49 protein-coding genes (2 of these 49 cut by a window edge) are annotated in these 55,828 nt (G+C 73.5%); 17 read left to right on the plus strand and 32 right to left on the minus strand.

The window, feature by feature from the left end; translation table 11 throughout:
- The 3 genes from ABZ479_RS05415 to ABZ479_RS05425 all read right to left on the minus strand — a co-directional run.
- Positions 1 to 1,043, minus strand: partial view of a nickel-dependent hydrogenase large subunit gene (locus ABZ479_RS05415; RefSeq protein ID WP_500460042.1) — the 5' portion only. Its footprint begins 742 nt before the window's first position; the window shows 1,043 of its 1,785 coding nt (coding positions 1-1,043); the start codon lies at positions 1,041 to 1,043; its stop codon lies beyond the left edge, outside the window.
- Between the two features lie 66 nt (positions 1,044 to 1,109).
- Positions 1,110 to 2,195: an NADH-quinone oxidoreductase subunit B family protein gene (locus ABZ479_RS05420; RefSeq protein ID WP_500460043.1), complete on the minus strand. Its 1,086-nt coding sequence runs from the start codon at positions 2,193 to 2,195 to the stop codon at positions 1,110 to 1,112.
- A gap of 582 nt (positions 2,196 to 2,777) precedes the next feature.
- Entirely contained in the window at positions 2,778 to 4,490 is a 1,713-nt protein-coding gene (locus ABZ479_RS05425; RefSeq protein ID WP_500460044.1) for a hydrogenase maturation protein, read from the minus strand.
- A 259-nt stretch (positions 4,491 to 4,749) separates the two neighbouring features.
- On the opposite strand from ABZ479_RS05425, the gene ABZ479_RS05430 reads away from it, so the two are divergent.
- Together ABZ479_RS05430 and ABZ479_RS05435 are read left to right on the plus strand one after the other, a co-directional pair.
- On the plus strand, positions 4,750 to 6,318 hold the full coding sequence (locus ABZ479_RS05430) for a cellulose binding domain-containing protein (RefSeq protein ID WP_499609806.1): 1,569 nt from the start codon (positions 4,750 to 4,752) through the stop codon (positions 6,316 to 6,318).
- 298 nt (positions 6,319 to 6,616) lie between these two features.
- Entirely contained in the window at positions 6,617 to 7,054 is a 438-nt protein-coding gene (locus tag ABZ479_RS05435) for a subtilase-type protease inhibitor (RefSeq protein ID WP_500460045.1), read from the plus strand.
- Positions 7,055 to 7,168: 114 nt separating this feature from the next.
- On the opposite strand, the gene ABZ479_RS05440 is transcribed toward ABZ479_RS05435, so the two are convergent.
- Entirely contained in the window at positions 7,169 to 7,963 is a 795-nt protein-coding gene (locus ABZ479_RS05440) for an SDR family NAD(P)-dependent oxidoreductase (protein ID WP_500460046.1), read from the minus strand.
- Between the two features lie 305 nt (positions 7,964 to 8,268).
- Between ABZ479_RS05440 and ABZ479_RS05445 the strand changes: the two genes are divergently transcribed.
- From ABZ479_RS05445 to ABZ479_RS05460, 4 genes are all read left to right on the plus strand, one after another.
- Positions 8,269 to 9,465, plus strand: coding sequence for an alginate lyase family protein (locus ABZ479_RS05445; RefSeq protein ID WP_500460047.1), 1,197 nt, complete (start codon positions 8,269 to 8,271; stop codon positions 9,463 to 9,465).
- Positions 9,466 to 9,501: 36 nt separating this feature from the next.
- The gene (locus ABZ479_RS05450; protein ID WP_500460048.1) at positions 9,502 to 10,281 is read left to right on the plus strand and encodes a crotonase/enoyl-CoA hydratase family protein; all 780 of its coding nucleotides are present in this window, start codon (positions 9,502 to 9,504) and stop codon (positions 10,279 to 10,281) included.
- A 273-nt stretch (positions 10,282 to 10,554) separates the two neighbouring features.
- Positions 10,555 to 12,204 (plus strand): M4 family metallopeptidase, encoded by a 1,650-nt coding sequence (locus ABZ479_RS05455; RefSeq protein ID WP_500460049.1) that lies wholly within the window; start codon positions 10,555 to 10,557, stop codon positions 12,202 to 12,204.
- Between the two features lie 76 nt (positions 12,205 to 12,280).
- On the plus strand, positions 12,281 to 12,640 hold the full coding sequence (locus tag ABZ479_RS05460) for a nuclear transport factor 2 family protein (protein WP_500460050.1): 360 nt from the start codon (positions 12,281 to 12,283) through the stop codon (positions 12,638 to 12,640).
- A 21-nt stretch (positions 12,641 to 12,661) separates the two neighbouring features.
- Here ABZ479_RS05460 and sigJ read toward each other — a convergent pair whose 3' ends face one another.
- Positions 12,662 to 13,618 (minus strand): RNA polymerase sigma factor SigJ, encoded by a 957-nt coding sequence (gene sigJ / locus ABZ479_RS05465; RefSeq protein WP_500460052.1) that lies wholly within the window; start codon positions 13,616 to 13,618, stop codon positions 12,662 to 12,664.
- A gap of 173 nt (positions 13,619 to 13,791) precedes the next feature.
- Here sigJ and ABZ479_RS05470 point away from each other — a divergent pair, with 173 nt between their 5' ends.
- Positions 13,792 to 14,175 (plus strand): hypothetical protein, encoded by a 384-nt coding sequence (locus ABZ479_RS05470; protein ID WP_500460053.1) that lies wholly within the window; start codon positions 13,792 to 13,794, stop codon positions 14,173 to 14,175.
- Positions 14,176 to 14,186: 11 nt separating this feature from the next.
- On the opposite strand, the gene ABZ479_RS05475 is transcribed toward ABZ479_RS05470, so the two are convergent.
- The 4 genes from ABZ479_RS05475 to ABZ479_RS05490 form a co-directional block, all read right to left on the minus strand.
- Entirely contained in the window at positions 14,187 to 14,642 is a 456-nt protein-coding gene (locus ABZ479_RS05475; protein WP_500460054.1) for a hypothetical protein, read from the minus strand.
- Between the two features lie 206 nt (positions 14,643 to 14,848).
- Positions 14,849 to 15,601 (minus strand): PhzF family phenazine biosynthesis protein, encoded by a 753-nt coding sequence (locus tag ABZ479_RS05480; RefSeq protein ID WP_499609780.1) that lies wholly within the window; start codon positions 15,599 to 15,601, stop codon positions 14,849 to 14,851.
- Positions 15,598 to 16,200, minus strand: a complete 603-nt coding sequence (locus tag ABZ479_RS05485; protein WP_500460055.1) for a DUF4328 domain-containing protein — start codon at positions 16,198 to 16,200, stop codon at positions 15,598 to 15,600. Before ABZ479_RS05485 ends, ABZ479_RS05480 begins: the two co-directional genes overlap by 4 nt.
- Positions 16,201 to 16,300: 100 nt before the next feature.
- Positions 16,301 to 17,143, minus strand: a complete 843-nt coding sequence (locus ABZ479_RS05490) for a GntR family transcriptional regulator (RefSeq protein ID WP_500460056.1) — start codon at positions 17,141 to 17,143, stop codon at positions 16,301 to 16,303.
- A 238-nt stretch (positions 17,144 to 17,381) separates the two neighbouring features.
- Between ABZ479_RS05490 and ABZ479_RS05495 the strand changes: the two genes are divergently transcribed.
- Positions 17,382 to 18,821, plus strand: a complete 1,440-nt coding sequence (locus ABZ479_RS05495; protein ID WP_500460057.1) for a cellulose binding domain-containing protein — start codon at positions 17,382 to 17,384, stop codon at positions 18,819 to 18,821.
- 55 nt (positions 18,822 to 18,876) lie between these two features.
- Here ABZ479_RS05495 and ABZ479_RS05500 read toward each other — a convergent pair whose 3' ends face one another.
- From ABZ479_RS05500 to ABZ479_RS05545, 10 genes are all read right to left on the minus strand, one after another.
- Positions 18,877 to 20,820, minus strand: a complete 1,944-nt coding sequence (locus tag ABZ479_RS05500) for a glycoside hydrolase family 5 protein (protein WP_500460058.1) — start codon at positions 20,818 to 20,820, stop codon at positions 18,877 to 18,879.
- A 2-nt stretch (positions 20,821 to 20,822) separates the two neighbouring features.
- The gene (locus ABZ479_RS05505; protein ID WP_500460059.1) at positions 20,823 to 22,220 is read right to left on the minus strand and encodes a phosphoinositide-specific phospholipase C-related protein; all 1,398 of its coding nucleotides are present in this window, start codon (positions 22,218 to 22,220) and stop codon (positions 20,823 to 20,825) included.
- Between the two features lie 264 nt (positions 22,221 to 22,484).
- Complete coding sequence (locus ABZ479_RS05510; protein ID WP_500460060.1) at positions 22,485 to 22,823, minus strand: hypothetical protein; 339 nt, start codon at positions 22,821 to 22,823, stop codon at positions 22,485 to 22,487.
- Between the two features lie 199 nt (positions 22,824 to 23,022).
- Positions 23,023 to 24,114: a 2,3-diaminopropionate biosynthesis protein SbnA gene (gene sbnA / locus ABZ479_RS05515; RefSeq protein WP_500460061.1), complete on the minus strand. Its 1,092-nt coding sequence runs from the start codon at positions 24,112 to 24,114 to the stop codon at positions 23,023 to 23,025.
- 226 nt (positions 24,115 to 24,340) lie between these two features.
- Positions 24,341 to 25,411 carry a 2,3-diaminopropionate biosynthesis protein SbnB gene (gene sbnB / locus ABZ479_RS05520; protein WP_499609758.1) on the minus strand — a complete coding sequence of 357 codons (1,071 nt, stop codon included), beginning with the start codon at positions 25,409 to 25,411 and terminating at the stop codon, positions 24,341 to 24,343.
- Positions 25,408 to 26,442: a TauD/TfdA family dioxygenase gene (locus ABZ479_RS05525; protein WP_500460063.1), complete on the minus strand. Its 1,035-nt coding sequence runs from the start codon at positions 26,440 to 26,442 to the stop codon at positions 25,408 to 25,410. Before ABZ479_RS05525 ends, sbnB begins: the two co-directional genes overlap by 4 nt.
- Entirely contained in the window at positions 26,439 to 29,720 is a 3,282-nt protein-coding gene (locus ABZ479_RS05530; RefSeq protein ID WP_500460065.1) for a non-ribosomal peptide synthetase, read from the minus strand. Before ABZ479_RS05530 ends, ABZ479_RS05525 begins: the two co-directional genes overlap by 4 nt.
- A 31-nt stretch (positions 29,721 to 29,751) precedes the next feature.
- Entirely contained in the window at positions 29,752 to 32,361 is a 2,610-nt protein-coding gene (locus tag ABZ479_RS05535; protein ID WP_500460222.1) for a Pls/PosA family non-ribosomal peptide synthetase, read from the minus strand.
- Between the two features lie 437 nt (positions 32,362 to 32,798).
- Positions 32,799 to 33,605: a hypothetical protein gene (locus ABZ479_RS05540; RefSeq protein ID WP_500460066.1), complete on the minus strand. Its 807-nt coding sequence runs from the start codon at positions 33,603 to 33,605 to the stop codon at positions 32,799 to 32,801.
- The gene (locus ABZ479_RS05545; RefSeq protein ID WP_500460067.1) at positions 33,602 to 35,233 is read right to left on the minus strand and encodes a serine/threonine-protein kinase; all 1,632 of its coding nucleotides are present in this window, start codon (positions 35,231 to 35,233) and stop codon (positions 33,602 to 33,604) included. Before ABZ479_RS05545 ends, ABZ479_RS05540 begins: the two co-directional genes overlap by 4 nt.
- Positions 35,234 to 35,419: 186 nt before the next feature.
- Here ABZ479_RS05545 and ABZ479_RS05550 point away from each other — a divergent pair, with 186 nt between their 5' ends.
- Both ABZ479_RS05550 and ABZ479_RS05555 read left to right on the plus strand, forming a co-directional pair.
- Positions 35,420 to 36,382 (plus strand): lytic polysaccharide monooxygenase auxiliary activity family 9 protein, encoded by a 963-nt coding sequence (locus tag ABZ479_RS05550; protein WP_500460069.1) that lies wholly within the window; start codon positions 35,420 to 35,422, stop codon positions 36,380 to 36,382.
- A gap of 22 nt (positions 36,383 to 36,404) precedes the next feature.
- Positions 36,405 to 37,067 (plus strand): HAD family hydrolase, encoded by a 663-nt coding sequence (locus tag ABZ479_RS05555; RefSeq protein WP_500460071.1) that lies wholly within the window; start codon positions 36,405 to 36,407, stop codon positions 37,065 to 37,067.
- A gap of 24 nt (positions 37,068 to 37,091) precedes the next feature.
- Here ABZ479_RS05555 and ABZ479_RS05560 read toward each other — a convergent pair whose 3' ends face one another.
- A complete protein-coding gene (locus ABZ479_RS05560) occupies positions 37,092 to 37,514 on the minus strand; it encodes a nuclear transport factor 2 family protein (RefSeq protein WP_500460073.1) in 423 nt (140 codons plus the stop codon).
- Between the two features lie 144 nt (positions 37,515 to 37,658).
- On the opposite strand from ABZ479_RS05560, the gene ABZ479_RS05565 reads away from it, so the two are divergent.
- Positions 37,659 to 38,228: a PadR family transcriptional regulator gene (locus ABZ479_RS05565; RefSeq protein ID WP_500460075.1), complete on the plus strand. Its 570-nt coding sequence runs from the start codon at positions 37,659 to 37,661 to the stop codon at positions 38,226 to 38,228.
- Positions 38,229 to 38,274: 46 nt separating this feature from the next.
- Here ABZ479_RS05565 and ABZ479_RS05570 read toward each other — a convergent pair whose 3' ends face one another.
- A complete protein-coding gene (locus ABZ479_RS05570) occupies positions 38,275 to 39,210 on the minus strand; it encodes a MerR family transcriptional regulator (RefSeq protein WP_500460076.1) in 936 nt (311 codons plus the stop codon).
- 92 nt (positions 39,211 to 39,302) lie between these two features.
- Entirely contained in the window at positions 39,303 to 40,265 is a 963-nt protein-coding gene (locus ABZ479_RS05575) for a LysR family transcriptional regulator (RefSeq protein ID WP_500460078.1), read from the minus strand.
- 106 nt (positions 40,266 to 40,371) lie between these two features.
- On the opposite strand from ABZ479_RS05575, the gene ABZ479_RS05580 reads away from it, so the two are divergent.
- Both ABZ479_RS05580 and ABZ479_RS05585 read left to right on the plus strand, forming a co-directional pair.
- Complete coding sequence (locus ABZ479_RS05580) at positions 40,372 to 41,067, plus strand: type 1 glutamine amidotransferase domain-containing protein (RefSeq protein ID WP_500460080.1); 696 nt, start codon at positions 40,372 to 40,374, stop codon at positions 41,065 to 41,067.
- A gap of 41 nt (positions 41,068 to 41,108) precedes the next feature.
- The gene (locus ABZ479_RS05585) at positions 41,109 to 41,630 is read left to right on the plus strand and encodes an HD domain-containing protein (RefSeq protein ID WP_500460081.1); all 522 of its coding nucleotides are present in this window, start codon (positions 41,109 to 41,111) and stop codon (positions 41,628 to 41,630) included.
- Between the two features lie 315 nt (positions 41,631 to 41,945).
- On the opposite strand, the gene ABZ479_RS05590 is transcribed toward ABZ479_RS05585, so the two are convergent.
- From ABZ479_RS05590 to ABZ479_RS05600, 3 genes are all read right to left on the minus strand, one after another.
- Positions 41,946 to 44,141, minus strand: a complete 2,196-nt coding sequence (locus ABZ479_RS05590) for an FUSC family protein (RefSeq protein WP_500460083.1) — start codon at positions 44,139 to 44,141, stop codon at positions 41,946 to 41,948.
- A gap of 108 nt (positions 44,142 to 44,249) precedes the next feature.
- Positions 44,250 to 45,536 (minus strand): PP2C family protein-serine/threonine phosphatase, encoded by a 1,287-nt coding sequence (locus ABZ479_RS05595; RefSeq protein ID WP_500460085.1) that lies wholly within the window; start codon positions 45,534 to 45,536, stop codon positions 44,250 to 44,252.
- Positions 45,537 to 45,623: 87 nt separating this feature from the next.
- Positions 45,624 to 46,277, minus strand: a complete 654-nt coding sequence (locus ABZ479_RS05600; RefSeq protein ID WP_500460087.1) for a peptidoglycan-binding domain-containing protein — start codon at positions 46,275 to 46,277, stop codon at positions 45,624 to 45,626.
- Positions 46,278 to 46,558: 281 nt separating this feature from the next.
- Here ABZ479_RS05600 and ABZ479_RS05605 point away from each other — a divergent pair, with 281 nt between their 5' ends.
- The 3 genes from ABZ479_RS05605 to ABZ479_RS05615 all read left to right on the plus strand — a co-directional run bounded on the left by ABZ479_RS05605 (position 46,559) and on the right by ABZ479_RS05615 (position 49,869).
- On the plus strand, positions 46,559 to 47,530 hold the full coding sequence (locus ABZ479_RS05605; RefSeq protein WP_500460089.1) for an aldo/keto reductase: 972 nt from the start codon (positions 46,559 to 46,561) through the stop codon (positions 47,528 to 47,530).
- A 135-nt stretch (positions 47,531 to 47,665) separates the two neighbouring features.
- Complete coding sequence (locus ABZ479_RS05610) at positions 47,666 to 49,195, plus strand: MFS transporter (protein ID WP_500460091.1); 1,530 nt, start codon at positions 47,666 to 47,668, stop codon at positions 49,193 to 49,195.
- Between the two features lie 68 nt (positions 49,196 to 49,263).
- Positions 49,264 to 49,869 (plus strand): dihydrofolate reductase family protein, encoded by a 606-nt coding sequence (locus tag ABZ479_RS05615; protein ID WP_500460093.1) that lies wholly within the window; start codon positions 49,264 to 49,266, stop codon positions 49,867 to 49,869.
- On the opposite strand, the gene ABZ479_RS05620 is transcribed toward ABZ479_RS05615, so the two are convergent.
- The 3 genes from ABZ479_RS05620 to ABZ479_RS05630 form a co-directional block, all read right to left on the minus strand.
- Entirely contained in the window at positions 49,866 to 50,381 is a 516-nt protein-coding gene (locus tag ABZ479_RS05620; protein ID WP_500460095.1) for a mycothiol transferase, read from the minus strand. The two genes, ABZ479_RS05615 and ABZ479_RS05620, sit on opposite strands and share 4 nt — an antisense overlap.
- Before the next feature lie 130 nt (positions 50,382 to 50,511).
- The gene (locus tag ABZ479_RS05625; protein ID WP_500460097.1) at positions 50,512 to 51,243 is read right to left on the minus strand and encodes a class I SAM-dependent methyltransferase; all 732 of its coding nucleotides are present in this window, start codon (positions 51,241 to 51,243) and stop codon (positions 50,512 to 50,514) included.
- Positions 51,244 to 51,284: 41 nt separating this feature from the next.
- On the minus strand, positions 51,285 to 52,700 hold the full coding sequence (locus tag ABZ479_RS05630; RefSeq protein ID WP_500460099.1) for a S1 family peptidase: 1,416 nt from the start codon (positions 52,698 to 52,700) through the stop codon (positions 51,285 to 51,287).
- 292 nt (positions 52,701 to 52,992) lie between these two features.
- On the opposite strand from ABZ479_RS05630, the gene ABZ479_RS05635 reads away from it, so the two are divergent.
- Positions 52,993 to 53,436 carry an SRPBCC family protein gene (locus ABZ479_RS05635; RefSeq protein ID WP_500460100.1) on the plus strand — a complete coding sequence of 148 codons (444 nt, stop codon included), beginning with the start codon at positions 52,993 to 52,995 and terminating at the stop codon, positions 53,434 to 53,436.
- Positions 53,437 to 53,590: 154 nt separating this feature from the next.
- Here the strand turns inward: ABZ479_RS05635 and ABZ479_RS05640 are convergent, their stop codons facing one another.
- The 4 genes from ABZ479_RS05640 to ABZ479_RS05655 all read right to left on the minus strand — a co-directional run.
- Entirely contained in the window at positions 53,591 to 54,712 is a 1,122-nt protein-coding gene (locus ABZ479_RS05640) for a baeRF3 domain-containing protein (RefSeq protein WP_500460102.1), read from the minus strand.
- Between the two features lie 116 nt (positions 54,713 to 54,828).
- Complete coding sequence (locus ABZ479_RS05645) at positions 54,829 to 55,059, minus strand: hypothetical protein (protein ID WP_499611394.1); 231 nt, start codon at positions 55,057 to 55,059, stop codon at positions 54,829 to 54,831.
- Positions 55,046 to 55,312 (minus strand): DUF6400 family protein, encoded by a 267-nt coding sequence (locus tag ABZ479_RS05650; RefSeq protein WP_499611377.1) that lies wholly within the window; start codon positions 55,310 to 55,312, stop codon positions 55,046 to 55,048. The genes ABZ479_RS05645 and ABZ479_RS05650 overlap by 14 nt, the downstream gene beginning before the upstream one ends.
- A gap of 216 nt (positions 55,313 to 55,528) precedes the next feature.
- Positions 55,529 to 55,828 carry the final stretch of a VanZ family protein gene (locus ABZ479_RS05655; protein ID WP_500460104.1) on the minus strand. It continues 390 nt past the right edge of the window, so 300 of the gene's 690 nt are visible here — the last part of the coding sequence; its start codon lies beyond the right edge, outside the window; the stop codon is at positions 55,529 to 55,531.

Below are 55,828 nucleotides of genomic sequence, written 5' to 3' on the forward strand. Positions count from 1 at the left end.
TTCCACGGGTGGCGCGGGTCGACCGGGTTGCCGAGCGGGTCGTGGGTGACGAACTGCTGCTGGCCCTCCCAGTCCTGGTAGTAGGAGCTGCCCAGCAGGATGCGGATGCCCAGGTTGATCTGCGTGAGGTCGTTGGTGACCAGCTTCCCGTCCACCACGATGCCGGGGGAGACGAACATCTTGCGTCCCCAGTCGGTCATGTTGGCGTACGTGAAGTCGCAGTGGTCCGGGTCGTTGAGGGCTCCCCAGCAACCGAGCATGATGCGGCGGCGGCCGACCTCCTCGTAGCCGGGCATGGCCTCGTAGAAGAAGTCGAAGAGGTCGTCGTGGAGCGGCACGACGCGCTTCATGAACTCCACGTACCGCATCAGCCGGGTCAGGTAGTCGGTGAACAGCTGCACCGACGCGATGGTGCCGACGCCGCCCGCGTAGAGGGTGGAGGGGTGGACGTGCCGGCCCTCCATCAGGCAGAACATCTCCCGCGTGTAGCGGCTCACTTGGAGCGCCTCGCGGTAGAACTCGCCCTCGAGCGGGTTGAGCGAGCGCATGATGTCGCCGATGGTGCGGTAGCCGTGTTCGGCGGCGTGCGGGGCCTCGGTGCGGTCGGCCTGCTCCATGACGCCCGGGTTGGTCTCGCGGACCATCTTCTCGCAGTAGTCGACCCCGACCAGGTTCTCCTGGAAGATGTTGTGGTCGAACATGTACTCCGCGGACTCGCCGAGGTTGATGATCCACTCGCCGAGGTGCGGCGGCTTCACCCCGTACGCCATGTTCTGCGTGTAGACCGAGCAGGTGGCGTGGTTGTCGCCGCAGATCCCGCAGATCCGGCTGGTGATGAAGTGCGCGTCGCGGGGGTCCTTGCCCCGCATGAAGACGCTGTAGCCGCGGAAGACCGACGAGGTGCTGTAGCACTCCGCGACGCGCTTCTGCTTGAAGTCGATCTTCGTGTGGATGCCGAGGCTGCCCACGATCCGGGTGATCGGATCCCAGGACATCTCCATCAGGCCACTGCCGTCTCCGGCCGTCTTCGTCTTCGGAGCCATGGTGTGTGCGTGCCCTTCGTCAGGCGGGGGAGGGGGGTGGCCGGTGGCCGGGGCGGTGCCGTGGGGTCACCAGGGCGCCTTGTAGCCGGTGGTGAGCTTCCGGCCGGTGTGACGCCACTTGGGCTCCTTGTCCACGGTCCTGGCCGTGATGGAGCGCAGCCGCCGGATCGCGGCGCCGTACGCGCCGCTGGCGGTGCTCGACAGCCGCGCACCGGGCGGCTCGTCCATGAACGGCATGAACATGTCCGGGAAGCCGGGCATCGTGCAGGCGATGCAGATGCCGCCGACGTTGGGACAGCCGCCGATGCCGTCCATCCAGCCGCGCTTGGGGACGTTGCACTTGACGACCGGGCCCCAGCAGCCGATCTTCACCAGGCACTGCGGCGAGTCGTAGCGGTCGGCGAACTGGCCCTGCTCGTAGTAGCCGGCCCGGTCGCAGCCCTCGTGCACGGTCGCGCCGAACAGCCAGGCCGGGCGCAGCTTGTCGTCCAGCGGGATCATCGGCGCGGAGCCGGCCGCCTGGTAGAGCAGGTACGTCAGCGTCTCGGCGAAGTTGTCGGGCTGGATCGGGCAGCCGGGCACGCAGACGATCGGGATGCCCGCCTTCGACTTCCACTCCCAGCCCAGGTAGTCCGGCACGCCCATGGCGCCGGTCGGGTTGCCCTCCATGGCGTGGATGCCGCCGTAGGTGGCACACGTGCCGATGGCGACCACGGCCAGGGCCTTGGGTGCGAGACGGTCGATCCACTCGCTGGTGGTGATGGGCTGGCCGGTCTCGGGGTTGTCGCCGAAGCCGCACCAGTAGCCCTCCGCCTTGATCGCCTCGTTGGGGACGGACCCCTCGACGACCAGGACGAACGGCTCGATCTCGCCGCGCTCGGCCTTGAAGAACCACTCGATGAAGGTGTCGGCGCCCCCCACCGGACCGCACTCGAAGTCGATCAGCGGCCAGTGCACCTGGATCTTGGGGAGGCCGGGGAGGCCGCCCAGGACGATCTCCTCGATGCTGGGCAAGGTCGCGGCGGTCAGCGACACCGAGTCGCCGTCGCAACTCAGCCCCGCGTTGATCCAGAGGATGTGGATCGGGGCTTCCTCGTCCCCCGCTGCCGGGGTCCCCGCGGCGTCGTTCTGGGTCGAAGCAGTCGCATCCATCGGGATGCCTCCTCATCGAGCGACAAATGCCACATAAAGGCATCTATCCCCCTTGATAGCGAGTGGCTCGCCGGGAGGGGACGTCGAAGAGGGCCAATACGGTGACCGCCCCGCGATGCCTGGCGCAGGCCCTTGAGTCGTGGCCAAGGGTGCTCCCGCGCGGCCAGGCGCGCGGGGGAGCGGCCGGGCGCCCGCGCTGCGGGGTGGTCGTCGTCGTAGGGGGTCGCGATGTCGCGGAAGCCGATCGGCGGGCGGGCTGCCGTCGGCGCGAGCGGCCGGCTTCCGGCGGGCGGACATCTGGGGCTCTCGCTGCCGGCTGCCGCGGCCGGGCGCCGGTGGCCGGATTTCCCGGCCCTCTCGCTCCCGGTCGTTCGCTGTCGCGGGGTGCCGGGCCGTCCGAGCGCGCGGAGCCTCCCGTGCTGCGGGGGTGCCGTAGCCGCGGCGGTGGCCACGACCGTATCCCGAGTCGGGGCGGCGTTCTCCGGGTTCCCGCGCGGCTCCGGCGTGGGCCCCCGGGGCGCTCCCGGCTGGGCGTCGTCGCCGGCGCCGGGCGACCGGCCTCACGTGCCGGGGGCGGCGGTCTCAGGGGCAGGAGGGGGCCGGGGTCTCCCACAGGTGCGGCGGGGTCCCGGTGGGGGTGCGGCGGTGGACGAAGGCGGAGCGGAGGGAGTGGTAGGGGGCGTGGGGGTCGAAGAAGGCCTCGCGCATGCGGGACAGCTCCTCGGCGCGGTGGGACGCCAGGGGACGCTCCGCCTCCCGGCGTTCGGCCTCCGCCTTCTTGGCGGCGATCCGGGGCCCGGTCCCCGCCGTACGGGCCAGGCGGGCCGCGAGGCGGGCGACGTCGGCGCCGAACTCCTGCGGGCCGCACATCAGCAGCCGGTCCACCAGGCCGATCCGCAGGGCGGCGGCCGCGCCGACCGGGAGCGCCCGCTCGGTCAGGCGTGCGGCCATGGCGGGGCCGACCCGGCGGGGCAGGGTGTACGTCCAGTACTCGGAGCCGTACAGGCCCATCAGGCGGTAGTGCGGGTTGAGCACGGCGCCCTGGCGGCACCAGACCTCGTCGGCGGCTAGGGCGAGCATCACCCCGCCCGCGCCCGCGTTGCCGCCGAGCGCGGCGACCACCAGGCGGTCGGTGGTGGTGAGGACGGCCTCGACGAGGTCGTCGATGGCCGTGATGGCCGCCCAGGACTCGGCCCCCGGGTCCGCGGCGGCCTCGATGGCCTTCAGGTCGATGCCATTGGAGAACACGTCCCGGGCCCCGCCCAGCACCAGTACCGAGGTGGGTCGCGTGCAGGCGTGGCGGTACGCCGAAAGGAGGCGCCGGCAGGCGGCGGCGGACATGGCGCCGCCCGCGAAGGTGAACGACAGGACGCCCGCGGCGCCGTCCTCGCGGTAGCGGATGTCGGCCCAGCTGTCCCGGCCGCCGGCGCACTGCGGGGGCAGGGGGTCCTCCGGCAACGGCGGCAGGAGCGCGCCGAGGGCGGTGACGGCGGGCAGCGCGAACGTGGGCGGGCCGCCCGGCGCGCGACGGGGCCGCAGCCGGGGGATCCACACGGCGCCGTCCCGGGTGGCCCGGCACACCGCGCCCGCCCGGGTGGCCAGCAGCCGGCCCGGTTCGCCGCGCAGCCGGTCCTCGGGGTGGCCGCCGTGCAGGAACCAGCGGGTGCCGAGGAACTCGTCCAGGACGCCGGGCCGCGAGTCGGCGGCACGCAGCTTGCGCAGCACGGTCGCGGTCGGGTCGGCGGCCCAGTCGATGCGGCGCTCGTCCTGCCGGAGCACCGGGCGGACCCGGACGACCGCCCCGAGGGCCGGGTCACCCTGCCGCCGGGGGACGTACGCGCCGGAGGCGAACCGGTCGACCGCGAGCAGGACGGCCTCCATCGCCGCGTCCGAGACCTCTCCCCGGTACCAGTCGCTCTTGCCGACCGGCGGCACCGCGCAGGCCACCGCGGCCCACACGGGGCCCGCGTCCATCTCCTCCTCGGCCTGCAGCACCGTCACGCCCCAGGTGGCGACGCCCTCCTGCACGGCGCGGTCCAGGGAGGACGGGCCGCGGTCGCCGGGCGGTCCCGGGTGCACGATCAGGCAGGTGCGGGCGGTCCTGACGTCCTCGGGGATCGCCGCCGTCAGCATGGGCGCGACGACGAGTTCCGGTTCGTGGCGGGCGACCGCCGCGCGCATCGCGTCGCCGTCCGGTGTGACCTCCACGGCGACGGTGTGTCCGAGCTCGCCGAGTTCCGTGTACGCGCGCTGCGTCAGGCTGTTGAACGCCGACGCCATGAGCAGGATGTGCATGACGACTCCCGGCCGCCCGGCACGATCGGGGAGGGGGAGCACCGGCCCCGGCCTCCAGCGATGATGCCCGCCCGGCGGGTGCCCGCGGGCGCGCCCGGCCGCCGGGTCACCCGATCGCACCGGCCCGGCCGCCCCTGGGTGGTACGGCCGCCGGATCCCGGACCGCCCCACGTCTTGACGCGCACGCATCAACTCGATAGGTCTACACCAAATGCATTTGGTACAGACCAACTGCGTGTTCCCCCCACGGGAGGCCCGGATGCGAAGAACTCTGGCCCTGGTCACCGCGCTCGTCGGAGCGCTCGTCCTGCTCCTCGCCCCGCCCGCCGCCGCGGCCGCCCCGAGCGCGGCCTTCGTCAAGACGGCCACCTGGGACACCGGATACCAGGGGCAGTACACGATCACCAACGGCGGTACTACCACCCTCAGCGGATGGACCGTCGAGTTCGACCTGCCGTCGGGGACGAGCGTCGGCTCGTACTGGGACACCCTGATGACCCAGAGCGGCAGCCACTACACCTTCAAGAACCGCGACTACAACGGCACGCTGGCGCCCGGCGCGACCGCCGCCTTCGGCTGGGTCTCCTCGGGAACGGGCGCGCCCGCGAACTGCAAGCTCAACGGCGGTTCCTGCACCGGCTCCGGCGGTGGCCCGGACACCACCGCGCCCAGCGTCCCCGGCGGGGTGAGCGTCGGCTCGGCCACCTCCTCCTCCCTCACCGTCCGCTGGACGGCCTCCACCGACAACTCCGGCAGCGTCGCCGGCTACGAGGTCTCCCGGGACGGCGGCACGCCCGTCGCCGTGACCGGCACCTCCTACACCGCCACCGGGCTGCAGGCGAGCACCGGCTACTCCTTCCGGGTCCGCGCCAAGGACGCGGCGGGCAACACCTCCGCGTACAGCGGCGCGGTCAGCGGGACGACCACCTCCGGCGGCACCAACCCGCCCCCGGGCGGCGTGCGCACCGCGCCCTACGTCGACATGGGCGCCTGGCCGACGCCCAGCCTCACCACGCTGTCCTCGGCGAGCGGCCTGAAGAGCTTCACCATGGCCTTCATCACCGCCTCGTCGTGCAAGGCGATGTGGTTCAACGCCTACGACCCGCGCGACGGCTGGAACAAGGACCAGATCGACGCGATCCGCGCGGCCGGAGGTGACGTCAAGATCTCCTTCGGCGGCGCCACCGGCATCGAACTCGCCCAGGCCTGCGGCTCCGTGGACGCGCTGTACGCCGAGTACAACGCGGTCGTCAACGCCTACGGCCTTACCTACGCCGACTTCGACATCGAGGGCGCCGCCACCGCCGACCCGGCGTCCGTCGCCCGCCGCTCCCAGGCGCTGGCCCGCCTCCAGCAGGCTCACCCCGGGCTGCGGATCTCCCTCACCCTGCCCGTCCTGCCGGAGGGGCTCACGGCGGACGGTCTGGGCGTCGTGCGCTCGGCCCGCGACGCCGGGGTGAACCTCGACGTCGTCAACATCATGGCGATGGACTACTACCGCAGCGCCGACTACGGAGACGCCGCGATCCAGGCGGCCAACAGCACCTTCGCCCAGCTCAAGTCCCTCTACCCCGGTAAGTCCGACGCCCAGGTGTGGGCGATGGTCGGCGTCACGCCGATGCTCGGGCAGAACGACGACGGCCGGATCTACGACCAGGCCGACGCCCGCCAGCTGGTGGGCTTCGCCCAGGGCAAGCACCTGGGGATGCTCGCCTTCTGGGAGACCACCCGGGACCGCAACGCCTGCACCGGCGCGCTGTACATGTGCACCAACATCCCCCAGTCGCCCTACGAGTTCTCGCGGATCTTCGCGGGCTACACCGGATAGCGCCTCCCGGCACCGTCCCCGCGGGCCGTCGTCGTGTGCTGAACACGGCGGCGGCCCGCTGCTTTCGGCCGATGTGGAGACGATGTGTCGATCCGTGAAGGCGCTTTCACGGAGGCCCGGGTTCCACTGAGTCCATTCACCCGGACGCCCAGCCCACCGCAAGTGCGACACAACGGATAGTACACACTGTGAACAACCGGTGACCGAAAGTCGCGGAGGCGATGTGACGGGCGGGCGCCCGATGCACAAGACTCCTCGACGTCCGATATCCGGATCGAGTGCCGAAGGAGTGTTCGCTATGCGGTTCAGTGCGGTGGGGACCTGCCTGGCCCTGGTGGCGGCGGTGTGTTCGGCGGGGGTCGTGGCCGGCTCGGCGGAGGCCCGGCCGGCCGGGGCGACGAGCCTGTACGCGCCGTCCGCGCTCGTCCTGTCCGTGGGGAAGGGAGAAGACCCCGCGACGGCGACGATACAGCGGGCGGTCGTGCTGCGCTGCCGGCCCACCCCGTACGGCGACCATCCCGACCCGGTCGCCGCCTGTGCGGAACTCGCCGCCGTCCACGGGGACTTCGCGGCGGTGACGGCGGGCTTGCAGGGGGTCGTCTGCACCCGGATCTGGGACCCGGTCGTGGTCACCGCGGACGGGGTCTGGGAGGGCCGGCGCGTCACCTTCGCGCAGACCTTCGGCAACCCGTGCGTGTTGCGCGGCAGCGACACGGCCGGCGTCTTCGCCTTCTGACGCCGATGCCGTGAACCAAGGCCACGGGGTTCACCGTGGGGGAGAGCCCTGTGAGGGGGCGGCCGACTCGTGGGACGGGGTCGGCCGCCCCTGTTTTCCCGTTCCGGCGCGGCGTCAGGTCGTCTTGACCTGGCCGCCGTCGATGGTGAACTCGGCCCCCGTGACGTTGCCGGCGACGGGGGAGGCGAGGAAGGCGATCAGGGCGGCCACCTCCTCGGGCTCGGTGATGCGTCCGGTGGAGATGCCCATGCCGCGCGGCACGACCTCGTCCAGCGCCTCCTGGGCGGTGGTCCCCGCCGCCGCGGCCGCCTGGTCGGCGAAGGCCCCCGGGGCCGTCCAGAAGGGCGTCCGGACGGGGCCGGGGGCGACCGCGTTGACGCGGACGCCGTGCGGGGCGAACTCCTCGGACAGGGACTTCGTCAGGTTCGCCAGCGCGGCCTTGGCGGCCGAGTAGTCCACGACCGTCGGGAAGGGCAGGCGCGCGTTGACGGAGGTGACGTTGACGATCGCGCCGCCGCCCGCCTCCAGCATGTGGGGGATCGCGGCGCGGGCCGTGCGGACGGCGCTGAAGAAGGAGATCTCGAACACGCGCCGCCATTCCTCGTCGTCCACCTCGAGGAAGCCGCCGCGGGACGTCCCCGAGCCCACGTTGCCGACCAGGATGTCGACGGAGCCGTAACGCTGCGCGGTCTGCCGCACGAGCTCGGCGGGGCCCTCCGGGTCGGCGAGGTCCACGGCCACGGGGGTCACCTCGTAGGCCTCCACGAGGGCCTCCGTCTCGGGGGTGACGGTGCGGCTGCCCGCGACGACACGGACCCCCTCTCGCGCGAGCGCCCGTGTCACCGCCAGGCCGATGCCCCGGCCGGCTCCGGTGACGACCGCGACCTTGCCCACGAGGTGCAGTTCCATGGGGACCCCTTCGGGAGGACGGATGCGTATCGAGCCTGGGGGAGGGGGGACGGGGCCGCCATCGGAGCGCCGCCGGCCGAGGGCCGCCGGCGGTGCCGGGGGTGAGGGTGGGTCAGATACGTGTCCTTCCGCCGCGGCGGTGTCGCACAGCCGTACGGGGCACGGTGGCAGGTATCAGCCGTCCATGCCAGGGGACTTGACGGCGTATTGGTCTAGTCCTACCGTCATCCCTCAATCGCAGTGTTCACGGGTGCATTCGCAGTTCACCCATGTGAACATGCCGTCTCCTGGGAAGGCGTCCCCCCATGTCCCACAGGTCCCAAGGTCTCCTCACCAAGGGCATCTTCGCCCTCGTCGCGGCGCTGGTCGCCGCCCTCCTGGCCGCGCTGCCCGGCGGCGGCCGCGCCGAGGCCGCGCCGGCCGCGTTCAGCCACCCCGGCGTCCTGGTCAGCCGTGCCCAACTCGACTTCGTACGCGGAAAGGTGCAGGCCGGGGCGCAGCCCTGGAAGGGCGCGTACGACCAGATGATGGCGTCGGCCTACGCCTCGCAGTCGCGCACCCCCAAGCCGCGCGCGGTCGTCGAGTGCGGCTCGTACTCCAACCCCAACTACGGCTGCACCGACGAGCGCGAGGACGCCATCGCGGCCTACACCAACGCGCTGGCCTGGTACGTCACCCGTGACGCCAAGTACGCGCAGAAGGCGATCCAGCTGATGGACGCCTGGTCGGCCACCATCACCGACCACACCAACAGCAACGCCCCGCTGCAGACCGGCTGGGCGGGCTCGGTGTGGCCGCGCGCCGCGGAGATCATCCGCTACACGTACACCGGCTGGCCGAACGTGAACCGCTTCGCCACCATGCTGCGCAACGTCTACCTCCCCGAGGTCATCAACGGCTCCAAGAGCAACGGCAACTGGGAGCTGAGCATGATGGAGGCCGCCGTCGGCATCTCCGTCTTCCTCGACGACCGCACCTCGTACGACAAGGCCGTCACGCGCTACCTGAACCGCGTGGCCGCGTACGTGTACCTGGACACCGACGGCGCGCTGCCCAGGACCGTGCCCGGCAGCGGGCTCGACACCCGGGACAAGATCGTCGGCTACTGGCAGGGGCAGTCCACCTTCGTGACCGGTCTGACCCAGGAGACCTGCCGCGACTTCACGCACACCGGCTACGGCATCTCCTCGATCTCGCACGTCGCGGAGACCAGCCGCATCCAGGGCGAGGACCTCTACCCGCAGGTCGGCGAGCGGCTCCGGCAGGCGCTGGGCTTCCAGTCCAAGTACCAGCGGGGCGAGGCCGTGCCGTCCTGGCTGTGCGGCGGGCACCTCAACCTCGGGCTCGGACCGGTGACCGAGGTCGGCTACAACGCGCTGCACAACCGGCTCGGCATCGCCATGACCAACACCCAGGCGCTGACCCAGTCCCAGCGTCCGGCCGGCAGCAACAACCTCTTCGTCGCCTGGGAGACCCTGACCCACGGCGATAACCTCTCCTGACCCGGCAGGGGTGATCGGCGGCGGAGGGAACAGGCCATGCCCGTACGAGTCGAGCGCAGCGGACCCGTCACCACGGTGGTGCTCTCGCGCCCCGCGGCGCGCAACGCCGTCGACGGTCCGACGGCGCGTGAACTGGCTGACGCCTTGCGTGAGTTCGACGCCGACCCCGGCGCCTCGGTCGCCGTGCTGTGGGGCGAGGGCGGCACCTTCTGCGCGGGTGCCGACCTCAAGGCCATCGGCACCCCGCGCGGCAACGAGGTGACCGACGTGACCGAGGGGGGCGGCGGGGACGGGCCCATGGGGCCCACCCGCCTGCGGCTGGGCAAGCCGGTCATCGCGGCGATCTCGGGTCACGCGGTGGCCGGCGGCCTGGAACTGGCCCTCTGGTGCGACCTGCGGGTCGCCGAGGAGGACGCGGTGCTCGGGGTGTTCTGCCGGCGCTGGGGCGTGCCCCTGATCGACGGCGGGGCGGTACGGCTGCCGCGGCTGATCGGCACCTCGCGGGCGATGGACCTGATCCTGACGGGACGTCCGGTGGACGCGGCCGAGGCGTACGCCATGGGCCTGGTCAACCGGGTCGTCCCGGCCGGCGGGGCGCGGGTCGCGGCCGAACGGCTCGCCGAGGAGATCGCGGCCTTCCCGCAGACCTGCGTACGGCACGACCGGCTCGCGGTGCTGGAGGCCGAGGGGCTGGGGGAAACGGCCGCGCTGGAGACCGAGTTGCGGCACGGCAGGGTGTCCCTCGCGGAAGCGGGGGAGGGCGCGGCACGCTTCTCCGCGGGGGCGGGGAGGCACGGCGCGTTCGACCGGAGCTGACCGGCGCGGACCGACCGACGGGGGCCGGTCCGCGCCGGTCACCGGGCTGAACCGCGCGGCCGCTCCGCGCCGGTCAACGGGCTGACCGCGCCCGACGCGTGACCACCGTGTGTGCTTCGGCCGATTCCCGTGTGTGGACCACGGACGCGCTCTGGACATCCGAATGTCATGGGCACTTAAATCTGGCACCGCCTCACCTCCGCACCCGGGCCCGCCCCACCGTGGCCGGACGCAGATGCGGGGACCGCGCACGCCCCCCACCAGAGGAGCACGATGCAGCCCAGCACCAGACGTGCCGCGACCGTCATATCCGCGGCGCTGGCCGCGACCGCCGTCACCGCCGCCCTGCTGACGCCGTCCGCGGCGTCGGCCTCGGCCCCCGGCCGTGACCTCCCCTCCCGGGCCACCGGCGTCGCCCGCGCCGACGCCGCCGTCACCGCCCACGCGACCCGGCTCGCCGTCACCCCCGCGCAGGGCCGGACCGTCCGCGACGTCGTCACCGACGCGGACGGCGCCCAGCACATCCGCTACGACCGCACCTACCGCGGACTGCCCGTCCTCGGCGGCGACCTCGTCGTCCACCTCGCCCCCGGCGGCGCCTACGAGGGCGCCGAACGGGCCACCCGTTCCGACCTGGCCGTGCCCGGCACGACCCCGGCCGTCCCGGCCGCCACCGCCGCCGACAAGGGCGTGGCGGCCCTGCGCTCCGCCCACCGCGGGACCGCGTTCCGGCAGGCCAAGGCGAAGTCCCAGCTCGTCGTCGACGCGTTGCACGGCACACCCCGGCTGGCCTGGCGCACCACCGCCGTCGGCCTCGACAGCCTGGGCAACCCCGCCGCCCGCGTCCTCCTCACCGACGCCCGCTCGGGCGCCCGCATCGACGCCTGGGACGCCCTGGAGACCGCCACCGGCGACGGCGCGTCGCTGTACGGCGGCACCGTGTCCCTGGAGACCACCCTCAGCGGCAGCACCTACCAGCTGAAGGACCCCACCCGCGGCAACACCTACACCGGCGACGCGCAGAACAAGACCGACCTGTGCATCTTCGGCATCTGCTTCTCCCGCGCCCCCGCGGTCCTCTTCACCGACGCCGACAACCACTGGGGCACCGGCACCACCGCCGACCGCGCGACGGCCGCCGTCGACGCCCAGTACGGCACCGACGAGACCTGGGACTACTACAAGTCCGTCCACGGCCGCAGCGGCATCGCCGGCGACGGCAAGGGCTCGTACAACCGCGTCCACTACGGCAACAACTACAACAACGCCTTCTGGGACGACAGCTGCTTCTGCATGACCTACGGCGACGGCGACGGCACCACCTTCGGGCCGCTGGTCGCGCTCGACGTCGCCGGGCACGAGATGTCGCACGGCGTCACCTCGCGCACCGCGGCGCTCACCTACTCCGGTGAGTCCGGCGGCCTCAACGAGGCCACCTCGGACATCTTCGGCACCCTGGTCGAGTGGTACGCCGGCAACTCCTCCGACACCGGCGACTACCTCATCGGCGAGCGCATCGTGAAGCCCGGCTTCGGCAAGCCCGCGCTGCGCTTCATGGACAAGCCCTCCAAGGACGGCAGCTCCGCCGACTGCTGGAGCTCCGCGGTCGGCAACCTCGACGTCCACTACTCCTCCGGCGTCGCCAACCACTTCGCCTACCTGCTCGCCGAGGGCAGCGGCGCCAGGACCGTGGGCGGCGTCAGCTACGACAGCCCCACCTGCAACGGCTCCACGGTGTCCGGCATCGGCCGCGACAAGCTCGGCAAGATCTGGTACCGGGCCCTGACGGTCCACATGACCTCCGGCACCAACTACGCGGGTGCCCGCACCGCCACGCTCAAGGCCGCCACCGACCTCTACGGCGCCGCGAGCACCGAGTACGCGGCCGTCGCCGCAGCCTGGTCCGCCGTCAGCGTCAACTGACACCCGGCGGACCCGCGGACCCGTGGGACCGGCCACCGCCAGGCCGGTCCCACGGGTCCCTGCCACACTGGCCCCCGTGACGACAACCGACGCGGCGGCGGCGATACACGCGCACGTACGGGCCTTCAACGCCCGTGACCTGGAAGCGCTCCTGGCCGGTTTCACCGACGACGCCGTGTGGATCACCGGCACCACCACGGTGCGCGGTCGCGCCGCGCTCACCGCGCTCTTCGACGAGGCCATGCGTGGGCTGCTCCCCACCCTGGAGGTCCACGACGTCATCGCCGAGGGGGACCGCGCGGCCTGCCGGATGACCGAGACCCTCACCCACCGCGGCGAGCGCCGCAGTTGCCCCATCGCGGCGTTCTACGGGCTCCGGGACGGCCGCATCGCCTGGGCGAAGGTCTACCGCGAGGGCAGCGCGGACGTCGCCTGAGCCCGGGCCCGAGCGGGGTCCTCAGGAAGGGTCGTTCCCGGCCCAGGGGCGGAGCTTGTCCGGGTTGCGGACCGCCCAGATGCGGGAGACGCGGCCGCCGGCGAGGTCGAACGCCGCCACCGTCACGGTGACCCCGGCGTGCCGGGCGACCAGGCCGGGCCGGCCGTTGACCGTCCGTTCCAGCAGCGTCAGCCCCGGGGTCCGCCCGGCCATGTGGACCAGGTAGCGGGCGATGCGCTCGCCGCCCTCGACCGGCCGGAGCACGGCGCCGGCCAGCCCGCCGCCGTCGGCGACCATCGTGGCGTCGGGATCCAGGAGGCCGACCAGGGCCTTGATGTCCCCGGCCTGCCACGCCTCCTTGAAGTCCCGCACCACCCCGGCCTGCCCGGCCGCCGGCGCCGCCGGACCCCGCGCGGCGCGGACCCGCCGCCGGGCCGAGTAGGCCAGTTGCCGGCAGGCCGCCGGCGTCCGCCCGACGATCCCGGCGACCTCGGGGAAGGGGAACCGGAAGACGTCGTGCAGGACGAACGCCACGCGCTCGGCCGGCGTCATCGACTCCAGCACGACGAGGAAGGCCATCGTCACGGACTCGTCCAGGGTGACCCGGTCCGCGGGGTCGGCCGACTCGGGCCTTCCGCCGCCACCGGCCGTTCCACCGGTCCACTCCGAGCGGTCCGGCAGCGGCTCGGGTATCCACGAGCCGACGTAACGCTCGCGCCGGACGCGTGCCGAACCGAGCAGGTCCAGGCACACGCGGCTCGCCACCGTCGTCAGCCAGGCCCCGGGCGAAGCGATCGCCTCCTGCTGCTCCCGTGACATCGCGTACCAGCGGGCGTACGTCTCCTGCACGGCGTCCTCGGCCTCGGCCAGCGAGCCGAGCAACCGGTAGGCGAGGTTGATCAGTTGACGCCGCTCGCCGACGACCGCGCGAAGGCCCGGCTCGGACCCGTCCCGCCCCGGCTGGAATGGGGTGCTCATCGCCCTGACCGCTCCCTCGTCCGTCCCGTCCGCTTCCGCTCCCACCCCTACGACGAGACAACGCCGCCGTTCGTCAGGCGGGGCGCCTCCTGACAGTTCGCGGGTCCGGGTCGTCGGACTGACGGGGACCGTACCGGTCCGCCGCCGCGAGAGGGAAGACGAGGGACCGAGCCATGGCCACACCCACAACGGCAGAACACCGCAGCCTCACGTTCCTGCAGGTCGCCGTCGCCCTGCAGACAGCGGCGATCTTCTTCCAGGCGGCCACCGCCGGGCTGCTGCTGTCCTCGTCCCACGGCGAGGCGCTGCACAGCGCCGGGGCGCGGGTGATGTACGCGGCGTCGATGCTGTACGTGCTCGCCGCGGTCCTCGCCTGGCGGCCGGGCGGCGGATCGCCCCGCCCGATCCTGTACGCCTCGGGCTTCCTCGCCCTCGCCTCGGTCCAAGTGGTGCTGGGCATCGCCCACCGGCCCGCGCTCCACGTCCCCCTGGGCGTGCTGATGTTCGGCCTGAGCGTGCTGGCGCTGGGTCGTGCGTGGTACGCCCGTCGCTCGTAGCCGGCGCCGGGTCACGGCCGGCCGGCGGTCGCCACCAGGGCGAGCGCCGCGGCGCGCAGTTCACGTTCCCAGCCGGGCAGGAGTGCGGGGAGCAGCCACTCGCTGTACTCGGCTGCGGTGTCCAGGAAGTGCGTCTCCTCTGGTGTGAGGGCCGCGGCTCCGGAGAGGCCGTTCGCCGCTTGGACCGCGGTCAGGTCGCCCTGGACGAGCCCTTGCGCACGGTCGAGGAGCACACGCCTGCCGGCGGTCTCGTCGTCCGGTAGCGCGATGCACAGTTCGTGCAGGGCCCGGTGGTACGGCTCGCGGATTCCGGCCGGATCGTCGCGGCGCGAGAGTCCGGCGAGCTCCCGCAGCGCGGTCGAGTCGTCTCCGTCGGCCAGCGCGTGCGCCGCGAGCATCGGCAGGTCCTCGAGGTGCAGGATCCCCCCGACGTACTGCCATGCGCTGTCCCGCAACCGTTCGGTCATGCGTGCATGATGCGGTGGGGCGGGACGCAGCGGCCAGGGAATATCGGTGTGTGGCCGATGATCTGCCCCATGGAGCCCGCCCCGGCTGACCGACCGCCGGCGGCCGTTCATCCCCTGCGTCCGCCGCTGATGCGTCCAGGGCGCCGGTCCGGGGCGGCGCAGGGCATGCGCCGCCCCGGCGGTGGACGAGGAGAGCAGTGCTCGGGTCAGAGGTCGAGCAGATGGATGCGGCGGCGGGACGAGCCGGGGGTGGCCAGGGTGATCGCGGGGCGGGTCCTGGTGGGGGTGCCGGGGACGGCGCGCTCCAGGTGGACGCGGCCGCCGAGTTCCACCAGGCCGTCCGGTGCGGGGGCGGTGAGGATCTGGGAGCCGCGGCCCTGGGCGATGTTGAGGGCGCGGTCGAGGCGGTCGGTGAGCAGGAGCGCCGCCGACCCGGTGGCCTCGACCTCGGCGACGCCGTCGCCGCGGCCCGGGAAGCCGCGGGCGCGGACGCGTCCGGCGGGCTCGTCCTCCCATGCCCAGGCGTAGACCCACTCGCCGGGCGGCGGTACGGGCAGCGCGTCCACCTCCTCGGGCGAGTCGTACTGCCGCAGCGTGCGGGGCGGCGCCCAGGCGGGGCTGGCCTCCAGCCAGGTGAACTCGCCGTCCAGGCGCACGCCCACGACGCCGGCGGGGGTGATGAGTTCGGGGGCGTCCAGCAGCCAGGCGGCGCCCATGCAGGGGGAGCCGGCGAAGGGCAGCCGCCCGTCGGCGGAGCGGATGTCGATGATGCCCCGCTCGGGATCGTCGACGAACACGGTCTCGCCGGAACCCGACCGCCGGGCGAAGGCGAGGCGGTCCTGCTCGTCGGTGACGGCGCTCCCGTCGCGCACCACGGCGATCCGGTCGCCGTGTCCGCCGTCGGGCCCGCAGAAGACCCGCACGATGTCGTAGCCGGTCACGGCCGTGGCCTGCCTCATGACTGTGCGACGGGGGAGAGGGGAGCCGGGGTGCCGAGCGCGGCCCGCTGGAGCGTGGTGACGCGCTCGATGACGAGGCCCAGCAGTACGGCAGCGGCGATCATGAGCGCTTCGGCGACCGCCAGGGCGGCTCGCGAGCCCGGGGCGGTCTGGGTGCTCAGCGTGAGGACGATTCCGTGCCCGATCCACGCCGCCCACCAGAGGTTGACCAGCGTCGAGTCGCGTTTCGGGTTCCACGACGGGGAGCTCGCGCGTCCGATGTCGAGGACGAACTGCCGGGGCACGAAGAGGTTGAGCACGGGGACGAACCACGACCCGATCAGCCAGCCTCTGCTCGGGAGCGCGGCCTGCGGGGACAGAGCCAGGGCATTGCGCCGGGACCGGGCGAGCCATACGAGGAAGAGAGGGGCCGTCAGTGTCATCAGGTAGACGAAGACCTGGGAGACCAGTCCCGACACGTGCCGGGTCCCATCGGTCGGATCCAGGTAGCGGTTCTGGACGGCCACCGCCCGGAACACGTCCAGGAGCGCGGCCGCGGCTATCGCCGTCTGTGCGCAACGGGCAAGCAGAAAGGGGGATTTGGGGGACTTGCTGGACATCGTGGATGGCCTGTCTCGGGTCGTGCGCGGCTCCGGTGGACACGGGAGCGGAGTGATCATAGGGGCTGCGGGGCGCACGTGTGTACGGGGTTGCGGGTCCTCATCCGCGGGGCTGTACGTCCCCCACCACGTGGGCCAGCGTGCCGGCCGGGGCGGCGCGTTCGTCGGGGGGCATGCCCGGGTGGTGGCCCGCCGTCACGGGCAGGGTCGCGGACGCCGAGCCGGCGAGGGACAGGCGGGAGACGATGCGGTAGCGGTCGCCGCGGTAGAGGGAGTGCACGTACTCCACGGGGCGTCCGGCGGCGTCGCTCGTGAGGCGGTCGAAGAGCAGCGCGGGGGAGAGCACCGGCACCTGCAGCAGCCGGGCCTCCTCCTCGTTCGCCACCGTGGGCTCGATGGACTGGACGGCCTCGTGGACGTGGACGCCGTGCCGCTCCCGCAGGCAGGCGTAGAAGTCCCCGGCCTCCATGTCGGCCGCGCGCAGGCCCGGTACGAGGTCGGCCGGTACGTGCAGGTACTCGACGGCCATCGGCTCGCCGTCGACGAGGCGGAGCCGGGCGATGTAGACGATCTCGGCGGCGGGCGACACCCGGAGCTTGCGGCCGACGCGGGCGCCCGCCCGCACCGTGGCGAACTCCAGGACGCGGCTGAGCCAGTGGCCGGAGGCCTGCGGCAGGCTGAAGGCGTTCTCCCCCTGTGCGAGTTCCTGGGTGATCTTCGCGGGGGCGACGAACATGCCGCTCCCGTGGCGCCGGACGAGCAGGCCGGTGGTGACCAGTTCGTCGACGGCCGAGCGCACGGTGGGCCGGGAGACGTCCAGTTGCTCGCACAGGGCGCGCTCCGAGGGGATCGGGGTGCCCGGTGCCTGTGACTCGACGAGTTCCAGGAGGTGGTCGCGGACCCGTTCGCGCTTCAGCGGCGACCGCGGTGCCTCGCCCGTCATGTGCCCCGCCCCCTCTTCATGGCCGTGCGGTGAATGCCGTGCCCACGAGGCTATCCAGTTGCTGACCAGTTCTCCAGGGTTTCCGACACTCGCATGAGATGCGGGCGCCCCGAATTCCCTTCCTGTCAGGGGACTTGACCCCTCATCTGGTCTATGCCACCTTCCCTTACCAGTGGAAGACCAGTTGCCAAGTGGTAAGCCCTCCCCCACGCGCTCCACCCGACTGGAAGGGGTCCCCATGTCAGGACCGTTCCGCACCACCGCCCGGCTGCGCACCGCCGTAGCCGCCTGTACGACGGCGGGCCTCGCCTGTGCCGGGCTCGTCGCGCTGCCCGCGTCCGCCGCGACGACGACGCTCGCCGCCCAGTACCGGACGAGCGCGTCCGGGGCCACCGCGGACCAGGCCGAGCCCTGGCTCGAGATCACCAACCGGGGCACCTCCTCCGTCCCGCTGAGCGAGGTGACCCTGCGCTACTACTTCAAGGCCGACAGCCCCACCACCGCGTACCGCTTCGCCTGCTCCTGGGCGGTCAAGGGGTGCGCCAACATCACCGGCACCTTCGGCAACCTCGCCAACCCCACCGCCACCGCCGACCGCTACCTGGAGATCGGCTTCACCTCCGGCGCGGGCTCGCTCGCCCCCGGGCAGAACACCGGCGACATGCAACTGCGCTTCTACCGTGCGGACTGGCAGCGCCTGACCCAGTCGGACGACTACTCCTTCAACGGCTCCCGGACGTCGTACGCCGACTGGGACAAGGTCACCGTGCAGCGCGGCGGCTCGGTCGTCTGGGGCACCGCGCCCGCCGGCAACGACCCCACGGACCCGCCGACCGACCCGCCGACGGACCCGCCGACCGACCCCGACGCGCCCGCGCTCTTCGACGACTTCAGCTACACCTCCAGCAGCGACCCCGCGCTGCAGAACCACGGCTGGACCGTGAAGTCCGGGCAGGGCGGTCCCGGCGTGCCGGGCGCCACCTGGTCCCCGCAGGACGTCACCTTCGTGGCGGGCACCGGGAGCAACAAGGTCATGAACCTCCGCCTCACCACCGACGGCACCGCCGCCGGCACCAAGGAGAGCGAGGTCCAGACCACCGCGCGCAAGTTCCGCAACGGCACCTACGCCGCCCGCGTGCGCTTCAACGACACCCCGACCGGCGGCCCCGACGGCGACCACGTCGTCCAGACCTTCTTCGCCTTCACGCCACTCAACGCGCCGATGGACCCGAACTACAGCGAGCAGGACTTCGAGTACCTGCCGAACGGCGGCTGGGGCGAGCCGAGCAACATCATGTACACGACGTCCTGGGAGACCTACAACCCGGACCCGTGGAACGCGGTCAACACCCACTCCGAGAACCGCCAGAGCTACGAGGGGTGGCACGACCTGCAGATCACCATCGACAACAGCGCCATCACCTACTACATCGACGGCCAGGTCTTCGGCACCCACGGCGAGCCCTACCTGCCGGAGACCAGCCAGTGGATCGACTTCAACCACTGGCTGATCGACCTCACGGGCCAGACGGGCAGCACCCCGCGCTCGTACAACCAGCAGGTGGACTACGTCTACTTCGTCAAGGACCAGAAACTGACCCCGGCCCAGGTCGCCGCGAAGGTCGCCGCCTACCGCAGCGCGGGCACCGCCTTCACCGACACCGTCCCGGGCAGCTGACCGGCCCCCGTGCCGCCGCCCACCGCCACAGGGGCGCGGTGGGCGGCGGCACGGCCTACGGAAGCGACCGGCAGTAGAGCGCGTCCGGCGTACGGGAGGAGCCGAAGCGGCCGGTGAAGGCGATGCCCGCCGCGTACTCGCCGTCCGCGCACTGCCCCTTGTAGCTGCCGTACGCGAAGTCCCCGCCGGCCCCCGACGCGGGACGGTCGTCGCCCCGGTCGAACCACACCGTGCGCCCGGCACCGCCCAGGGCCGTGCCCGCGGTGGCGCACAGCGCGCTGGAGACGGCGGCGCCGCGGACCGCGTAGCCGGCGAGGAACGACCCGGCCGGGCACTGGTACTTGGTGTAGCCCGAGGCCCAGTCGCCGCCGGACGGCACGTACCGCTCGTCGGTGACGACCTGGTACGCCCCGGAGGAGGCCCACAGGTCCCCGGCGCCGGTGTCGGTGCACAGACCGCGGTTGCCGGTGTGGGCCAGCCCGATCAGCCGCTGCCCGTCCGGGCACGCGGCCTTGCGCGCGCCGGTGTCCCAGTCGGGGCGGGCGCGCATGCGCAGGCTCTGCACGAAGTCGCCGTGGTCCGGAGCGAGCATCGACCAGCGGCCGACGGGGGCCACGTACCCGGTGCGGCCGGGGCTGCCGACCAGCCGGGACCATGCGTCGGCCCGCCAGTCGTCACCGTCGTACGGGCCCATGCGGTGACCGGCGGAGTCCCAGTGCAGCAGCGCCCAGCCGTTGCCCCGGCGGTTCTCGTGCCAACCGACCAGGGGCCAGTAGGCGAAGTCGGTGTCGTTCTGGATCAGGAAGTCCGTGAAGTCCGCGAACCAGGCGCGGGTCCTCTCGTTCGTCTCCTCCCGGCCGCCGACGCCGAACTCGCTGATCCACAGCGGCGCGGTGTAGTGCCGTCCGGTGTCCGAGGACACGTAGAAGGCCTGCCTGCGCAGCTCCGCGTACAGCTCGTCGCGGCCGAGGTCGCTGTAGCGCGGGTCGTGGGTCTCGCCGATCCCCGTCGCGCCGCTGTGCCGTGGGCCGGTGTAGCCGTAGAAGTGCGCGGAGTACACCAGCTTCCCGGACCGGACGAGGGTGTGGGAGAGGCGCTGGACGGGCTCCAGGGTGGGGCGGTCGTGGGGGAGGCCGTCGACGGGCAGGCCGGTCCAGTTGATGCCCTCGACGACGATCAGCAGGTCGGGGTTGGCCTCCTGGAGGATGCGGTCGCCCAGGTGCTGCGCGGTGGCGAACCAGTCGTGGTCGTCGCCGAGACCCCAGTTGGGGTCGTCCCAGACCGAGCGGCGGACCTCGTTGTAGAGGTCGGCGCCGACGACGCGCTTGTTGTCGCGGTAGCGGCGGACCATGGACAGCCAGTCCTCCTCCCACGTCCCGGTGGACTGCGAGGCGTTCCAGCGCTCGTTGCCGTCCACGCCGCAGCACCAGCGGGTGGTGTTGGTGTGGTTGTTGAGGACGACGGCGAAGCCCGCGTCCGTGAGGGCGGCCACGACGGCGTCGTACACCTGGAGTGGGGTCTTCCCGCGCAGCTGGGGGTTGGCGGCGACCGACGCGTCGGTGACGGTGACGGTGTCGTGGATCATCTCGTTCGAGAAGGGCAGCCGGATGCTGTTGATGCCGAGTTCGGTGAAGCCGGAGAGGATCTCGGCGATCGGCGCCCGGTCCAGGCCCAGCGGCATGCGGCCGGAGTCCTCGCCCGCGTGGTGGTTCGCGGGGTCGGCGGGATCGCCGGAGCCGTTCCAGGTGCCGCTGGCGCCGTGCCAGTTGCCGGACCTGAGCTTGAAGCGGTCGCCGTCGGCGTCGACGATGTAGCGCCCGCGGGTGCTGAGCGGCGGGGTCCAGGACTCGCCGAGTGCGGTGGCCGGCGCGGCGGGGGTGGACGGGGCCGAGGGCCCGGGTTCGCGCGCGAGGGCGGTTGTGGGGGTGAGCAGGCCGATGAGGGTGACGAGCGCGGCGGCCACGGCCGTGAGGGGCCGGCGCGGTAACGTCCCGGCCACGGCTACGGCACCACGACGGAGGTGTTGAGCTGGTCGACCGCGGTCATCGGCGAGCCGAGGTCGTAGCGGTCGACGGCCACGTACGTCGGCTTCTTGCGGGCGGCCGGCTCGCAGAAGTTCCGGGTGCGGTTGAGCAGCTTGCCGTTGTCGGTGGCCGCGGTACCGGCGAGGGTCGTGTCCCGGAAGTGGTTCATCACGAAGAGCGGCCGGAACCCGGGCTCCTCGCGGGTGAGCGGCACGTTGACCCCGGCGCCGTACCAGCGGCTGTAGCAGGACCAGTCGGAGGTGCTCGCCCCGGAGCCCATCGACCAGTAGTTCTCCACGGTCCACTCCTGCTGGTACATCACGCCGAAGCTGTCGCGCTTCAGGCCGGTGTCGGAGCCGCGGGTCCGGTCGGTCAAGACCATCAACTGCTTGCCGCGCGCGGCCAGGTCGCCCATGGCGGGCCAGCCGTGCTCGCGCACGCCGTCCTGGTCGGGGCGGTAGAGGACGTCGTAGAGGCCGTCGACCCGCGAGAGTTCGGAGCGCAGCACCTCGGGGGAGACGTAGTCCTCCAGGAAGACGGTGACGAACTGCCCCGGGTGCTGCCGGAGGAAGTCGACCATCCGCTGCAGGTCCACCCAGAGCGCGACGGGGCGGCTGACCAGCGTGCAGCTGTTGTGGCAGAGGATCGCGCCGTCCGGTGTCTGGTGGATGTCCATCATGAAGCCGCGGACGCCGTCGTCCAGTTGCTGCGAGATGCCGCGCGACTGGTTGGGGAAGAGGTTGACGAAGGGCGGCGCGAAGCCGCCGTCGACGCCGTTGGCGAAGGCGTTGTGCGCGGTCAGGAAGGTGACTTGGTCCAGGGTGCGCGCGTCGGCGGGTGGCATGGCCGTCCGGGGGAGCGGGGCGGGCGTGAGGTACCACCGGGACAGCGGGCCCGCGGCGCCCACACGCGGCCGCTCCGGGTACACGCTCCCGGCCGGCGCCTCGGCCAGCGTCAATCGGTCCGCGGTGCCCGGCACGCCCAGCGAGTAGGTCCCGTCGCCGGCCGCCGTGATCTCCCAGGCGGCGCTCGCGCCCCCGCACGCCACGATCGCCGCGTCGGCGCCCGAGCGGCCGAGGCAGCGGCCGGCGTCGTCGGTGCTGCGCAGTTCCTGCCCGCCGGGGACGGTGACGGCCGTCCACTGCTGGCGGTCCTCGTTACCCTTGGGCCGGTGCAGCGCCACGGTGCCGCCGCTGTCGGAGGCGTTGAGGCCGTTCACGGCACTCTGTACGTAGAGGGTGCCGCCGGGCGCGGCGACGGCGGCGGCCCCCGCAGCAGGAAGCCCGGGCAGGGCCATGGTCGCGGCGAGGACGGCGGCCGCCACGGCGCCGGCGCGGGGGAGGGAGACGAAGCGATTGCTCCGAGAGGTAGTCATGCGCATGACATACCACCGGTAACGCTTGCCATGAAAGGGCGTCTTGGACGGGGTACGGGGTGCCCCTCGGGTCACGGCCGGGCGGGTGTCGCGCGGCGGTCCGGGGGCGGTCCAGCGGTCCGTGCAGGCGTTGATGACGATGAGTTCGGCTCGTGCACGGAGCCCGCGCGGTCGCACACGGCATCTCGGGGTGTGTCGCTCGGGCTTCTGTTCCCGCGGTGTGCGGACCGGCCCGTCACCGGCCCGCGGTGCGCTCTGCCCGGCTCAGGCCTTGACCGTGCCGGGTCCGACCCAGGCGTCGGTGGTGGCGCCGGGGCCCACCCAGGCGCGGACGACGCCGGGCCCGACCCAGGCGTCGGTGGTGGCGCCCGGGCCCACCCAGGTCTTGACCACGCCGGGTCCGACCCAGGCCTTGATCACGCCGGGTCCGACCCAGGCGTCGGTGGTGGCGCCCGGGCCCACCCACGCGCGGACGACGCCGGGGCCGACCCACGCCCGGGCCGGGGCCGCGGGGCCCCGGTCCGCGGTGGTGACCGCTCCCGCGGCGATCAGCAAGGTGGCGGCGGACAGTGTCAGAGCGGTGGCGGTGCGGCGGATCGTCATCGGTTCCCCCTTGGTCCCACGTGTCGTTCCCGACCGTGTGACGAGGCTACGGGCGGGCGCCCCGGGCGCGGATGAGTACCCGTACTCACCCCCGCCCGCCGGATCCGGCCATTGCGCTCCGGGCGCGGACGTGCTGCTGCGGCGGTCGGTGACCGCCGCAGCAGCATGTGGTCGACGGGGGCGGCGTCGCCGCCCGGCGTCAGTGCAGTTGACCGTCGGGGGAGACCGACGGCGTCGTCGCCGGTTCGACGGGGGGCGCCGGAGGGGCACTGGCCCAGGCGGCCTCGGCCGCCGCCGCCCACGCGGGGTCGGCCCAGGAGGTGTCGGCCCGTTCGTCCGGTTCGAGGACGTCCTCGCCGTACAGGTCCTGGAGCCAGTTGCTCTGGTAGATCGTGTCGAGGTAGCGCTCGCCGAGGTCCGGCGCGATCGCCACCGACGTGAGGCCGGGGGCGCCGTTCTTCTCGAGCCAGCTCGTCGCGCCGCTGACCACCGTGCCCGTCGAGCCGCCGAACAGGAACCCGCGACGGGCCAGCCGGTGGCAGGCGCGGATGGTGTCGGCCTCCTCGACCAGGACGACCTCGTCCACGAAGGACTCGTCGAGCAGCGGCGGATGGACGCTCATGCCCAGCCCGGGGATCATCCGGCGGCCGGGTGCCCCGCCGAACGTCACGGAGCCGACGCTGTCCACCGCGACGACCTTGACCGGCCGGGACCACTCGCGGAACCAGCGGGCGCAGCCCATCAGCGTCCCCGTGGTGCCGGCGCCGACGAACGCGACGTCGACCTCGGGGAACTGCCGCGCGATCTCCGGAGCGGTCGTCCGGTAGTGCGCCCGCCAGTTGCCCGGGTTCGTGTACTGGCTGAGCCAGACGTACCGGTCGTCCGAGGCGCACAGCGCGCGGACGAAGTCCAGGCGCGCGCCCAGGTAGCCGCCGTGGGCGTCCGGCCCGGAGATGATGTGCACCTGGCTGCCCAGGGCCTTCATCAGCAGCCGGGTCGACAGGTTGCACCGCGCGTCGGTGACGCACAGGAACCGGTAGCCCTTGCTGGCGGCGATCATGCTCAGGGCCACGCCCAGGTTGCCGGACGAGGACTCGACCAGGATCGAATCGGGAGTCAGGATCCCCTCCCGCTCGGCGGTCTCCACCATCTCGGTCGCGGCTTTGAGCTTGATCGAACCGGCGAAGTTGAAGCCCTCGCACTTGAGGAAGAGCGACTGCCCGAAGATCGACTCGAGGTCGACGAAGAGCTGTTCCTCGTTGAAGGCCTGGGGAACGGATATGACTGTCACGATGGCCTCCTCATCTGCAGCGCCTGTCCCGTCCAGACGGGGGAGCAGCGCGTCAGCGGCCGCTGTGTCCTGCACTGGTGAGCTTGCGTGGCTGGACCGTTGGTCTGTCCCGGAGGTACTTCCGCATGCGGCTCCTTGTGGTCGGTCGCCGTGGTGCCCGCCCCGCCGTCGGGGGCCCGGGCCCAGGTCCTGGGGCCCGGTGTCGTGGGGGCGGGGTCGCGGCCGTTCATCCGTACCGGCGCAGTTCGTGGAAGAAGTCGTCGACGACGTGCAGCTCGCCGGAGCGCGCCACCTCGTCGTAGACGTACTTGCCGACCGCGAGGTCGAGGACCCCGAGGCCGAAGGGCGAGAACACCACGGGCCGGTCCTCGCGGAGCGCCACCCGGCCGGCGATCACGTCGTCCAGCGTGCCGGCCAGGAAGTCCCGGTTGCCCGTGCGCTGCTCCGCCAGGTGCGGCGACGTGTCCGCCTTGAGGCAGTGCTCGACGTCGTCGACCACGTTGGTCGAGCCGAGCACGATCTCCGGCGTGAGGTCGCGCAGCGACATGTGCAACACGAGCGGCTTGTGCCCGAACCAGGTCATGTCCCGTACGTGGGGCTCGCCGGCGACGGTGGCGAAGACCACCAGGTCGCTCGCGCGGATGATCTGCTCGGGGTCGTCGTACAGCGTGACGCGTCCCGGGGCGCCCGACTGTTCCAGGTAGCCCTGGAAGCCCTTCGCGCTCTCGGCCGACAGGTCGTGCACGCCGATCTCGTCGAAGTGCCAGCCGGTGCCCACCAGGTAGGTGTGGATGTAGCGGGCGATCAGCCCCGTCCCGAAGAACCCCACGCGCCGCGGGCGGCGGTCGGGACGGCTCAGCCGGTCGGCGGCCAGGGCCGCCATCGCGGCCGTCCTGGTGGCGCTGATGATGGAGCTCTCCAGGCACGCGATGGGGTAGCCGGTGTCGTGGTCGTTGAGGATCAGCACCGCGGACGCCCGGGGGATGCCCGCCGCCACGTTCTCCGGGAAGCTGGAGATCCACTTCAGGCCGTCCACGCGCACCTCGCCGCCGATGGAGGCGGGCAGGGCGATGATCCGGGCGGTGGGACGGTCGGGGAACCGCAGGAAGTAGGACGGCGGGTTCACCGAGTCACCGGCGGAGTGCAGCCGGTACGTGGTCTCCACGAGCTCCGTGATCTGCTTCTCGCGCCCGTGCAGCGCGTGCTGGACCTGGACGCCGGGCACCACCGCGAACGGCGGTACGGCGAGCGGCCCGGCGGGCGCGGAACCCTTGGCGGCGGAGCGGTTGCTGGTCATGCGGTCGTCACCTCGACGGTCGGGGAGCAGTCGGCCAGGCGCACCGCGTCGGCCATGCCGACCAGCACTTCACGGGAGCCCTCGTAGGCCTCGCGGCTGTGGGCGGTGCGGATGTTGTCGACGAGCATCAGGTCGCCCGTCTGCCAGGGTTCGCGGGCGGTGTTCGCCTCGTACACGGTGTTGAGCAGCTGGACGACGTCCGCGCCGATCGGGTCGCCGTTGCCGAAGCGGGTGTTGAACGGCAGGCCCTCGGCGCCGTACATGTCCACGAGGTACTCGTGCACCTCGGGGTCCATCGTCCACTCGTTGAGGAACGCGATCTGGTTGAACCAGCAGCGCCGTCCCGTGACCGGGTGGCGGACGACGGCGCTGCGCCGCTGGCGGGTGCGCAGGGCCCCGTCAGGCTGCCACTCGAAGGCGATGGCGTTGGCGCGGCAGTAGTCCTCGACGGCCGACCGGTCGTCCGTGCCGAAGGCCTCGGCGACGGTCGCCCCGATCTCGTCGTTGTAGCTGCGGGTGAGCAGCCAGCCCTCCCGCTCGAAGCGCTGGACCAGTTCGGCCGGCAGTGCCTCGAGCACGGTCGGCGCGTCGGCCACCGCCGTCGCCCCGCCCTTCTCCGGCGCGGTCAGGCAGGCGAACATCATCATGCCGGGGAACTCGAGCCGGTAGCTGAGCTCGTGGTGCATGCACATCGGCTGGTTGGGCGGCCAGTTGGAGGAGGAGTACAGGCCCTCGGCGTAGGTCTGCCGGGACGCGAAGGCCTCCTTCTCGGCGGTCAGCCGGCCGGCCAGCCGCCGTACGACGCCCGCGGCCTTGTCGGCGTCGGTCAGGCCGAGCCCGCGGATCAGGATCGCGCCGTGCTCGGCGACGACCGCGCGCAGCGCGTCGCGGTGCCCGTCGGCCCAGCCCGCCGGGTCCTCGACGGCCCCGGCACGCAGGATCGGGGGTGAGCCGGGCCGCAGCTCGAGGTCGAGCAGGGACTGTGGGGAAGCTGAGGTCGACAACTGCGTCTCCTCTCGGTTCGCGTTCATGGGGAGGCCAGGAGTTCGGCGGCGCGCAGGACCGCCTGCGCCACCTCGTCCGGGCAGGTGCGGGGGAAGTGGTGACCGCCGCGGGCGAGCTCGTACAGGTCGACGTGCTCGGCCAGCAGCAGCCACTCGTGGTACCGGCGGGAGTGGTCCGCCGTGTACGGGTCGTCGGCGGCGACGACCACGGTGACCGGCGCGGACAGCCGCACCGGCGGTGCGGAGTCCAGGGCGTCGGCGAAGTATCGGTGGGCCGCCACGCAGTCGTGGCGGTAGGCGGCGGCGACGTGCGCGGCACGCGCCGTGTCCGGCCCGGCGAGCCGGCCGTCACCGCCGTCACCGCCGTCACCGCCGTCACCGCCGTCACCGCCGAGCTCGGCGGCGATCGCGGCGTCGTCACGGCCGGCCAGCGCCTCGGCTGCGGCACGCCGCCCGGCGGAGTCGCCGAGCAACTGCGCGCCGAGGAACACGCGCTGGACCTCCACGCCCTTCTCCTGCAGCCGCCGGGCGGTCTCCACCGCGAGGGCGGTGCCCGACGAGTGGCCCCACAGCAGGATCCGGGACGGTCCGCGGCCGGCGATCTCCTCGGCCACCGAGGCGGCCACCTGCTCCAGCGGGGCGAAGGCCTCGCCGCGGGCGGCCGGGTCGTGGCCGGGCCGTTCGACGGCGTGGACCGCCCAGCACGCGGGCCGCAGGGCCGCCGCCAGCGGCCGGAAGTCCACCGCGTCGCCCCCGGCGTGCGGGAAGCACACCAGGGCGCCGTGCGGTTCGCCGTCCGGCTCCGACAGTGTCCGCAGCAGCCCGGGACGGGATTCCGTGCGGCCGTCGACGACCTCGGCGAGGTCGGCGAGGACCGGGTGGGCGGTGACGTCCTTGAGGGAGATCGCGCGGTCCAGCAGGATCGCCAGCCGTACCGCCGACAGCGAGGTGCCGCCGCGGTCGAAGAAGTGGTCCCGGCGGCCGATCCGCTCCTGCGGGACGCCCAGCACCGTCGACCAGGCCTTCGCCAGGCGCCGCTCGGCGGCGGTGCCGGGGACCTGCCCGTCCGGCCGCTCCGAGGCCCTTCCGGAGTCCTCCCGCGCGGCGAGCGCCGTCAGCGCCTTGCGGTCGATCTTGCTGTTGGCGGTCAGCGGCAGGCTCTCCTTCCAGTGGAAGGCCGCGGGCACCATGTAGGCGGGCAGGGACTGCGCCAGGTGCTCGCGCAGCGCGTCGGCCGCCACGGGCGTGGGGCCCGAGTAGAAGGCGACGAGCTGGTCGCCGTCCTCGCTGACGACCACTGCGCCGTCGCGCACGCCCGGCGCCCGGACCAGGGTGTTCTCGATCTCGCCGATCTCGATGCGGAAACCGCGGATCTTGACCTGGTGGTCCTTGCGGCCGAGGAACTCCAGCGTGCCGTCCGGGTGCCAGCGACCGTAGTCGCCGCCGCGGTACAGCCGCTCGCCGGTGTGGTGGGGGTCGGTCAGGTACGCCTGCCGGGTGCGCTCCGGGTCGTTGACGTAGCCGCGGCCCACGCAGACCCCGGAGAAGACGACCAGGCCGGGCGCGCCCAGCGGCACCGGCGACAGGTGCTCGTCGACGACGTACACGCGGACGTTGTTGACGGGCCGGCCCAGCGGCACCCAGTCGGTGTCCGGGACGCGGTCCATCACCGCGTGGTTGGTGTCGTCGCTGGTCTCGGTCAGCCCGTAGGCGTTGACCAGCTTCACTCCGGGCCGGGCGGCGAACCAGCGTCCGATGAGGTCCTTCTTCAGGGCCTCGCCGGTCACCGACACGCAGCGCAGGTCGGGCAGTTCGCGCGGCTCGCGCTCCAGGGCGGACAGGACGACGTCCAGGTAGGAGGGGACGAGCTGGACGACGTTCGCCCGTCCCTCGACGACCTTGTCGAGGAAGCGGTCGGCGTCCAGGATCGTCTCCTGCTCCACCAGCAGCGTGCGCCCGCCGACGAGCAGCGCCGAGACCAGCTGCCACAGCGAGATGTCGAAGCACTGCGGGGCGGTCTGCGCCACCACCTGCCCCTCGGAGATGCCGAGGTCGTCGATCTTGGCGTAGAGGTGGTTGAGGAAGCCCGCGTGCTCGCACATCGCGCCCTTGGGCTCCCCGGTCGAGCCGGAGGTGAAGTAGATGTACGCCAACTGGTCCCGGGCGACGGCCACCTGCGGGTCCTCGCTCGGGTGGTCCTCGGCGTAGGCGTCCTCGACCGGCAGCCGCTGCACCTCGGGGAGCGCGGACAGGGCCTCGTCGAGGGTGGCGGTGCTGCCGCGCTCGGTCAGCACCAGGCGGCACTCGGCGCGGCTGAGGGTGTTCCTGATCCGGCCGGCCGGGAAGTGCGGCTCGATCGGCAGGTAGGCGCCGCCGGCCTTGAAGACCGCCAGCACGGCCGCCAGCCAGTCCAGGTTCCGCTCGGTGACCACCGCGACCACGCCCTCGCGCTCCAGACCGCGCGCCAGGAGGGCGTGGGCCAGACGGTTGGCGCGGGCGTTGAGGTCGCCGTACGTCCACTGGCGGTCCCCGTGGACGGCCGCGACCGCCTCCGGGTGCGCCCGGACCCGCTCCTCGAACAGCTCGTGCATCCGCCGGTCCGGCAGCTTCCTGCGCGGTCCGGCCATCCCGGTGAGCTGCAGCCGGCTCTCCTCCGCCGACAGCAGGCTCTTGCGGGTGTGCTCGGCGTCGAGGTCGGCGGCGATCCGGGCCAGCGCGGCCAGGTGGTAGCCGGCGACGCGGGCCGCGGCGTCCTCGTCCATGACGTCGGTGGCGTAGCGCAGCCGCAGCGAGAGCCGGCCGTCGCGGTCGGACGCGCCGACCCACAGCACCGTGCCCGGGGCGAGTTCGACGCCACCGCCGGACAGGTCGAAGACCGTCTCGAACAGCGGCTCGGCCAGGTCGAGTTCCTTGCGGAGCGCGTCGACCGGGACGTCCTGGTGGGCCAGCAGCCGGGACTCCGCGCCACGCGCGTCCAGCAGCAGGGAGCGCCACGAGCCGGGGCCCGCCGACAGCCGGCACGGCAGCACCGCGCCGCCCGCGGCCACGTAACCCGTCACGACCTCGGCCTCGCCGCAGAGCGCGGTCAGCACCTTGGCGTGCGCGGCCAGCAGCACCGAACCCAGCGGGACCCCGACCTCGTCCGCCACCCGGCGCACCGACGCCGTGAGGCCGTCGGGGACCGCCACCACGTGCTCGGCGGCGCCGCTGACCGGTTCGGAGGTCCAGCGGGGGATCGCGGTGAACCCGCCCTTGACGAGTTCTCCGCGCCAGAACTCCCGTCCGGCGTCCGCTGCCTTGTCCATCGACCTTCCTCCACTCGCGGTTTCCACGGGGCTACACACCGCTGGTCAGCGCGGTGGCGCGATCGCCGCCGCTGTCGGGGTTCTTCGGGTCCTTCGGGTTCTCGGGCATCTCCCGGGCGGGGTTGCCGCCCCACCGGGCGTGCGCGGGGAGTTCCTCGCCCTTCATCACGAAGGAGTCCGGGGCGATCACGGCACCGTCGCCGACGGTCACGCCGTAGTGGACGAGGGCGCCGACCCCGAGGGTGCAGCCGGCACCCAGCGAACTGTGGTCGGACTTGAAGGCGCCGTCCTCCTGGGAGTGGCTCTGGATGACGGTGCCCGCGTTGAGCGTGCAGTCGTCGCCGATGGCGGCCAGCGAGCGCTCGGGGAGGAAGAGGCCGTCGTCGAAGACCCGGCGCCCGATCCGCACGCCGAGCAGGCGCCAGACGACGTTCTTGTACGGGGTGCCGTTGAGGACGTTCAGGTACTCCGTCGCGGCCGTCACCTTCCAGTAGCGTTCGTGCCGCCAGAAGTCGAGGTCGTAGATCGAGCAGTACAGCGGCCGCAGACCGCGGAAGCGGGTCACGACGCGCTCGCCGAGCACGATGTAGGTGACCGTGACCACCAGGACCACGACGTTCGCGACGGCGACCGCGGCGGCCCCGTACGCGGGGTAGAAGTCGGCCGCGCAGGACGCCGTCAGCAGCACCAGGAAGAGCAGCAGCCACTGCAGCAGCAGGTGCAGCACCGCCGTGCCGGTGTTGTGCCTGTTCTTGTCCGACAGCAGGCGGCGGAAGGTGTCGCCGTCCTTCAGGTGGTCGAACTTGCTGTCGCGGTCCACCGTGCGCGGGATCTCGAAGCTGGGCGAGCCGAGCAGTCCGACGTTCTCCCGGACCGGCCCCTCGACGGGGACCATGACCTTCGTCGCCAGCAAGCAGTTGTCGCCGGTCCTGCCCTGGGGCGGGTAGGCGATGTGGTTGCCCAGGAAGTTGTGCGGGCCGATCGCCGTCCGGGTGACGCGGAAAGAGGTGCTCGAGTAGTCGGCATTCATGATGGACAGTCCGTCGGCGACCATGGTGCCGCTGCCCACCTTGCTCAGGAACGGATTCTCGTGCTTCACCTCGGTGCCGAAGTTCGAGCCGGTCTGTTCCACCGGCGACAGGTCGTAGCCGATGGCGCGCAGGTAGTGCACGACGGCCGAACTGTCGCCGAACAGGACGCGGAAGAACTTCCGGTTGGTGAGGAGCCCGATGGTCCGGTGCACCCCGTAGCGGAACCCGTAGAGCGGGTGGACGGTGTCGGGCTTCACGAGCGGGTGCAGCAGCCGCGGCACGGTGGCCACGGACAGCAGGCCCAGCAGCAGCGCCCCGCAGAAGAGCACGAAGGAGGCGGCCACGGCGTCGGCGTAGAAGGCCCACGTCGTCAGGGCCACCGGGCCCGGCTCCAGCAGCGGGTCCAGGCGCGGGACCACCGCGAGCAGGATCGCCACCCCGCCGACCGCGAGGGGGACCCAGACGGCCAGGAGGATCAGCAGCTGCGACAGGCAGTAGCCGATGCGGCGGCCCCTGCCGCACTCCAGCGGCGCGACCGAGCGGTAGTCCGCCGCGCCCGGCTGGGCCGGGGAGCCGTGCCACCGCTCGCCGGCCGGGACCGACTGGCCGGTGTGGAGCGAGGAGGCGTGGCCGAGTTGGGCGCCGTCGCCCATGGAGGTGCCGATGTCGAGCACCGTCACCTCGCCGATCAGCACCTCCCTGCCGAGGGTGACCGGGCCGGTCTGGATCGCCGCCGAGTGTCCCCGGTAGCAGGAGAAGTACGAGTCCTTGCGGATGACCGTGCCGTCGCCGATGGTCAGCAGGTCGGTGCAGACCGGGACGTGCTTGGAGAAGATGGCCACGCCGCGGCCTATTCGCGCGCCGAGCGCCCTCAGGTACAGCACGTACAGCGGTGAACCGACGAACAGGACCATGGGGTTCGCCCGGATGAGGGTCCGCACGCACCAGAACCGGAAGTACGCCAGGCTCCAGATGCGGATCTCCTGCGGCTTCCACCGCCCGACCAGGAGCCACTTGCCCACGACGGGCAGGACGCAGACGCCGGCGAAGGCCGCGCCGCCGAACTCCACGGATCGCAGGTAGATGTCGAAGGGGCCCGTGGCGGCGGATATCCACTCCGCGCCGCTCGTGACGACGAGCGCGGCGAGGTAGGACCAGCCCAGGAAGAACAGGGCCTGCAGCACACCGCACAGCACGTAGCGCGGGGTGCCCCGCGCGGCCGCCGCCTCGATCGCCTCCGGGACCGGCACGTCGGCGAGGGCGGACGCGGCCGTGCCCTGCGCGGCGGGGGACGGGGCCTCCGCCAGGGCCGCCGCGAGGCTCCTGATCGTCGGGTTCCGGTAGATGTCCTTCATCGACACCGACGGCAGGTCCTGGTGCTTCCGCACCCGGGCGCAGAAATGCGCCATCACCAGCGAGTCGGCACCCATTTCCGTGAAGAAATGGCTGTCGGCCGATACCCGGTCGGTGTGCACGATGCCCGCCAGGATGTCGGCGAGTGTCTTTTCCGTGCCGTCGGCCGGGGCGGCGTAAGGGCGCCCGGTGATTGAAGATTCATCGGGATCCGAAGCGGGATCCGACGACAGGACCTCTGCAGATTTTTCCACGATGTGAGCTCCTTGAGGAAAAGTCGACCACGGGCGGCCGGTAAGGCCGGTACCCGGTGTCCCTCGCGCCCCGGCTGGGCCGGAGCGAGTAATCCGGAAGCCATGCGGTCGTGAGCTCTTCTCTCGCCATACAACCATATGTCGCTCCTCGTAGTCTCCGCCGTCCTCGTTCGGACTGCCACTCGAAGATGATCGAAGTGGCATGTCGCGGCCCTGGACTGCGCAAATGCTCGAGAAGTCGCGACGAATCGACGAGTACCGTTCCGGAAAGCCGGAAAAACCATCGATTCGCAAGGTTGCGGGAAAGTCGCGGAGATGCGATAAGCGCTACCGAGAGTGTTCGTCCCGGTCAAGAGAGTTAAAAGACGACGGGCATTCGCTGAAGCCTCGTCATATGGCGGAACCCGCCCGCGCGCAGGCCGCGTGGGCGGGCTCGGCGGTCACGGGCAGTCGTACGTGAAACCCGTGGTGACCGAGCGGTGGCCGGGGGTGGTGATGCGCAGTTCGGCCCGCGCCCGGTACGTGCCGTGGCCGCGGAAGGTCCACAGCAGGTGCAGCCGGGCCTCGTGGCGGCCGCGCGGGACCTCCTCGTACAGCACGTCGGAGGAAGTGCCGTCGTTGCGTAGCCAGCGGTAACTGATCGTGCCCGGGCGGCCGTTGGTGGTGACCACCGCGACCAGGTCGACGGTGGTGTCGCAGGCGGGCGCCGACGGGGACGGGGTGACGGTCACCTGCTGCACCTGCAGGCCCGGTCCGAAGCGCTGCCAGGCGAGGAAGAGCAGCACCGCCACCAGCACCGACGCGGCCAGTGCGTACCGCCGCGGCCATCGCCGCCGTCGCGGGGGAGGCTGCCGGGGCGGGGTGAGCGCGCCCCGCCACACCTCGGCGGCGACGTTCGCCCGGGCCGCCGCGACCGGTGTGACACCGGGCCCGAAGCGCATCACGTCGCCCTCGACCCGGTCCGGGAGGACGACGGTGGGGCCGGCCTTCACCGTCGGGGTCGCGCCCTCGGCGCTGATCTGCGGTTCCAGCCGTGCCGTCGGCAGGGTGGACGGCGCCCAGTGCTCGGCGAGGACGGTGGCGCTGTAGTCGTGATCGGCCGCCGGCCGTACGGGTTCGGCGTCCTGCGGCGCGGCGTCCTGGGGGACGGCTTCCCGCGCAATCGCCTCGTCCGGCGGTGCGTCCGCCGGTCCGAGGCGGACGGTGCGCTCCGTCCCCTCCGGCGGGAGGTCGCGTGGTCCGTTCACGTGATCACGCACCCGCGGGTGAGGATCTGCTGGAACGACTGCCCGTTGGCCGCCGCCGGGTCGGTGGTGGCGAGCGCCCCGAACCAACAGCCGCTGCCCCGCGGGAACGTGTGCTCGGCGGTGAAGGAGTACGAGGTCGAGCCGCTGCGGGTGAAGGTCTGCGCGCCGTCGGCGGTGCCGCGCTCCCCCTTCGCGTCGCTCACGTACCAGGTCACCGTGACCGTCACGGGGCGTGCGTCCCCGGTCCGCAGCCGGATGGTGGCCGCGGCGCTCAATGCACCCGTCTGGCCGAGCGAGGTGACGGCGACCTCGCTCACGCTCACCGGGGGTTCCGGTGACGTGGAGGGCGACGCCGGCGGCGTGGTCGTCACGGACGCAGAAGCCGTGGCCGAGGCTGAGGCCGTCGTGGTCGGCGTCGGTGCCTGCGGCGTGGTCGGCGTGGTGACGGCGGTGGCCCCGGTGGAGGCCGGGGCGCTCTCCGGCTGCGAGGGCGACGCACTCGTCGTGCCGGGCGAGGGACTGCCCGGTGGAGACGTCGTCCCCGGTGTGGCGGAGCTGCCGCGCGGGGTCGCTCTCGTCGTTTCCCCTGTCCAGTTGGCTGTCGTCTGCCGTGGGCCCTCTCCCGAGGCCACCGCGGCGAAGGTCAGCAGTCCGGCGATGACCACCCCGCCCACCGCGGCGAGCATGCCCTGTCGTGTCAGGCGGCGTGCGCCGCCACGGACGAGGGTGGTGGCCAGGTCGGCCGTTCCGGCCGCCGGTCCCGCCGAGGGGAAGAGCAGCGGCAGCAACGCCGCGAGGGCGGCGAGCCTGCGCTGACCTCGCTCCTCCCAGTCGCTTCCGTAGGCCGCTCCCGCGATCACCTCCAGTTCCGCGACGAACGCCTCCGCGTCCGCCGGGCGCTGTGCCGGGTCCTTCGCCATCCCGTGGAGGATCAGCTGCCGCACGGGCTCCGGCGCCTCCTCCACCGGCACGGGTGCTTCGATGTGCTGCACGGCCAGCTCGGCGAAGTTCTCGCCGCGGAACGGCTTGCGACCGGTGAGGCACTCGTAGAACGTGGCCGTCACCGCGTACACGTCCGCGGCCGGGGAGGCCGTCCGCCCGTTCCACTGCTCCGGGGCCATGTAGGCGGGCGTTCCCACCACGGCCCCCTTGGTCCCGCTGCGCAAAGCGATGCCGAAGTCGACCAGCTTGGACGACCCGTCCGCCGCGACCAGGACGTTCTCCGGTTTGTAGTCGCGGTGCACCACTCCGGTGCGGTGGGCGGCGGCGAGGCCGAGCAACGACCCCTTGAGCACCACCAGCGCTGCCTCGGGCCCGGTGGCTCCTTCCTGGCGGAGCAGCGCCCTCAACGCGATGCCGTCCACCAGCTCCATGACGATGGCGGCGCCGTGGGGACCCTCCACGTACTCGTAGAGACTGACGACATACGGTGTCTCGAGACCTCCCAGCAGCTGTGCCTCGGCGCGGAACTCCTGGAGGAACCCGGGGTCCGCCCGGAGCTCGTCGCTCAGGTACTTGATCGCGACGGGCGTTGACGTGGCGTCATGGAACGCCAGCAGCACTCTTCCGCCGCCACCCGAGCCCAGTTCCCGGGCCTCGGTGTAACCGGGCACCCTCCAGCCGCTCATTCACTTGTCCCCCCTGCATGTGGCGCGGTGCCGGCGACCGCGTCGACTTTTCCTCAACAGACACGATTCCTCCACGGCCGGTTCCCGGGGAACCCCCCACCCGGCTGAACACCCCCCGCCGACCGTCCGTAGTACGGGGGGACGTGCGTTCCGATCCACCGAACGGCAACAGGGAAGGCGGCCGGCATGGCCCCATCGCGCCACGTGCTCAGCTCCGTCGTCGCAGGCACGGCCGCCTTGCTGCCGCTGGCCCTGGCGGGACCGGCGGCCGCCCACGGCGCGCCGGTGTCCCCGGTCAGCCGCGCCGCGGCGTGCGCGGCCGGAAGCGGACAGTACGTGGGGACGGCCGCCTGCCGGGCCGCCGCGGCCGCCAACGGCGGGAGCCGGCCCTTCGCCGACTGGGACAACCTCCGGGTCGCCGGGGTCGCGGGCCGCGACCGCCAGGTGATCCCGGACGGGAAGCTGTGCAGCGGCGGTCTGGCCGCCTTCCGCGGCCTCGACCTGCCGCGCACCGACTGGCCGGCCACCCGGCTGACGCCGGGCGCGGCATTCACGATGGCGTACGGCACGACCATCCCGCACCAGGGCACCTTCCGGCTGTACCTCACCAAGCAGGGCTACGACCCGACCCGGCCCCTGACCTGGTCGGCGCTGGCGAGCGACCCCTTCGCGAAGGTCACCGACCCGCCCGTGTCCGGCGGGGCCTACCGCATCGCCGGGCGGCTGCCCTCGGACCGCACCGGGCGGCACGTCCTCTTCACGATCTGGCAGAACTCCTCGACGCCCGACACGTACTACTCCTGCTCCGACGTCGTCTTCCCGGCCGCCGCGGCCAAGGCGCCGGCCAGGACCGCGAAGCCGGCGAAGCCCGCCAGGCCGTCGGCGGCCGCGACCTCCGCGAGCCCCGAGGCCACGGCCTCCCGCGGCGCGGAGTCCCCGTCCGCCGCGGCGACCTCCGCATCCGCCGCGGCCGCCCAGGCCTCCCCGCGGGACGCCGTCCGCACCCCGGCGACCCAGCCCGTGGCGGCCGAGAGCGAGGGACCGGGGCGGACCCTGCTCGCCCTCGGCAGCGCCACACTGCTCGGCGGCATGGCCGCGATCGCCCTGCTGTTCCGGCTGCGCCGCGGTCCCGGTGCCCGGCGCCGCTGATCGGCTGTGCCATCCTTGCCCGGTGTTCTCCACGGATCATGCGGGCGCCGTGTTCTTCGACGTCGACGGCACCCTCGTCCCGGGGACGAGTTCGTCCGTCCACCTGGCCGGCTTCCTCGGCCACCGCGACGAGCTGGCCCGGGCCGAGGACGCGTACGCCGCCGGTGACCTGGACAACCGCCAGGTCTCCGAACTGGACGCCGCGGGCTGGGCGGGGGTTCCCGTGGAGCGGGTCGCCGGCTGGCTCGACGGACTCCCCCTGGTGCCGGGCATCGCGGAGACCGTGACCTGGTGCCGGCGGAACGGCCTGCTGCCCGTCCTGGCGACCCTCGCCTGGTCGCCGGTCGGCAGCCACCTGGCCGGCCGTTTCGGCTTCCACGCGTTCGGCGGGCCCCGGCTGGAGACCGCCGGCGGCCGGTTCACGGGCCGGGTGGCCCGGCACTTCGACGAGTACGACAAACGCGACGTCGCCCTCGCACAGGCGCGGCGGTGGGGGCTGGCTCCGCGTTCGTGCGCGGCCGTCGGGGACAGCCGCTCGGACCTCCCGCTGTTCGCGTCCGTGGGCGTGAGCGTGGCGTTCAACGCCTCGGCCGCGGCGCGCGAGGCGGCCACCGTCGCGGTCGACGCCGGGGACCTGCGCGCCGTGCTGCCCGCCCTGGGCCGCCTGGTCCGCGCCGGCATCTGACGTTCCGCGGGCGGCCGGCCCGCGCTACGGCGCCGGGACGAGGCCGTCGGCGACGAGGCCGGCCAGGACGGCCTCCCCGAGCGCGTGCACCGCGGACTGCGGGCGCACCATCACCGTGAACTCCTTGATCAGGCCCGTCTCGTCGACCTGCAGCAGGTCGATGCCGTGAATGCTCCTGCCGCCCACGGTGGCGCGGAACACCAGCACGGTCGACGGCGCCCCGGTGCCGTCCGCGCCGCTCTCGACCGTGCCGTCGAGGGTCCCCACGTAGTGGAAGTCCTCGAAGGTGCGCAGCAGGACGCCGAAGAGCCCCATCACCATGGGCTTGCCCTCGAACGGCGTGAACTTCACGGGGCTGTGGAGGCGGATGTCGTCGTGGAACAGCTCCTCCAGCGCGCTGAGATCGCCGCGCTCGACGGCGGCCCTGAAGCGGTCGGCGGCTTCCATGGCTCCTCCTGTGGTCGTCCGGCTCGGACGCTCGATACTCAGAAAATTGACTAGTCAGTTCCTTGAGTATCATGGGGGGCGTCCACGCGGAAGGGCCCGGCCCGGTACGGCAGGCCGGAACGGGCGGACGGAAGGGGAGCCGGGATGGCCCTGCGGCACGCGGTCCTGGCCGCGCTCCTGGACGGCGAACTCAGCGGCTACGAGCTGACGAAGGCGTTCGACATCGGCGTGGCGAACTTCTGGCACGCCCTGCCCCAGCAGCTCTACGCCGAACTGGCCAGGCTCGAGAAGGAAGGGCTGATCGCCGGCCGGGAGGTCGTCCAGGACAGCCGGCCCAACAAGCGGCTCTTCCACGTGACCGAGGGCGGGTTCGCCGAGCTCGGACGCTTCGCCGCCGCGGTCGGCAAACCCTCCTTCATCCGCGACGACCTGCTGGTGGCGGTGCAGGCCGCCGACGTCGTCGACGCGGGGGAGCTGATCGCCCGGCTGGGGGAGAGGGCCGCCTTCGCCGACGCCAAGATCGAGCTGTTCGAACGGCTGCTCGCGCGGATGCGCGGCGGCCGCACCGAGGAGGAGTTCCTCGGCCGCGGCCGCCGTGTGGGCCCCTACCTCACCTGTCTGCGGGGCCTGGCCTTCGAGGAGGGCAACCGGGACTGGTGCCGGCGGGCCGCCGAGGTCCTGCGGCAGCGGGCCCGGGTCGCGGAGGAACGCTGAGGGCGGGCCGCGTGCGGCTCGTCCCGCCCGTCCCGTGCGGCCCGCCTCACCCGGCCCGCAGGGCGGCCGTCAGCCAGGCGGCGGCCGGCGCCAGGGCCGGGGCTGCCTCCTGGCCGCCCACCCGCGCCAGCAGGTGCCAGTAGCGCTCGTAACGGGAGTCGTGCGAGATCTCCAGCCGTTCGGCCAGCCACGCGCGGAACTCCGGACCGTCCGTACGGCCCGACAACTCGACGTAGGCCGCCACGAGTTCGGCCACGACCGGCCGGGCCGACGGCGAGGCCGGGTCGATGCCCGCCGCCGCGGCGCCCCCGGCGCGCTCGCGCAGCAGGTCGGCCGTCCGGCGCGCCACCGCCGGGTCCGGCTGCCCGTCCTCGGCGAGCGAGCGGCTCTGGTCGGCGACGGCCCGGCGGACACCGGCCCTGAAGTCCTCGTCCTGGATCAGTTCGGCCAGTTCCACCCAGGCGTCGACCTGTTCCGCGGAGGCGTCCTCGGGCAGTTCGGGCATCGCGGCGCGCATCATGGCCGGGAAACCGGGGTCGACGTCGATGCCGCTCACGATGTGGTCGACGAACTCGTCGACGAGGCGGCGGCGTTCACGGTCCGAGAGGGTGGCGAGTCGGTGCATCAGTTCCGTCTCCTGTGGTGAGGCCCCGCGCCCCGCGACCGTCCGCAGCACCGCCTGGCGGATCCGCAGGGTGCGGATCTGCACCTCCAGCGCCTCGGCGTGGGCGGCGGCGACCTCGGCGACGGTGACCTCGCGGTCCAGGATGGAATGGACGGACGCGAGGTCGATGCCGAGGTCGCGCAGCGTGCGCACGAGGGCCAGGCGGTCCAGCGCGGCGCGGTCGTAGAGCCGGTAGCCGGCGGGTGTCCGGTCGGTCGGCGGCACCACTCCGGTGTCCGACCAGTACCGGATGGTCTTCACGGTCAGACCGGTCAGCCGGGCCAGGTCACCGATGGTGTGGAGGGTGTCGTCGTCCATGTCCGCCATCCTGGGGTCTCCCGTCGCGGGAGACTCAAGCACGCGCTCCGCCCGCCCGCACCCGGGTGCGTCGCGGGGCCGCTCGTCCCGTCTCACCAGGCGCGGGCCTCGCGCAGCAGGAGGTCGCGGACGAGGCCGAGGTGCGGGTGGTGGTCGGCTCCCGGGCGCTGCACGAGGTAGGCGGTGTTGATGGGCGGGTCGTCGGGTTCCAGCAGCGGCACGAGTGTCCCCTCGGCGAGGGCGGCGGCGCACAGGTAGCGGGGGAGGACGGTGAAGCCCGCGCCCGCCGCGACCAGGGCCAGCACGCCGCGCAGGTCGGGAACGGTCACGGCGGCCTGGCCGGTGAGCCGCCGGTCGAAGACGTGGCGCCAGTAGCGGCGGGCGATCGGCAGGTCCTCGGCGTACGAGACGAGCGGCACGCCGCTCAGCGCGCCGGGCCCGTCGGACGCCACGTCCAGCCGGGCGGCCCGCGACGGGGCGGCCACCAGCACGAACTCCTCGTCCATCAGGGGTACGGCACTGAGCAGACGGCCGCGCGGCCGGTGCGTGGAGATCACCAGGTCGTGCTGTCCGGCGCGCAGCGAGGCCAGCAGGTCGTCGGTGAGCCCGGTGCCGACGCGCAGCCGCACGCCGCGCTCGACGAGCGGCGCGAGCGCCGGCAGCACGCGTTCGCACAGCACCTCCGCGGGGCCCCCGAGCCGGACCGGCTCGGCCAGGACGTCCGGGTCGCCGTGCCCGCGGTCGGCGACGGCCGCGAGCGCGTCGAGCGGCTCGGCCACCCGTCCGGCGAGCTCGTCGGCGAAGGGCGTGGCGGCGACCCCGCGCGGCAGCCGTTCGAAGAGCTCCCGGTCCAGTTGTCCTTCGAGCGTACGGATCTGGGTGGTCACCGTCGGCTGGGACAGCCCCAGCAGCCGCGCGGCCGCCGTGAAGGAACCCGCGCGGTGCACCGCCAGGAAGGTGCGCAGCAGCGTCAGGTCCAGCGGCCCCCCTGACGGGCCGCCGCCCCCGCGTGCCGTGCGCAGTCCCGGCGACCCATTGGAATCCGTATGGCTCATGGTGGCGATCCTATTGGAAATCGATGGCTCTCCCGTCCTACCGTCGAGGTCCGCGGCCCGTTCCGAAGACGGGCGGCGGCAACCGAGCACCCCAAGGAGACCTGACATGGCGAAGATCCTGTTCGTCCTGACCGGCGCGTCGTCCTGGACGCTGTCCGACGGCACCGGGCACCCCACCGGCTTCTGGGCCGAGGAGGCCGTGACCCCGCACCGCGTCCTGACCGCCGCGGGGCACGAGGTCGTCGTGGCCACGCCGGGCGGCGTCGTTCCGGCCGTGGACCGGGCCAGTCTGGCCCCCGAGTACAACGGCGGGGAGGAGGGCGCGCAGGCGATCGCCGCGGAACTGGAGGCGATGACGGCGCTGCGGCACCCGGTCAAGCTGGAGGAGGCGGACCTCGACGACTACGCCGCCGTGTTCTACCCCGGCGGGCACGGCCCGATGGAGGACCTCGCCGTCGACCCGGTCTCCGGACGCCTGCTGACCGCCGCCCTGGACTCGGGCAAGCCCCTCGGCGTCGTCTGCCACGGCCCCGCGGCCCTGCTCGCGGCCGAACGCCCCGACGGCGGCTGGCCGTTCGCGGGCTACCGGCTGACCGCCTTCACCGACACCGAGGAGAAGCAGGGCGGGCTCGCCGCCCACGCCCCCTGGCTCCTGCAGGAGCGACTGGTCGCCCTCGGGGCGGACTTCCAGGAGGGCGAGCCCTGGGCGCCCCACGTGGTGACCGACCGCAACCTGATCACCGGCCAGAACCCGGCCTCCTCCGGCCCGCTGGCCGAGCGCCTGCTCGCCGCGCTGGGCTGAGGCTGGACCGGCCCGGGCGGCGCCCCCGAGGATGGGGTGCCATGAAGGTGAACAGCGTGGCCGACGCCGACGCCCTGGCCCGCCTGGCGCACGAGGGCCAGACCGACCGCATCGGCGTGCCGTACGTCGAGCACGTACGCGCGGTCGCGGCGGGCCTCGCCGCGTTCGGGCCGGAACTGCAGATGGCGGGGCTCCTGCACGACGTCATCGAGGACACCCCGTGGACCGCCGGCGGGCTGCGCGCCGCCGGCGTCCCGGACCGGGTCGTCGCCCTCGTCGAACGGGTCACCAACCAGCCGGGCGTGGCCTACGAGGACAAGCTGCGGCGGATCGCCGCCGACCGGGACGCGGCCCTGGTGAAGATCGCCGACAACGCCCACAACAGCCACCCGGACCGGGCCGCCCGTCTCGACGAGGCACAGCGGCTGCGGCTGGCCGCCAAGTACCGCCGCGCCCGCGACATCCTGTGGCCAGCGGTGCCCCGCGAGGACGTCGCGGTCATCCTGGCGGTCGTCAACCCGGCGCTGCTGGCGGGTCTTCCGCCGGCCGGGGGACCACGGTGACCGCGCGTCGCGTGCCCGCCGGCGTGGTTTCGGCGGGGTGGCACGGCGCGGGCGGTTGGCGGGCATGCGGCGGTGCGTGAGGGCGTGGGCGTCAACTCGGTTCAGCTGCACGGTGTTCCGTCGGCCGACGGACGGCGGTGACCGCACATCGCAGGCCGGCCGGCGGGGTCGTGAAGCGCAGGCGGTCGGTCGGCACGCTGCGGTGCGTGAGGGCGTCGCCGTCGTCCCGGTGCCGCTGCGCGGATCGGGCGGTCGGTCGGCCGAGGCGCCCTGTGGGCACGCCCGGCCGGCCGGTGGGCGGCGGGGGCCCGGTCGTCAACTTGCCGCCGCCGCGCGGTCGTTCGCGGGGCGGCGGACCGCGGTGACCACGCGTTGCAGGCTGGCGAGCCAGATCGCCGCGTCGACGGCGTAGTACAGCAGCGGGTCGGGCGCGCGGCCGCCCGAGGCCGCGCAGACGTCGGCGATGACCGTGCGGTCCGTCGGCACGCTCCGGTCCGGGGACTCGGCGGGCGCCGGACGCATCGTCCCCGAGCGCAGGTCGTACGTCAGCGGCAGTGTGGTCAGCCGCAGATGGTGCGCCGCGTCCCGCAGGTGCGCGGCGCTCAGCGGCCACGCCGCCAGCGCGCCCGGCGGGCAGTGGTCCACCAGGGTCTGCCCCATGGTCAGGACCCGGTTCCCGGCCAGCATGATCGCCTGGAAGTCCGTCGGCAGCACGGGCCCCGCGCCGGGGGTGTCGCGCTCGGTCGCGAACTGCGCGTAACTCGCCTCCGCGATCAGCTGGGCGAGCCGGGCCCTCGACAAGGCGTCGCCCATCGCGCCGGTCCCGGTGATGCAGTCGGTGATCTGGGTGACCGCCCGGGTGCCCTGGTCGAGCAGCCGCGAACAGGCCCGCCCCAGCTCGCCCGTGCCGCCCCGCGGCCAGGCCAGCAGCCCGACGAGCGTGCCGGTCAGGGCGCCGGTGACCACGTCCGCGATCCGGAACGCGGCGAGTTCCGGACCCGCGGGGGCGATCTGCGTGAAGGCGGTGGCCACCGCGATCGTGAAGAACGCCTGGCCCCAGCCGAGTCCGAGCAGCGGTCCCGCGGTGAACGCCAGGAAGAACACCGGCGGCATCGCGAGGGCGTACACCAGCGTGTGGTCGGCCACGAACAGCAGCAGCACCGCTGCCAGCCCGGCCCCCACCAGGGTGCCCCGCACCGCGGGGACCACGGTCGTACGCGTGCCGGCGGCGCTGGTGCGCATCACCGTCAGTGTGGTCAGCAGCGCCCAGAAGCCGTGCGACAGGTCGAGCCCGCCGGCGATCAGCCGCGCCGCGGCCAGGGCCAGCGCGATGCGCACGGCGTTCTGGAAGTACACCGAGCGCGGCGTGAGATGGGCCCGCAGCCGGTGCCCGTACAGCGCGAGGGGCGACTGCCCCGCGTACCAGAACGGCCCCGGCCCCTCCGCGGGCCGCGTCGCGTCGGGCGGCACCGGGGCGCCGAGCGCGATCCGCACGGAGGTCACCAGGAACGCCGTGGTGTACGCGATGTCGAGCGCGATCGCCCCGTCCCGCACCGTCGTCGCGGAGGCCGCCCCGGACACCGGCCGGCTGGCCCGGTGCTCCTCGAAGGCCGTCGCGGCGGCCGCGCACGGGGCGACCGGGGGCGCCGAGGTCTTGCCGCGCAGAGCCAGGGCGGCGCTGTGGCAGGCGGTGGCCGAGGCGAGCAGCATCCGTGACCGCGCCACGTCGGGTGCCGGCGCCCGCTCCGCCGCGTCGTCCGCCAACTGCCCGGTCTGTGCCAGCAGGTGCCGCAGGTAGGCGGCGCCCTGGCACAGCGCCCGGTCGCGCGCGCCCGCCGACACCGGGCGTTCGTCCTTGGGCACATGGCTCATGCGCAGCTGCTGCGCCGTCTCCAGCAGGGCCGCCGACCGCTCGCGCACCACGGGCGGCTCCAGCGCCAGCCCCCGCAGGGTCTCCGCCGCGGTCTCGCACGCGTGGGCGAGCCGGTCCTGGTAGCGGCCCGGCGAGGGATCCGGCCACACCCACAGCTCGGCCGCCGCCATCAGCAGGACGCCGACCACCAGTCCGCACAGCCGCAGGCCCAGCGTCTCCGGCTGGTACGGCGGGAAGCACGGCAGGATGTAGAACAACTGCAGGCCGTTCGCGAGCCCCAGCAGCTTCGGTCCGCCCACCCCCGCGTACGTCACGGCGAAGCCGACCCCGAGCATCCCCAGCGCCGCCGTCCAGTCGCTCACGGCCAGCGCCGTGCCCAGGGCCACCAGCAGGGCGGCCACCGGCAGCGCGGCCAGCAGCGTACGGGCCCGATCGCGCGGTGTACCGGGCACGTACGACAGGGCGCCGGAGGCGACCGCGCCGAAGAGGGCGTAGATCGCGACGACGGGGTCGCCGAAGCCGTAGCGCGCCACGTAGAAGCTCAGGCACGCCACCAGCGTCACCCGCGCGGAACGGCGCACCGCCCGGAGACCCGGATCACGGGCCCGCACCCACTCCAGCCCACCGCGACCGGGCACCCGCGGCCTCCTCGCTGCTCGGGTCCGCGACACGCCGGACCCCCTCAGATCACCGTAGGACGGGCCGCACCGCCCGGCCACCGCGCGGCCCGGGCCCGCCCGCGTGCCTCACAGGCGGACGGTGACCAGCGCGATGTCGTCCGCCGAGCCGCCGGTGACCCCGAGCCGGTTCAGCAGGGTGTCCGCGAGCGGCTCCGCGCCGAGCCCGGGCTTCTCGGCGAGCACGGAGGTCAGCCGGGCCAGGCCCGTGTAGATGTCCTCCTTGCGGCGTTCGATCAGCCCGTCGGTGTAGAGCACCAGTGTGTCCCCCGGGCGGTACGCCACGGCCGCCTGCGGCCGCGGGACATGGGCCGGACGGGCCCCCAGGGGCGGGTCGGTGGCCTGGTCGAGCAGTTCGCAGCGGCCGTCGCCGTGGAGCAGCACGGGCGGCGGATGCCCGGCGCTGCTGTAGCTGATGGTGCGCCGCTCCTTGTCGATCAGCGCGCTGACGGCGGTCGTGGCCAGCGCGCCCTCGACGCACCGGGCGTACTGCCCGACGACCTCCAGCGCCTTCGCGGGCCCCTCCACGGTCCGCATCGCCGCGCTCAGCGCGCTGCGCAGCATCCCCATGACGCTGGCGGCCTCCAGGCCGTGGCCAACGACGTCACCGACCGCCACCGCGTAGCAGCCCGCGGAGAGGTTGACCACGTCGTACCAGTCGCCGCACACGTTCAGCGAGCCCGCGGCCGGCAGGTAGCGCACCGCGATGTCCTCGTGCTGGGCCAGGTCCGGCGAGTGGAGCATGGCCTCCTGCAGCGTCAGGGCGACCTGCCGTTCCCGGGCGTGGGCCTCGCGCAACTGGTCGTTGAGGCGCTGCAGCTCGCGGGCCCGCGCGTACAGCTCGGCCTCCATCGCCTGCTCCCGCTCGCTGAGGTCGGCGCCCTGCAGCCCGTGCCGGTGCCGGCGGGCCTGGACGAACGCCGTCACGTCCTCCACCCGGTGGATGATCCACGCCACGGTGCCGTCCGCGCCGAGCACGGGGGTGTTGATCGGGCTCCACCAGCGCTCCTCGAACGTTCCGGGCTCGGCCACCAGCTCGATGTCGTACCTCTGCGGTGCCATCGTGTCGGGCTCGTGGGAGGCCAGGACCCGGTGCAGGGAGGCGCTGAGGTTGCGCACGCCGTCCGCCAGCGGGTCGGCGGGGTTGTCGGGGAACGCGTCGAAGATGTACCGGCCGATCAGGTCGTCCCGGGTGCGCCGGGTCGCCCTCAGGTAGGCCCGGTTGACGCCCACGATGACCAGCGCCTCGTCCAGTACCAGGTACGGGCTGGGCGTCGCCGCGAACAGTGCCGCGTAGTCGATCCGCGGTGCCGCCACGGCGTGCTGCTGGTCGTCCCCCCTGTCGGGCAGGCCCATCCCACCAATCTATAAGGCGTCCGGCGTCCTCACCTGTCGCGAACGGTGGCGCCCTGCGGTGCCCGGGGACCCGCCGGGGCCGCGGGCTCAGCCCGAGGCGAGCGGGGTACGGGACTCCAGGTCGCGGCGCGTGGCGTCGCCGTACTCGCCGCTCTCGTCGCCGCGGATTCCGTACCAGACCTGGAAGCGGGCGACGGCTGCGGTGAGGCGCCCGTCGAAGCGCCCGTCGACGGCACCGCCCGCGTACACGTCCGGGATCCGCAGGAGCCGGGTCTGCAGTTCGCTGACGGCCGGTCCGGTGTCCCCCTCGCGGAGCACCCCGCGGCGGGCGCCCGCGCCGGGGGAGCCCGGAGCGGCGGCCGTGGGCGCGCCGGTGGCGGTGGGGGCGGCGTCCCGCGGCGCGCCGGGGTGGAGGACCCCGGGGGAGAACAGGGCGAGCGCGAGGGCGAATCCGGCGGCACCTCCCGTGCCGGTCAGCACGGCGACGCGCAGGGCGCGCGTGGTGCGCGTGGCGCGGGGGGAGGGCCGTGCCGTCCGGGCCCCGGCCCGGGGGTCCGTGGGCGGCGGTGCGGGCCGCCGTGGGGGCGGTACGGTGCGGGGCATCGGCTGGGTGTCGGGGCCGTCCTCCGGGGGCGGGACGGAGCCGCCGGTCGGGCGGAACAGGTCGAGGGACTCCTCCCACGGCTCGTCCGGTCCTCCCGGTGTCTCCCGCGCGGGGATGACGCGCGTCGGCTCGATCATGCGGCGCCGTGACGGTCCTGCGCCGGACGGATTCGGCACAGCGGTCCCCCTGTTCTCCCCCCGGTCATCCGTTACGGGCCCACCACGCTAGGCCGTGTCGCCGGGCGAAGGCCCGGAATCGCCGAATGCGGCGCGGCCCGGGACCCGTTGGGGTATGCGGCGGCCGCCTCCGCCTCCGCCTCCGCCGGCGCGGAGGCCCGGTGACCCCGGGCGGGCCGGTCGCCTATCGTCGTGGCTGCGGAGAGCGCTCCGCGGACGACGGCACCGAGTGGAGGACGGGCATGCGCTACCGGGAACTGGGTCGCAGCGGGCTGCGCGTGTCGGAGATCGGCTACGGAGCCTGGGGGATCGGCGAGTCGGCGTGGGTGGGCGCGACGGAGGACGAGTCCGTACGCGCCCTGAACCGGGCCGTCGACCTCGGGGTGAACCTCGTCGACACCGCCCGGGGCTACGGCGAGAGCGAGCGGATCGTGGGCCGGGTCGTCCGCGAGCGGGCCCGGGCCGGCGAGGAGGTCCTCGTGGCCACCAAGGTGCCGCCGAGGAACCGGCTGTGGCCCGCCCCCGACGGGGTCGACCCCGCGGACGCCTTCCCCGGCGACCACATCCGCGAGAGCCTCGACACCAGCCTGCGGGCGAGCGGCCTCGACCACGTCGACGTGCTGCAGTTCCACGTCTGGAGCGACGAGTGGGTCGGCCGCGGGGACTGGGCGGAGACCGTCGCCGACCTCAAGAAGCAGGGCAAGATCCGGCTCTTCGGGGTGTCGGTCAACGACCACGAACCGGACAACGCCCTCGCCCTGGTCCGCAGCGGGCTGGTGGACACGGTGCAGGTGATCTACAACGTCTTCGACCAGGCGCCGGCCGACGCGCTGCTGCCCGCCTGCCAGGAGCACGGCGTCGGCGTCATCGTCCGCGTGGCGCTGGACGAGGGCGGCCTCACCGGCCGGATCACCGCCGGGGCCACCTTCCCCGAAGGCGACTTCCGCAACCGCTACTTCCGCGACGACCGCCCCGCGCAGGTGGCGCGGCACGTGGACGCCATCGTCGCCGACCTGGGCATCGACCGGGACGACATGGCCGAGACCGCCCTGCGGTTCGTGCTGAGCGCGCCCGCGGTCTCCACCGTCATCCCCGGCATGCGGTCGGTGCGCAACGTCGAGCGGAACACCGCGTTGAGCGACGGGCGCCCGCTGACTCCGGAGCAGCTCGCCGTCCTGGCCCGGCACCGCTGGGAGCGCAACTTCTACGGCTGACCGGCCGGGGCCGCCCGGCGCCGGCCGGTGCGCGAGCGGCCCGGCCGGCCCGCGCGACCGGGCGCCCGCAGCATGAACGCCGCGGCCGGGGGAAGGCGCGCCTCCGGACCGAACGGATCGTTCACGGAGGTGGCCATGTCAGCGTCCACGGCGCACGCCGACCCGCCGGGAGCCCTGCGGACCGATGTGCCGGCCCGCCTGGACCGGCTGCCGTGGACCCGCTGGCACTGGCGCATCGTGATCGGCCTGGGCACCGTGTGGATCCTCGACGGCCTCGAGGTCACCATCGTCGGCAACATCGCGGGCCGGCTGGCCGAGCGGGGCAGCGGCATCGACATCAGCACCGCCCAGGTCACCACGCTGGCGGCCGCGGTCTACGTCGCGGGGGCGTGCCTGGGCGCGCTGTTCTTCGGCAGGCTGGCCGACCGGCTCGGCCGCAAGAAGCTGTTCATGGTGACCCTCGCCGTCTACCTCGCGGCCACGGCCGTCACCGCGGTGTCGTGGACCGCCTGGTTCTTCATCCTGTGCCGCTTCTTCACCGGGTTCGGCATCGGCGGTGAGTACGCCGCCATCAACTCGGCGATCGACGAACTGATCCCGGCCCGGGTGCGCGGCCGGATCGACCTGATCATCAACGGCAGCTTCTGGATCGGCGCCGCCTTCGGCGCGTTCGCGTCCATCGCCCTGCTGGACACCTCGCTGTTCGCCACGGACGTCGGCTGGCGGCTCGCCTTCGGCATCGGCGTCGTGCTGGGCCTGGTCATCCTGCTGGTCCGCCGCCATGTGCCGGAGAGCCCGCGCTGGTTGTTCACCCACGGCCGCGCCGACGAGGCCGAACGCCTGGTCGCGGACGTCGAGCGCACGGTCACCGAGGAGAGCGGCAAGCCCCTGCCGGAGCCGGAGGGGAGCATCCTCATCCGCCCCCGCGGCGAGCTGGGCTTCCTCACCATCGCCCGCACCGTCACCCGTGCCTACCCGCGCCGCACCGTGCTCGGGCTCGCGCTCTTCTCCGGCCAGGCCTTCCTCTACAACGCCGTCACCTTCGGCTACGCGGTCATCCTCACCACCTTCTTCGACGTGCCGAACGGCGAAACCGGCTACTACTTCGCCGTGATCGCGGTCGGCAACTTCCTCGGCCCGCTGCTGCTCGGCCACCTCTTCGACTCCGTGGGCCGCAAGCCGATGATCACCGGCAGCTACGTCGGCTCCGGCCTGCTCCTGTTCGGCACCGCCTACCTGTTCCAGCAGGGCGTCCTCAGCGCGGTGACGATGACGGCCTGCTGGACGGCGGTGCTGTTCTTCGCCTCCGCGGGCGCCAGCGCGGCATACCTGACGGTCAGTGAGATCTTCCCGCTGGAGACACGGGCGCTGTGCATCGCCTTCTTCTACGCCGTCGGCACCGCCCTCGGCGGCATCACCGGCCCCCTGCTCTTCAACGGCCTGGTCAGCAGCGGCGAGCCGGCCGACACCACCCTCGCCTTCTGCCTCGGCGCCGCCGTGATGATCCTCGCGGGGCTGGTCGAGGCGGCCATCGGGGTCCGCGCCGAGCGGCGCAGCCTGGAGTCGCTCGCCACCCCGCTCAGCGCCGTCGAGGAACCGGCGGGAGCCCCCGGTGCGGGCGGCGGGAAGGGCGGTACGAGCGGTACGACCGGCGCGCGGCCCTGAAGCGACTCGCCGGCGGCCCGGGGGGCGTATCGTCCGACGGGTCGTGGCCGACCGGAGTGAGGACGTCCGTGCGAAAGATCATCATGCAGATGTCGGTGTCCCTCGACGGCTACTTCGAGGGTCCCGACCGCGAGATCGACTGGCACCTCGTGGACGAGGAACTGCACCTCCACATGAACGAGCGGCTGAAGGCGATGGGCGGCTTCCTCAGCGGCCGCGTCACCCATGAACTCATGGCCGCCTACTGGCCGACCGCCGACGCCGACCCGCAGAGCAGTCCCGCCGAGGCGGAGTTCGCCGCGATCTGGCGCGACATGCCGAAGGTCGTCTACTCGCGGACGCTGGAGCGGGCCGACTGGGGCACCACGATCGTGCGCGACGTCGTCGCCGGGGAGGTCATGGAGCTCAAGGCGCGGCCCGGCGGCGACCTGGCGCTCGGCGGGGCCGACCTCGCCGCGTCCTTCCTGCGGCTGGGCCTGGTCGACGAGTTCCGGATCTACGTCCACCCCGTCCTGCTGGGCCGGGGCAGGTCGCCCTTCCCGGACGCCGACGCCCTCACCGCCCTCCGGCTCACCGGGACCGAGACCTTCGGCAACGGGGTCGTGCTGCTCCGGTACGAGCGGGCCGACGCCGACGCCGACGCCGACGCCGTCGACGCGGGGCCCGGCCGCTAGAGCGCGCCGCGCTCCACGCAGCCGCGCAGGAACGCGGCCTGCCCGGCGTGCTGCAGGTCGTCCGACACCACGCTGACCAGCCGCACCGCGAGCGTCACCGGCGGGTCCCAGCTGGTGTCGACGATACGGGGGAAGTCCGCCTCGTGCAGCGTCCGCAGGTAGCCCAGGGTCTGCTCGCAGACCGCGTCGTGATAGCCGGTCAGCAGCTCGCCCGAGTCCACGCGCAGCGCTGCGACGTCCTTGGGGCGGTGGCCGTACCCGGTGTCGTACGGCGCGAAGGGCACGTCGAAGCGGTCGGCCCAGCCGGCGTCGGTCCACAGCTGCCCGGTGCCCGCGACATCGGCCACGTGGTCGTCCTGAATGCGCGTCAGGTGCCAGACCAGCCAGGCGATCGAGTTCGCGCCCTCGTCCGGCCGCGCGTGCAGGCCCTCCAGGGGCACACCCTCGACGGCCTCGTGCACGGCTTCCTGGATCCTGCCGAAGGCGTCGGCGAGCAGTTCCGCGCTCTTCATACGTGCTCCCTCGGTCTCCTCTGCCCTGCGGCCGCAGCCCGCGGCGCCCCTGCGCCCCTGCGCCCACGCTAGGCCCGTCGCCCCGCCGCGGCCACCCAAGGCTCCGGCGGACCGGTGCCCGGGCCCCGCGTCAGCGGATCGCGAGGACCAGGTGCACGACGTAGTGCTCCTCCACCGTGCCGTCGGGGAAGTGCCGGGTCAGCCGCTCCCGTTCGGCGGCGAGGAAGGCCCGGGCGCGCTCCTCGCCGATCACCAGGAACGCCGACTGGGTGCCGATGTTCGCCAGGTGCACCTCGACGGGCACCCGCCGTGACCACGGCACTTGGAGCTCGGTGAACCCCGGCCCGTCCGGCAGCCGCCCCGAGCGGGGATGGGACAGCGCCGCGAAGAAGCCGCGCAGCCGCGCCTGCTCGGCGGCGATCCACGGCACCGAGGTGTCGGGGTCGTTGCGCCACAGCGCGAACGCGCCGCCCGGCCGCAGGACCCGCAGGACCTCCGGAACCGACCGCCGCGGATCGGTCCAGTGCCACGCCTGGGCGTACGTCACGAAGTCGAAGGTGCCGGACGCCAGCGGCAGCCGGTCGCCGTCGCCGCGGACCAGGCCGACGTCCGGCAGGTTGCGGCGTAGCTCCGCGGCCATGCCGTCACCCGGCTCCACGGCCACGACCCGGGCGCCGCGCCCGTGCAGCAGCGCCGTGGCGATGCCCGTGCCCGCGCCCACGTCGGCGACCAGGGCACCGTTCAGCCGCTGCCCCGCCAGCTCCTCGACGGCGTCGAGGAGGGCCGGCGGGTAGGAGGGCCGGTTCGCGGCGTACCGTCCGGCGGCCCGGTCGAAGGAGCGGGCACGAGGTGAACTGCTCATGCCCCCATGATCCCCCGCCCCGGGCCGCCCGCGGCGGCCGGTCAGTCCCAGCCTGCCGAGCCGTGGCCCCGGGCACCCGAGGCGGGACGGATCCACCGCGTGGCCAGGAACGCCAGGCAGCTGACGGCGACGATCAGCAGTCCGGGGCCGATGCCGCCGCCGCTGCCGATCGCACCCAGCGACGTCGGATCGCTCGCCGTACCCGGGTACACCGGCGCGCCGCCCGGAGCCGTCGGGGCGGCCGGCACGCCAGGGGCCGCCTGCTGCCCGCCCTGACCGCCGCCGGCGCCGCCGGTACCGCCTCCGGCGCCCCCGCCCGCCGCACGGGTGGGCGCGCCGGCGGAGGCGGGCGGCGCCGCACCGTCCGGAGTCCCGCCGCCGCCGGCGGCCGGCGTCGCCGCGTCGCCGCTGTCCGCGGCGCGCGGCAGGTTCACGCCGAGCGCCGCCATCGCCGAGGTCACCGGCTGGAAGAAGGTGATGCCGCCGGCGGTGCAGTCACCGCTGCCGCCCGAGGTGATCCCCAGCGCGAAGCCCTGCGCGAAGAGCGGGCCGCCGCTGTCGCCGGGCTCGGCGCACACGGAGGTCTGTATGAGACCGCCGACCGTCCCCTCGGGGTAGTTGACCGTCGCGTTCAGCCCTGTGACCTGACCGGAGTGCAGCCCCGAGGTGCTGCCGCTGCGGAAGACCTCCTGCCCCACGAACGGATCGGCGGCGCCTGTGATCCGCACCACGCGGCCGGCGCCCACCCCGACCACGCTGCTGTGGTCCGAGCCGTCGTTCTGGTACTGCACGAGGGAGAAGTCGCCGCCGGGGAAGGAGGTCGAGACGGTGGTGCCGACGGGCTTGGTGCCCTGGTTGTCGGCGAACCAGCCGGTGCCCGGCGGGCCGCAGTGACCGGCCGTCAGGATGAAGTCGGTCGTCCCGTTGGTGACGTTGAAGCCCGCGGAGCAGCGGCTGCCCCGGGTCAGGATCGGCGCGGCCCCCGCGGTCCTGGTAGTGAAGGACGCCTCGGTGCGCTCCATGCGCACCTGCCCGCCGATGCCGTCCGCCACGGACTTCAGCCGCGCCCACTCCTCGGCGGAGACCGTGCTGTCGGCCAGCACGAGGACCTCGTTGGAGACCGGGTCGACCGACCAGGCCGTGCCGGGGACGCGCGGCGCCTCGCCCAGTTCGCCCGCCGCGTCCCGCAGGTCGCGCGTGCTGTAGCGGACGACCTCCGCCCGGGCGCCCGCCTCGGCGACCTCGGCCGCGGTCGCCTGGTCGGTCACGGCGACCACCGGGCGGCCCTGGTCGTCCACCCAGCTCCCGCCCGTCCGGGCCTCGCCGAGGCGCGCCGCCAGGTCCCTGGCGAGGCCCGCCGCGTCCGTCGCGCCCCGCGCGCCGTCCGGGGCGTCCAGCACCTGGCTGCCGCTCCCGGTCCGCGTGCCGTCGGGGGCCGCCCCGAAGGCCTGCGACATCAACACTCCGCCGCAGACGACTCCCGCGACGGCCACGAGCCGCAGCGCGCGTTGCACCTGACGCCGTTTGCGCCTCACCGTGCCCCCAATATCCGCTTCCGTACCTGCAGTCACCGGCATCCGCTGCCGCTGGTCCCGAGCGGGGACCCGGCCTTCCATACGTGCGGGGGACCCGCGGTGCTCACCGCTCGCGGCGAGGATGCGGAACGCGCCCGGGTGCCGGGGGCGGGGAACGGCCCTATGGTGGCTGCGTCGCCGGAGCCGGCGATCCATCGAGCCATCAAGGAGCGGCATGGGCGGTCAGTTCGAGGCGGTCGTCGAGGTCGGGCGACCCATGGCGGAGGTCTTCGCCTTCCTCGCGGACGGGCGCAACGACCCCAAGTTCAGCCCCCGCGTCCAGGAGATCGTGCGTACGCCGGACGCGCCGACCGCGGTCGGCACGGTGTTCACCAGCACCGTGAAGGACGCCGGGATGAAGTCCCGCCGGGAGTTCCGCATCACCGAGTTCGACCCGTCCCACCGGATCCGCTGGACCGAGCAGTCGAAGAACCTGGTCACCGCGGAAGGCGGTTACGACCTGGAGGCGGTGTCCGAGACCACCACCCGGGTGCGGATCTTCAACCACCTGGAGGGGCACGGCCTCGGGAAGCTGCTGGTGGGACTGGCCCTGAGCGCCGCGCGCAAGGACGCCCCGGCGTTCGGGCAGCGGATCAAGGCCGCCGTCGAGGCCTCCTGACCCCGCCCTCCGGTCCGTCCGCCGCCGCCCGGCCGCGTCGCCGCCGGCGGCGGGCGCGGGTCACCCGGGCCCGCCGCCGACAGCGGACCCGGGTGACGTACTCGGCGCTCGCGCCCGCCCGCTGCGGCCGTCGGTGGCCGGGAGGCGCGAAGGTTCAGTAGCGGAGCACCGCGGCGATCCGGTCGTGTTCCGCGAGGCTGTCCGGCGCCACGAAGTGGACCTCGGCGCCCTTGTCGAGCGCGCTCTCCACCAGTTCGTCCACGATGTCCTCGCGGACGCCCTCCTCGAAGCCGCCCGCCTCGGGCGCGTCACCGTCCACCGGGATGAGGTGGCCCTCGCTCAGGCGCACCGCGCGCTGGAAGTCCTCCTCGACCACGACCAGTTCGGCGCGGCCCTCGCACACGGACTCCCACACCTCGTCCAGCCCGGCCGCGAAGGTCCTGCGGCTGCGGGCGTCCACCAGCCTGCGGCCGATCCGTTCCGCCTCGCGCTCGGCGAACTCCCGCTGTGCCGGGGCGAGTTCCTGGAGCAGGGCCTGCACGGGGCCGTTCGCCAGACCGCCCTTGTGCACGACCGCCACCGCGGCGTCGGCGGCGTTGCCGACCTCCTTGAGCAGGGCGACCGCGTCCGGCAGCCCGACCACGTACAGCGGCCGGTCCTCGGTGGCCAGCAGCGAGGCGAGCGCGCTGTCGACGGACCGCAGGAAGCGCCGCGTCTCCTCGTCCCGGAAGGTGCTCGGGTGGTCCCCGACCTGCTCCTGCCGCTCGGGGTCCCACTGCACGGGATCGGGCTCCAGCGGGAAGCCCTGTGCCTCCTGGGGGTGCAGCGCCTGGCCGGTGCCGCTCCAGAGGGTGGCCCGGTCGGCCGCCACCGTGAGCACCCAGTACGGGCGCGCCCTGGCCTTCGCGGCCACCAGGTTGCGGGTGAGGAAGCTGTCGCTGAGCACCACCCGCTCGGGCACGGCCCGGGGCAGCGTCCAGATCTGGTGGTCCCGCTCGGTGGCGTACATGACGAGCCCGTCCAGCGAGTAGCGCAGGTCGACCTCGGCGGCGGCCGCCTTGAGCTGGGTCTTGATCGCCATCCGGGCCCGGCGGGACGCCTCGGGGTCGTGCTCGATCCGGCGCTCGGCCTCGGCGAGGAGGTTGCGCAGCCGCACGGCGTCCTGGGCGTTGTCCGGTTCGCGCCGGTGCGTCGGCATGGTCAGCGACACCGCCGGATACGGCCTGGTCGCGCGCAGTTCTCGCAGGGCCCCGACCGTCAGGGCATCGGTTTCCATGATCGCCTCCCTGAGGGGTCCGCGGTCGCTCCCCGCGGACGGGTGCGGCCCACACTCCGAGACTCGCACACCAGCCGGGCCGCCGCCTGCCGGGGACGGCCCGGGAGGAGCGGCGTTCAGGCGCCGTTGCGGTGCTGCGCGCCGAATCCGGAGTCCCAGGCCCACATGTGGGTGCAGCCGGGGCACTGCAGATGCACCACGGGCCCCTTGTTCGACAGCAAGTACCGCCAGTGGTCGGGGCAGTTGCGGCCCGCGGCGCAGGTGGCGCACTCACGGTGGTCCGCGCAGCGCGGGCAGGGGACCCACGCCCGCCGGCCGGGGTCGGCCGTGGGGTCAATCGGAATCAGCACCGTCGTCCTCCCCGGGCGTCTCGCGGGGCGGCAGGACACCGGCGGCGACGAGCGTGCGGTACACCGCCTCCTGCTCCTCGTCGAGGCCGGAGTAGAGCAGCCGGTACGCCGCGTCCTCCTCGCGGAGCACGGCCACCGGGTCCCAGTCGTCGCCGAGGGCGGCGAGGACCTCGGCCCGGCGGCGGGTCTCGTGGTCGGTGAAGTCCAGCTCGAACGCGTGGAGGCGGTCCGGGGTGTCGTCGTCGTTCATGTCGCCCGCTCCCGGGGCAATCGGGGATGAATCCACTCTGTGTAACAAAGTGTCGTGCCCGGGGGAAAGCTTTTGCGGTCCCGATGTGACGAACTCCATGCGGCTCCGCCGCTGGTCAGGGACGTACCAGCGGCGGAGCGCGAGGGGGCCGGGCGGCAGGGCCGGGCGTCGGGCGTCAGGCCGGGGCCCGGGGCCCGGGCCCCGGCTGCCGCTCGCTCAGGAGCGCCGGGCGGCCTTGCGGCGCACCGTCCCGAAGGACAGCAACGGCTTGCGCGGGGCCGGCTCCGCGGCCTTGGTCCGCTTGCCGGCCCGCGAGGTCCGCCCGCTCCCGCCGGTCTTCCCGGACGTCCCGTCCGCGCCGGCTCCGCGGCCCCGGAACCGCTTCGTGATCCTCGACGTCCTGCCGCCGCCCGCGGTCTTCGCCGCCGGGGCCCCGGCGGGGGCCGCCGGGCGGACGGCGTGCACGGCCCGGCCGAGACGCCGCCCGAAGAGCAGGTAGCCCAGCAGCGCTCCCGC

Origin of the sequence: Streptomyces sp. NPDC005722, from assembly GCF_040630935.1 — a bacterium.
GTDB lineage: Bacteria > Actinomycetota > Actinomycetes > Streptomycetales > Streptomycetaceae > Actinacidiphila.

Bases quoted from the DNA above. Each gene is read 5' to 3' on its own strand.
- ABZ479_RS05420 (WP_500460043.1), bottom strand. From the start codon at position 2,195: ATGGATGCGACTGCTTCGACCCAGAACGACGCCGCGGGGACCCCGGCA.
- ABZ479_RS05425 (WP_500460044.1), bottom strand. From the start codon at position 4,490: ATGCACATCCTGCTCATGGCGTCGGCGTTCAACAGCCTGACGCAGCGC.
- ABZ479_RS05430 (WP_499609806.1), top strand. From the start codon at position 4,750: ATGCGAAGAACTCTGGCCCTGGTCACCGCGCTCGTCGGAGCGCTCGTC.
- ABZ479_RS05435 (WP_500460045.1), top strand. From the start codon at position 6,617: ATGCGGTTCAGTGCGGTGGGGACCTGCCTGGCCCTGGTGGCGGCGGTG.
- ABZ479_RS05440 (WP_500460046.1), bottom strand. From the start codon at position 7,963: ATGGAACTGCACCTCGTGGGCAAGGTCGCGGTCGTCACCGGAGCCGGC.
- ABZ479_RS05445 (WP_500460047.1), top strand. From the start codon at position 8,269: ATGTCCCACAGGTCCCAAGGTCTCCTCACCAAGGGCATCTTCGCCCTC.
- ABZ479_RS05450 (WP_500460048.1), top strand. From the start codon at position 9,502: ATGCCCGTACGAGTCGAGCGCAGCGGACCCGTCACCACGGTGGTGCTC.
- ABZ479_RS05455 (WP_500460049.1), top strand. From the start codon at position 10,555: ATGCAGCCCAGCACCAGACGTGCCGCGACCGTCATATCCGCGGCGCTG.
- sigJ (WP_500460052.1), bottom strand. From the start codon at position 13,618: ATGAGCACCCCATTCCAGCCGGGGCGGGACGGGTCCGAGCCGGGCCTT.
- ABZ479_RS05470 (WP_500460053.1), top strand. From the start codon at position 13,792: ATGGCCACACCCACAACGGCAGAACACCGCAGCCTCACGTTCCTGCAG.
- ABZ479_RS05475 (WP_500460054.1), bottom strand. From the start codon at position 14,642: ATGACCGAACGGTTGCGGGACAGCGCATGGCAGTACGTCGGGGGGATC.
- ABZ479_RS05480 (WP_499609780.1), bottom strand. From the start codon at position 15,601: ATGAGGCAGGCCACGGCCGTGACCGGCTACGACATCGTGCGGGTCTTC.
- ABZ479_RS05485 (WP_500460055.1), bottom strand. From the start codon at position 16,200: ATGTCCAGCAAGTCCCCCAAATCCCCCTTTCTGCTTGCCCGTTGCGCA.
- ABZ479_RS05490 (WP_500460056.1), bottom strand. From the start codon at position 17,143: ATGACGGGCGAGGCACCGCGGTCGCCGCTGAAGCGCGAACGGGTCCGC.
- ABZ479_RS05495 (WP_500460057.1), top strand. From the start codon at position 17,382: ATGTCAGGACCGTTCCGCACCACCGCCCGGCTGCGCACCGCCGTAGCC.
- ABZ479_RS05505 (WP_500460059.1), bottom strand. From the start codon at position 22,220: ATGACTACCTCTCGGAGCAATCGCTTCGTCTCCCTCCCCCGCGCCGGC.
- ABZ479_RS05510 (WP_500460060.1), bottom strand. From the start codon at position 22,823: ATGACGATCCGCCGCACCGCCACCGCTCTGACACTGTCCGCCGCCACC.
- sbnB (WP_499609758.1), bottom strand. From the start codon at position 25,411: ATGACCAGCAACCGCTCCGCCGCCAAGGGTTCCGCGCCCGCCGGGCCG.
- ABZ479_RS05525 (WP_500460063.1), bottom strand. From the start codon at position 26,442: ATGAACGCGAACCGAGAGGAGACGCAGTTGTCGACCTCAGCTTCCCCA.
- ABZ479_RS05530 (WP_500460065.1), bottom strand. From the start codon at position 29,720: ATGGACAAGGCAGCGGACGCCGGACGGGAGTTCTGGCGCGGAGAACTC.
- ABZ479_RS05545 (WP_500460067.1), bottom strand. From the start codon at position 35,233: ATGAGCGGCTGGAGGGTGCCCGGTTACACCGAGGCCCGGGAACTGGGC.
- ABZ479_RS05550 (WP_500460069.1), top strand. From the start codon at position 35,420: ATGGCCCCATCGCGCCACGTGCTCAGCTCCGTCGTCGCAGGCACGGCC.
- ABZ479_RS05560 (WP_500460073.1), bottom strand. From the start codon at position 37,514: ATGGAAGCCGCCGACCGCTTCAGGGCCGCCGTCGAGCGCGGCGATCTC.
- ABZ479_RS05565 (WP_500460075.1), top strand. From the start codon at position 37,659: ATGGCCCTGCGGCACGCGGTCCTGGCCGCGCTCCTGGACGGCGAACTC.
- ABZ479_RS05570 (WP_500460076.1), bottom strand. From the start codon at position 39,210: ATGGACGACGACACCCTCCACACCATCGGTGACCTGGCCCGGCTGACC.
- ABZ479_RS05575 (WP_500460078.1), bottom strand. From the start codon at position 40,265: ATGAGCCATACGGATTCCAATGGGTCGCCGGGACTGCGCACGGCACGC.
- ABZ479_RS05580 (WP_500460080.1), top strand. From the start codon at position 40,372: ATGGCGAAGATCCTGTTCGTCCTGACCGGCGCGTCGTCCTGGACGCTG.
- ABZ479_RS05585 (WP_500460081.1), top strand. From the start codon at position 41,109: ATGAAGGTGAACAGCGTGGCCGACGCCGACGCCCTGGCCCGCCTGGCG.
- ABZ479_RS05595 (WP_500460085.1), bottom strand. From the start codon at position 45,536: ATGGGCCTGCCCGACAGGGGGGACGACCAGCAGCACGCCGTGGCGGCA.
- ABZ479_RS05600 (WP_500460087.1), bottom strand. From the start codon at position 46,277: ATGATCGAGCCGACGCGCGTCATCCCCGCGCGGGAGACACCGGGAGGA.
- ABZ479_RS05605 (WP_500460089.1), top strand. From the start codon at position 46,559: ATGCGCTACCGGGAACTGGGTCGCAGCGGGCTGCGCGTGTCGGAGATC.
- ABZ479_RS05610 (WP_500460091.1), top strand. From the start codon at position 47,666: ATGTCAGCGTCCACGGCGCACGCCGACCCGCCGGGAGCCCTGCGGACC.
- ABZ479_RS05620 (WP_500460095.1), bottom strand. From the start codon at position 50,381: ATGAAGAGCGCGGAACTGCTCGCCGACGCCTTCGGCAGGATCCAGGAA.
- ABZ479_RS05625 (WP_500460097.1), bottom strand. From the start codon at position 51,243: ATGAGCAGTTCACCTCGTGCCCGCTCCTTCGACCGGGCCGCCGGACGG.
- ABZ479_RS05630 (WP_500460099.1), bottom strand. From the start codon at position 52,700: ATGTCGCAGGCCTTCGGGGCGGCCCCCGACGGCACGCGGACCGGGAGC.
- ABZ479_RS05635 (WP_500460100.1), top strand. From the start codon at position 52,993: ATGGGCGGTCAGTTCGAGGCGGTCGTCGAGGTCGGGCGACCCATGGCG.
- ABZ479_RS05640 (WP_500460102.1), bottom strand. From the start codon at position 54,712: ATGGAAACCGATGCCCTGACGGTCGGGGCCCTGCGAGAACTGCGCGCG.
- ABZ479_RS05650 (WP_499611377.1), bottom strand. From the start codon at position 55,312: ATGAACGACGACGACACCCCGGACCGCCTCCACGCGTTCGAGCTGGAC.